This window comes from Salinisphaera sp., from assembly GCF_002729955.1.
GTDB lineage: Bacteria > Pseudomonadota > Gammaproteobacteria > Nevskiales > Salinisphaeraceae > Salinisphaera.
Genome location: NZ_PBYA01000006.1, coordinates 1 through 56,428 on the forward strand (window position 1 = coordinate 1; position 56,428 = coordinate 56,428).

Sequence of the window (56,428 nt, forward strand, 5' to 3'; positions counted from 1 at the left end):
ATTGATGGCATCCAATTCATCGACGGAATAGACGAGCGACAACTCAGCAGGAAAGCCGCCTAGCTTCTTTCCTCATACACCAGATTTGACAGTAACTCGTCCAAAAAAAAACGCCCCGGCAAAGCCGAGGCGTTTTCTCTTTCAGTTGCGGCGACGCGGAGCTAGAACTTCACATTCACCCCGGCGATCACGCTACGCCCCGGTTGGGCGACCCGCAGGAACGAGGTGCTGCGCACGATCTCGTCGTCGAGCAGGTTGTCGCCACGCAGGTAGACCATGGTTTCGGTGTCGTCGTAGCCGGCCAGGCGATAGCCCACGAAGGCGGTCAGATCCGTATAGCCGGCGGTTTCGTCTTCCAGCGGGCCTTCGTTGTCCTGGCGGCTGGCGCGCAGGGCTTCCACGCTGCCCAGCCAGGTCTTGCTGTCGTAATCCAGCCCCACGCCGTAGCGCCCGGGGGTGATACGCGGCAGGTTGGTGTCATTGTCGAGCTCGGCCCGTACGTAGTCGCCCAGCACGCGGGCTGTCAGGCGATGGGCGCCTTCGATGAGGTCGTAGCCCACCTCGGCTTCGCCGCCATAGAAGGTGGCATCGGCCGCGGCGTAGTCGATGAGCAGGAACTCGCCGTCGGGCGCGAATTCGCCTTCTTCGTTCACGCGGTCGGCAATGCCGTTAGAGGCGGGCGTGCCGGTGCCGTCGGCGTTGAGGCCGGCGTCGACCGAGCGCTGGTAGATGTAGTCGTCGTACTTGGTATAGAACAGGCTGGTATCGAAGCGCAGCCGGCCGTTGATACGCCGCAGGCCCAGGTCGAAGCTGTTGGCCACTTCCTCACCGAAGCTGGCGTTGCCGCGTTCGTAGGTGAGCGTGGCTTCGTGCGGGCCGAAGCTGTAGAGCTCTTCGGTGGCGGGGGCGCGCTCGTAGCGGCCGGCGGTGGCAGTGAACACGTAGTGATCGCCAATGGTGCGCTTGGCGCCCAGCGAGACGCTGATCGGGGTGTGGTCGGTATCCGAGCGGCCTTCGCTGGTGTCCTGTTCCTGATATTCGGCACGCAGACCGCCCTGGAGGGTCCAGTTGTCGTCGAGCGGACGTTGTTCGACCCAGAAGGCGGCGATCGAGCGGGTATCGGTCGCGGGTACGAAGGATTCTTCTTCGCCGTAGGCTTCGAAGTCGCGGTCGAAACCCTGCACACCGAAAACGCCGGTAAAGCCGGCGATCGGCGCGTGCTCGGCGGCGATACGGAATTCGGTTTCCTTGTTATCGAAGAACGCTTCCGGGGTTTCCTCGCCTTCAGTATGCAGGTAGTCGGTATAGGCGCCGGAGAATTCGAGGCGGTTGATGCCCGGGGCGACGTCGTAGACCTCGCCCTTGAGGTCGTAGCGATCCTGGGTCAGGCGGATCTGGGCTTCTTCGCCGGGGATGCCGTATTCGCGCCCGAAATGGCTTACCGCGCCGCCGACATAGCCCCAGTCGCCGGAGTATGAGGTGCCGGCACTGTAGGTGTCGGTATCGGTGGCACTGTTGTCGATCAGGCGGCTGTCGTCGGCTTCGTAATCGTCGGTCAGGCGCTTCATGCCCTGCACGTTCAGGGCGAAGTCGCCGATGCCGCCGGTCACGTCCAGGCGTTGCAGGCGCTGGCCGAGGGTGCTGTCACCGCGTTCGAGGGTGGCCTCGCCGGTGATGCCGTCGGGCGCGGTCATGGGGATGCGGTCGGTGACCACGTTGACCACGCCGCCGATCGCGCCGGAACCGTAGAGCAGGGTGGAGGGGCCCTTGAGCACTTCCACCTGACGCGCGGAGTAAGGATCGATGCTCACGGCATGGTCCTGGCTCAGCGTGGAGACGTCGGCCGAGGCGAGGCCGTTTTCCTGTACCCGTACCCGCGCACCGGACTGGCCCCGAATCACCGGCCGGCCCACGCCCTGACCGAAATCGGCAGAACTGATGCCGGGCGTATCGGCCAGCGTCGCGCCCAGGCTCTGGCCGCGCTTGCGTACCAGCTCGGGGCCGGCGACCACGGTGGCCGGCTCGATGGCCTGGCTGGGGTCCTGATCGTCGAAGGCCAGGGCCTCGACCGAGATGGGGGCCAGCAGCGCGCTCTCTGCGGCGCTGTCGCGGTCAGCGTCGTTCGCGCTCTGCGGTTGTGCGAAAAGAGGTTGCCCGGCGCCGAGCAGGCACATGCCGGCTGCGGGCACGAGCAGGCGTGCATATTTCGAGTAAGCCATGAAAAGTATTCCGTCTGATGTGCGAGCCCGTGCTACGGGTTCGCAGAAAATGCCGCTACGGCGGCGCCCAGGTGCTTGTGATCAGACGAAACGGCTGGGTGGAGCCCGTGCGGCATGATGGCCGAGTTGGATACGGGCATGGCCGGCATGGATGGGCGACGCCGTCAGGGGGGCCCTGGGCAAGCTGAGCGTCAGGGCCGGCGTTTGTGCCGGTGGCACGCTGCCCGAATGGCCGTGTACACAGCTGGTACAGGCATGATCGATGTGGGCGACGGCGATCGGATGATCAAAGGCATGGGCGAACGCGAGCGCCTGCACGCACAGCAATGCGAGCACGACGAATGCATGACGTAAATGCCTGTTCCCCATCCCCAATCGAACTCATGTTCCCCGGCCGAGAAAGCCGGCCGGCGCGAATATTACGTTATAAAGTAGCAATAAACCAGCGTGGCGTCTGTTTTTCGTGGGCGTTTTTTATAGGCGCCAAGCGTGCCGGCATCCGCCGAATCCACCGAGCGTTGCGGCGCCTATTCGCGAACGCCATGAAAAAGCCCCGCGTACCTTGGGCACGCGGGGCTGCGGGGCTTGATAAACCCGTTCTTCGCGGCGATCAGTCGCTGGCGCGTGTCACCTTGAATACGGTGCCGCCGGCGTCGTCGCTGATGTACAGCGCGCCGTCGGGGCCCTGGGCGAGACCGGCCGGGCGATGGTCGGCGCTGCCCGGCGAGGCGACGGTTTCGCCGCTGCCGGTAAAGCCGGCCGCACCGGCGAAGTCTTCATAGTCGCCGCTGGCCTTGCCGTTCTCGAACGGCTGGTAGATCACCCGATAACCGGCCTGCGGGCTGGGCGCACGGTTCCAGGAACCATGAAAGGCGATGAAGGCGCCGCCGTCGTACTTCGAACCGAAGCCGTCGCCGTCATAGAACAGGATGTCCATGGGCGCCCAGTGGGCCGGATAGGCCGCCAGCGGCTGTTCGTAGTCGGCGCACTGGCCCACCTTGTTGCCGTCGCCGCCGTATTCCGGGCCCAGCACCTTCTTGTCCTGTTTCGGATCGTAGTAGCAGAAGGGCCAGCCGAAATGATCGCCTTCGCTGATGGCGAACAGTTCCTCGGCGGGCAGGTGGGCGCTTTGTTCCTGGGTGAAGGTATCGGGCCAGTTGGAGTGCAGCTGGTCGCGTCCGTGCTGAACGCCGTAGAGCTGGCCGTCGTACCAGTCCAGCGCAAACATGTTGCGCAGCCCGGTGGCGTATTCGGTTTTCGGCTCGAAGGTCTGGCCGGTTTCGGTCGCCGAGAACTTCCAGATACCGCCGTGGTTGTCGAGCAGCGGACAGGGGTCCTGGCCTTTCGATCCGGGCTGGCGGTCGCTTTCCTGGCAGGCATTGGACGGCGCGCCGTTGTTGACGAACAGCTGGCCGTCATCGCTGATCGCCAGGCCGCGCGCGGCGTGCGACGACTGCTGTGGCAGGCCGGTGACGATATGTTCCGGCTCGCCCTGCGGCACCAGATTGCCGTCGAGCTTGTAGCGGTAGATATCGGTCACGGTGGCGGCATAGAGCCAGCCGTCGTGAATCGCCAGCCCCGTGCCGCCGCCTTCGCCGAAGGTCTTGCGCTCGTCGGCCACGCCGTCGTCATCGCTGTCGCGTAGTGCCATCAGGCCGTGGCCGTCCACATCGTTGGCCAGGTTCACATAGACGGTGCCGTTGTCGGCGACCGCCAGATGGCGGGGCGCGCCGGCGTCTTCGGAGAATGGGGTGGCACAGAAGCCGTCGGGCAGGTCGAGCCCGGCGCTGTCGCAGGTGTCGGCCGCACTTGCATTGCCGGCTGCAAAAAGACCCGTCGCGGCCAGCGTCGTGGCGCACAGGGTGGAGAACGTCAACGTTCGCATCGATGATCCATTGTTATTGGCAAACACGTGCATCGGTTATATCAGTTACCGAAGACGCCGCGCAAAATTTCGCAAAAAAACGATCAAGCAAGTATTGAAACGTTTTACGCAGTCCCTATCTTTCCTGACGTAGCAACGCAGCCCGTTGATTAAGGGCGAAAAACTCAGGAGGGATGATCATGGCTATTCAGCGTTATCAGAACCGTTTCGAGCCGAGCAGCCTGCTCGCCCAGTTCAACGACGAGATCAATCGCATGTTCGTACAGGACAGCAATGCCTTCCCCGCGCTTTCCGGCGGGGCGTGGACGCCGAACGTGGATATTCGCGAAACCGGCGACGCCTATCACATCGAGGCCGAGGTTCCGGGCGTGGATCCGCAGGCCATCGAAGTGACGCTCGACAAGGGCGTGCTCACGCTCAAGGGCGAGCGCAATGAGGAAAAGAGCGGTGAAAACGGCCAGGCCCGCTATCGCGAGCGCCGCTTCGGTTCCTTCGTGCGTCGATTCTCGCTGCCGGAAACGGCGGACGAGGAGAATATCGACGCCCGTGCCGAACACGGCGTGCTACGGCTGACCATCAACAAGAAAGCCACCAGCGAGCCGCGGCGCATCACTGTGCGTAGCGGCGAAAGCGACACGCCGACGGTCGAGGCCCAGCGCGAAACCGCGAACGCCTGATCGACAACGCCGTCGCACGCTAAAGACGGGGCCCGCGCGGCCCCGTTTTTTATGGCCGCCCGCCGGATCTACCTGCGCGCGAGCGTGCGAGCCAAGTCTGCCACCTGTGCTTGTGCCGTATCGCGGGATGCTGCGAAGCGCGTGTCGCCGAATTCCTGGTACTCGATACCGACGTGGTGGATATCGCGGGCGCCGAGATAGCCCGATATCGATCGCAGGTGGGGCAATAGATGCCCGGCCTGTTCGTTGAATTCGCCCGGGCCGAATCCGAATTCACCAGACGCCGTGAGTACGACCAGCGTCTTGCCGCCGAGTATGGGTTCCAGCGGTCGGTCGCCGCGGGCCAGGTCGAAGCTGAAGGTCCGATTGATGCGCACGACCTGATCGACCCAGGCCTTGAGCGCAGCAGGCATACCGTAGTTGTACATCGGCGTGGCGATCACGAGCACGTCGGCCTGTTCCAGTTCTTCGATCAGCGTGTCGGACAGGGTCAGCGCGTCGTGTTGCTGTTCGCTTCGCTCAGCTGCGGGCGTGAAGGCCGCCGCGATCCAGTCTTCGGATATTGCCGGCGGCGGTTCAATACCGACGTCGCGGTGGATGAGTTCGATTGTCGATTCGTTTGCCTGCCACTCGGCGATAAACAGATCGCCGAGCATGCGGGAGAGCGAACGGGTGACGCGGGCACTGGCGTCGATACGCAGGAGGGTGGTCATGAGCCATTCCGATGGATGTGTCGGCATCAACTATCCAATCGCAGGGCGACGGTGACAAAAGCAAAGAAAGCGTCTATAGATGCGTGAAATTCACCTGTTTTGGGGCGCGGGTGTCGCTACCTTCGCTATCGGCGCTACGCGCTTTCGAAGCCGCGGCGCGTCTGGGCAGTTTCAAGGCCGCGGCCGAGGCGCTGCATCTTTCGCCCACGGCCGTATCGCACCACGTTCGCGGTCTGGAAGAGCAGCTGGGCGTATCGCTGTTCGTGCGTCGTACGCGGGCCATTGCACCGACCGAAGCCGGACTGCAGCTGTCGCAGGCGGCAACGCGCGCGTTTTCGGAACTCGAAACGGCGGTGGCAACGCTTCGTGATAACGAAAATCGACTAACGGTCTCCGCAACGCCGGCTTTTGCGACGCTGTGGCTGGCGCCGCGTATCGATGCATTCGAAAAGCGGTATCCCGATCTGCGGGTACGGTTGCTCTCGTCCACCGAGACGGTGGATATGACGCGCGACCGCGAGGTCGATATCGCGATCCGTTATTCGGCTGCCACGACGGATGCGGACGAAGGCGACGTGCTGGTGCGCGAATCGGTGGCTGCGTTTGCCAGTCCGGCCTATCTCGCGGCGGGGATGTCGATCGAGACTGCCGATCGTCTGGCCACGCGCTGGCCCGCTTCGCGGCTCGCCCCGATCGACTGGCCGGCATGGCAGGCGCAGGCCGGCGTCGGACCGCTCGACGACGCAAGGCTACGCACCTTCGCCCACGAACAGGAGGTGGTACAGGCAGCGCTGGCCGGTAAGGGCATCGCGCTGGTCAGCGAGTTGCTGGTACGGGATATGGTGGATCGAGGCTGGCTCGTGGCCTGGCGGCCGGATATTCGCATCTCCGGCCATGCCTATCGGCTGATCACCGGACCGTTGAACCGCCATACACGCCGTGTGCAGCGGTTCACGAGCTGGCTTCAGGATGCGCTCGCCGACGACTGAGGCGAGGGAGCCGCGCCTCTAGCGAAACAGCGTATCGATATGGTCGGCGCCGATGCCTACCCGGTCGTAGTGCTCGCGGCAGAGGGCGATATAGTCGTGGACATCGAAATAGCCGTCCGACTCGCCCTGTTCGTCGAGCCAGATGAGCGGGCCCTTGACCACGAAAAACACCCGCATCGGATCTTCGTGTTCGTAGGCGACGAGGGTGTGGCCTTCGCCCGGGGTTTCGTAGACAAAGTCGCCAGCGGTGGCGATCCAGTCGTGTTCCAGATACCCCCATTTGCCGGAGATTGTATAGGCGAACACTTCGTTGGGGTGGTAGTGGCGATTGACCAGGCCGGCGCCCTTGGCCATGAGCACGTCGCACCAGCGGTTCGACGACGGCGAAATCCATAGCGGCCGGGACGAGACCGTGTCGCTGAAGGGCACGTAGTAACGCTCGTCTTCGGTGGGTGCATTGGCGATATGCACTTCGGGTAGCGTATCCGGCTTGAAGCTGTTAGGGATCGGCGGGATATCACGCCAGAATTCGGCGGCCGGGCTCTTGGTGGCCATGCTATCTCCTCGATATTCTTGTTTGCAGGCTTCGAGTGTCCGGGTGCGGGCGATCGCGTGCAACGTCGCCCGCCTGCCGTAGTCGCTAGTCGCTGGCGCGCAGGCTGGCCCAGGCGGGTTGGCGCAACACCTCGCGCAGCGAGGCCAGCCCGGAGAGGGCGATCACGGCGGTGGCGATACTGATCGCCATCAGCCACAGCGGCCAGCGCCAGGCATAGCCCAGGTCGAACACCCATACCGCGAGCACGATGGCGGTGACCTGGGCGATCGCCGCTGCCAGCAGCGAGGCACACAGGCCAATGAGAAGGCACTCGCCGAAGGTAGCCTGACGCAGCCAGCTCGAGCGCGCGCCGAGCGCCCGCAGCAGTGCGGCTTCGCGCAGGCGTTCGGCGCGGCTGGCCTGCATGGCGGCCAGCAGTACCACCAGCCCGGCGGCCAGGGTGAAGCCGAACACCAGCTCGATGGCCAGGCTCAGCCGGTCGATCAGCGTGGTGAGCTGTTCGAGAATGGCGGCGATATCGATCACGCTGATATTGGAGAACTCGCGCACCAGGGCGCCGATCACGCCGTGGGCGTCGTCGGGTACGTACAGGCTGGTGATATAGGTCGCCGAGAATTCGTCCAGCACGCCCGGCGCGAACAGCACATAGAAGTTCGCCTGCAGGCTGGACCAGTCGATTTCACGAATGCTTTCGATGGTGGCCGTGACCGGCGTGCCGGTGATGTCGAAGGTGAGGCTGTCGCCCACGTCCACACCCAGGCGTTCGGCCACGGAGGTATCGATGGACATGCGCGGCTTGCCGGTATCGTCCGCATCGAACCACTGGCCGGCGACGATACGGTTGTCGTTTTTCAGATCGTCGATCCACGACAGGTTCAGCTCGCGCCGGGTGAGCTCGCCGGCCTGTTCGGCCAGTTCGCCGTCGTCTTCGATCGCGGTGCCGTCCACCGCGGTCAGCCGGCCGCGTACCAGCGGATAGAAGTCGGCGTCGAGTCCGGCCTGTTGCAGGCGTTCGGCCACCGCCGGCTGTTGTTCGCGGGTGATGTTGATCAGAAACCGATTGGGCGCGTCGGCGGCGATATCCGCCTGCCAGCCGGCAAGCAGGTCGCCGCGTACGATCACCAGCATGAACAGCATGGTCAGGCCGATGCCAAAGGCCACGATCTGCAGCGCGCTGGCCTGGCGTCGGCGTGCCAGGGCTGACAGCGCCAGCCGCAGGCCCGGCCCGCCGCGGTTGCCGATACGCGGGCGCAGCCGGTCGATGCCGGCCAGCAGGCCCAGGGCAACGACCCACAGCACGGCGGTGCCGCCAATAGTCGCACCCACCACCCAGGCGGTGAGGGTGATATCGCGGGTGGCAGCCGCCGCCAGCAGGGCAACGCTCGCCAATGCTGCTGCATAAATCAGCCACATGCGCCCGCGCTGTTCGGCCAGAGAGCGGGCCAGCACCCGGGCCGGCGGCGTGGCCCGTGCCTGGGCCAGCGCGGGCCAGGCAAAACCAGCCAACAGCACCGCGCCCGTGGCCGCGGCCGGCCACAGGGCCAGCCACGAGGCAGTGGGCAGCTGGATTTCGAAGGCACGGGCGATCAGCTGTGAAATACCCAGCTGGGCCAGCCAGGCAACCAGTAGCCCGAGGCCGATACCGATCGCGCCCACGAATACCAGCTGCCAGGCCATCAGCCGGGCGATCAAGCCGCGGGCTGCACCCAGGGTCTTGAGCAGGGCGATTTCATCCAGCCGCGACGATGCATGCTGGCGTGCAGTCAGCGCGATGGCGACGCCCGCGAGTACCACCGCCACGAGTGCGGCCAGGTCCAGAAACACATCGGCGCGATCCAGCGCCCGCGCCAGCGCGCGGTTGGATTCGGCCGGGGTGCGCAACCTCTCGCCGGGCTGCAAGGTCGGTTCCAGGCGCTCGCGCACCTGTTCGAGCGCGGCCGGTTCGCCGGCGATGCGTTCGTCGTAGTTCGCCCGGCTGCCCGGGCCGAGCAGGCCGGTGCCGGCGACGTCGGCATCGCGTATGAGCACCCGCGGCGCGATATTGGCAAAGCCCTGGCCGCGATCGGGTTCGATTACCAGCACGGCGGCGATTTTCAGGCGTGCATCGCCGAGGTGGAGCGTATCGCCCACCGCAAGCTGCTGAGCATCGAGAATGCGCTGGGCTACCCAGGCCGTACCCGGCTCGGGGGCGCGGGTGACCGTTTTGGTCGGGCTGCCCGGGTCGCCCCGCCGCAGCGTGACTTCGCCGCGCAGCGGATAGCCGTCTTCCACCGCCTTGACCGAGACCAGCGTGATTTCGTCGTCGTTCTGGCTGACCACGCTCGGGAACACGGTCACGCCGTGATGGGCCACGCCGATCTCGTCGAGAATTGCTGCACGCTTTTCATCCAGCGGCGCCCGCAGTTCCAGTTCCAGGTCGCCGGCGAGCGTAGCCGCGCCCTGGCGCTCCATGCCGGCGCGTACGCGATCGGTCATCTGGCTGACCGCGCCCACCGCGGCCACGGCCACCACGAGCGCGATCAGCAGAATCCAGGCCGAGCCGTCGCGCCGGCTGCGCCCGATCTGGCGCCAGGCCAGTCGTACGGCGGAGGTGCGATCAGTGCTCACGCAGATGTCCGTCGGCCAGCCGGGTCCGTCGGGCACAGCGGGCGGCCAGGTCCTCGTCGTGGGTGACCAGCACGAGAGTGGTGCCCTGTTCGGCGTTGAGTTCGAACAGCTGGTCGATCACTTCGGCCCCGGTCGCGCCGTCGAGGTTGCCGGTGGGTTCGTCGGCAAACAGGATCTTGGGCCGGCAGGCAAAGGCGCGGGCTAGGGCCACGCGCTGCTGTTCGCCGCCGGAGAGCTGGCGCGGCGTGTGCTTGATGCGATGCGCCAGGCCCACCTGTTCAAGCAACCGCTGCGCGGTTTCGCGTGCCTCGCCCAGATCGGCGCCGGTCAGTTCCAGCGGCAGGGTGACGTTATCCAGCGCCGACAGGCCGGAGAGCAGCTGAAACGACTGAAACACGAAGCCCACCTGGCCACTGCGCCATGCCGCGCGTGCATCCTCGTCGAGATCCGACATTTCGCGTCCGAGCAGGGAGAGTTTGCCGCGGCTGGGCGTATCCAGCCCCGCGAGCAGGGCCAGAAGCGTCGATTTGCCCGAGCCGGACGTACCCACGATCGAGAGCGTATCGCCCGTGTTCAGCGATAGTTCGATACCGTCGAGGATGGTGAGCGCACGCTCACCGCTTTCGATCGTCTTGGACAGATCGACCGCTTCTAATGCAGGAGATGACATTGAGCCGAGTTTCTTGGTCCGAAAAAGGTTGGTTGCGCCGCGTACTGGTTACGATGACCGCGGCGCTGCTGTTCGCGACATGCAGCTTCGCATACGCACAGCCGAGCGTGCTGGTTTTCGGCGACAGCCTGAGCGCCGGTTACGGCCTTGATCGCGGCGAAGGCTGGGTGGCGCTGCTGCGCGATCGCCTTGAAGAAAACGATCGCGACGTTGAAGTAGTCAACGCCAGCGTCTCCGGCGAAACCACCGCCGGCGGGCGCGGGCGGCTGGATGCCGCGTTGAAACGCCACGAGCCGGCGGTGGTCATTCTGGAGCTGGGCGGTAACGACGGCCTGCGCGCGCTGCCGGTTGAAACCATGAAGGCCAACCTCGCCGCCATGATCGAGGCCAGCCGCGATTCGGGTGCCAAGGTGCTGTTGCTGGGCATGCGTATTCCCTCCAACTACGGTAAGCGCTATGCCGACCAGTTTCACCAGGCGTTCGTCGATCTGGCCGAAGAAACCGAGGTCGCTTTCGTACCGTTCTTTCTGGAAGACATCGCCACCGATCGCGGCAATTTCCAGAACGACGGCGTGCACCCCAACGCCAAGGCCCAGCCGGCCATGCTCGATGCCGTCTGGCCGGAGCTTGCGCCCTTGATCGATGCCAAGGCGACGGCCGCCGCACAACCGTGAATTCTGCCGGTCGGTCGAGGCTGCTGCCCAATCGATTGCCGCCTCAGCCCAGCCTGGCAACCCGGCAGCCAAACCGCGAGCACATGCTAATATGACCACATTGGCGGCTAACGATATGGCATGTCCATGAATATCAACGACACCGACGACCGCTTCTTCCATCTCGCCGGCAACGAGGCGATCGAATCCCGGGCGATCGCACAGCGCCTGCATGTCAACAAAACCCAGCTTGCCGACGTGTTGGGGATTGGCGTTGACTCCCTGCGACGCAGCCATCGCGAGCGCGCCGCACGTGTGCAAACGCGCATGCGCGACATGATCGAGATCATCAACCGGGCCCAGCCCTGGGCCGGTTCGGTCAACCAGGCGTTTGCCTGGTATCGCTCCCAGCCCCTGCCGTCGTTCGGCGATCAGACCGCCGAAGAACTGGTGAAGGAAGGGCGGGCGGATGCCGTGAAAGCCTATCTGTCGCGCATCAACGAAGGCGGCTATGCCTAAGGCCGGGCATGGCGGGCGACTATTTCAGCGGCACGGTCTATCGCGCGCATAACCCGCGCTGGTCGTTCGCGCCCGATTCTGGCGCCGGTGCGGCCAAGCACGGCGGACGGTTCAACCGGCCCGGCGTGCCCGCGCTGTATACCAGCAGCCGCTACGAACTCGCGATCGTAGAAGCCCATCAGGGCCTTCCCTACAAGCTCCAACCGCTCACCATCGTGAGCTACGACGTCGCGCACGACAGCGTGCTCGACCTTTCGACCCCAGCGGCCTGCGACGTGGCCAACGTGGCATTCGAAGACCTGGGCTGCGCCTGGGAACTGATTGCCTACGAAGGCGCGACACCGCCGAGTTGGGCACTGGCCGATCGCCTGATCGAGGCCGGCGTCGGTGCCATTATCGTGCCCTCGTTTGCAGTGGGCGCCAATCGCGGCGACCGCAATATCGTGTTCTGGCGCTGGCAGTCCACACCGCCGTGCCAGGTGGCCGTGAACGACGACTGGCATCGCCTGCCGCGCGATGATCGGTCCTGGCGCTGATGAATCAGGCGCTTTAGCTCAAGCAAGTCGATTGTCCGCAAATGGACGCGAAGGCACGCGAATAAGTCGAAAGCCAGAGCGCTCGAAAGCCGGTTGGACTGGTTTTCATGCCGCATGCTGAACGCTGGACATAATCAAGCGCCCCGGCATGGCGGCTTAACCAAGCCTTGGCGCGAAGCGTTTCGATGGACTCTGCCGCCTTTTCTTATTCCGTATCTGCTACGCCGCGAAAGTACGCAACCGCATCTGCGAGCATTTGCGTTGATCTGCGGACTTTCTTATTTGCCAGAACAATGTCCGCAGACCGCAGACGTATGCCTTACGCCCGCGGTCAGGGACGCGACCAGATGTTGTTCGCTGCGATCGAGCGACCGATGCAGTCGCCTGATTAGCCGCTTTCCTTGGTCGCGTATGGGCAGGCCGGCGCCTCGACGCCGGCGGCGGCCAGATGCTGGGCGAAGGCGATGGTGGTGCGGTCGTGGCCGTAGTCGCCGACGATCTGCAGGCCCACGGGCAGGCCGTCGTCGGTCAGGCCCACGGGGGCGCTGGTGGCCGGGAGGCCGGCGACGGTGGCCGGGGCGATCCAGCGGAACAGGTTGGTATAGCCGTGGCTGTTGCCGTCCACGTCGATCTTGCGCGAGAGCACGTTGCCGCCGTGGTCGTGGGCTATGGCGGGCACGCAGACGCTGGGCAGCAGCAGCACGTCGTAGTCGGCGAACAGGCTGTGCCATTTGGCGCGCAGCTTGTGTCGGGCTTCGTCGGCCTTGGCCCAGTCGCGATGGCTGGCGGTGGCGCGTTCGGCAAAGCCGCCCACCGTGCCCATGTCGTTCTTGCCGACCAGGCCCATGAACTTGGCGCCGCGTCGGGCCTTGTTATAGAGCTTGTCGGGAATGGAGGCGCCGACCAGGCCGTTGAGCAGGCGGTCGTAGGTTTCGTAGCTGGCTTCGAAGCCGCCCGGCAGGTCGTCGAGCTTCGTGACCGTCGCACCCGCGCGGCGGGCGGCTTCGAGCGCGTCTTCCAGGCGTGCTTTCACCGCCGCCGAGATCGGGCAGAAGTCGTGCTCGAACAGATAGCCGATCTTGAAGTCGGCAAGCGTCGTGGGTTTGGGGGCGGGCAGTTTCGCCTGCCAGACGCTGGCTTCGATGCTGTCCGCGCCGGCCATGACGTCGAGTGCCAGGGCCAGATCCGCCGGATGGCGAGCCAGCGGGCCGGCCACGCACAGATCGGGTTCGCCGCGGGTGCCGGGCGGCCCCGGGATATGCCCACGCATGGGAATCACGCCGTAGGAACTCTTGTGCCCGTACACGCCGCACCAGCTCGAAGGCGTACGAATCGAGCCGGCCAGATCGGAGCCCAGCTCCAGGGGCGTGAAGCCGGCAGCCAGACCCGCGGCCGCGCCGCCGGAGGAGCCGCCTGAGGTGCGCTCGGTGTTCCAGGGGTTGTTGGTGGTGCCGTAGATCGGGTTGAAGGTCTGTACGTCCTGGGCCAGGCGCGGCGTGTTGGACTTGCCGAAGATTACCGCGCCGGCGGCGCGTAGCCGGGCCACGGCCACGGCATCGTCGCTGCTGCGATAGTCCTTGAGCTTGGGCTCGCCGACTACGGTGGGCAGGCCGGCGACTTCATAGGTGTCCTTGATCGTCATCGGCACGCCGTGCAGCGGCCCCCAGTTCTGCCCGGCCGCGATCGCGGCGTCGGCTTCATCGGCGCGCTGGCGGGCGGCTTCGATATCCATGGCCACGACGGCGTTGATCGGTTCGCCCAGCGTTTCGATACGTGCCAGATAGTGGTCGAGCGCTACGCGGCTGGAGATGTCGCCACGGGCGATGGCGCCGGCCAGTTCGCCGGCGCTGAGTTGATGGATATCGGTCATCGGGTCGTTGTCCTTGTCGTTCTCGAACTTGATATGCGTTATTCGCTGTCGCTGTCGCTGTCGCTGTCGCTGTCGCTGTCGCTTTCACTGCGCGGCGTTTTCAGCGCGTCGAACAGCGCCTGCTTGAACAGCTCGGGCGATTCGATCGGCGGCAGGTGGCCGATGCCTTCGAACGTCACCAGTTCGGCGTTGGGCATGCGGGCGACGGCTTCACGCCCCAGGGTGGGGTAGTCGCCGAGCTTGGCGGCGAGTTCATCGGAGACGAGATCGCTGCCGAGTGCTGTGCGATCGCGGGTGCCGATCATGAGGGTGGTGGGCACGTCGATCTGCTCGAATTCGTAGAACACGGGTTGGGTATAGACCATGTCGTAGGTCGCGGCCTGGGCCCAGGCGACCTTGGACTTGTCTGCCTCGCTGCCGGTGTACATGCCGGCGAGCATCTTCGCCCACTCGGCGTAATCGTCGTTCCATTCACCGTCGTAATAGCTTTTCACCTGATAGGACTTGATGGCGGCGTAGTCCTTTTTCATCTCGCGGGCATACCAGGCGTTCATGCCGCGATAGGGCACGCCCTTGGCCTTCCAGTCTTCCAGGCCGATCGGGTCGACCAGCACGAGCTGTTCGATGGTGTCGGGGTACATCAGCGCATAGCGCATGGCCAGCATGCCGCCCATGGAATGGCCGATGATGGTCGCGTTGTCGATATCCAGCGAGGCGAGCAGCGCCTGCGTGTTCGCAGCCAGGTGATGGAAGCTGTAGCTGTAGGCGGCCGGCTTGTCGGACTTACAGAAGCCGATCTGGTCCGGCACGATCACCCGATAGCCGTTGTCGGCCAGGGCCTGGGCCGTATCCTGCCAGTAGGCGCCGCAGAAGTTCTTGCCGTGCAGCAGGACCGCCACCGGCGCGTTGCGGATGTCATCGGTGGGGGCGATATCCATATAGGCCATGGATACCTTGCCCTGGGGTTCATCGATCTCGAAGTGCGAGACCGGCCAGGGGTAGTCGTAGTTTCCCAGATTGGGGCCGAGATCGGCAGCCTGGGCGTTGTTGCTGGCATCTTGCGCGTGGGGGGCGGCGAAGGCCGTGCTGCAGACGGCGAAGGTCAGCGCACAGGCAATGGCGCGTGGATTCATGGCGGTCGAGGATTGAGGAACCGATGGCGGCCAGCATACCCACAGTCGTCGACCGACCACCAGCGTGAGGAACTGAATGCGTCCAGGCGTGTTCCATAGGAGTAGCGGGTTGTTGAGAGGCATTTTTACGGCGGGCGCGGCAAGGATGTGCCCGACAGTCGAAGGGGGCAGGGTGAGCGATCGCATACAGGCGCCGCGCCGCGCCGCGCAGAATCAATTCGTGCGCTGGCTGCTGGCGGCGTTCATGGGTTTGACCAGCGCGGTGCTGGCCGCGGCCGAGCCGGCGGTGGTGGATACGGTGCGCGTGGACGAGCGCCGCTGGCAGCAGACGGTGCCGCTCTACGGCACGCTCACCTCGCCCCGGGATGCCGACGTAACGCCGCGTATCGCCGGTCTGGTCGAAACGGTGGCCGTGGATGCCGGCGACCGGGTCAAGGCCGGCGATACGCTCATCGAACTCGACCGGGCGCTTTCCAGGCTGGAACTGGACACGCTCCAGGCCTCGGCCGACGAAGCCGCCGCCCAGCTCGAAGAAGCACGACGACTGCTGCGCGAAGCCGATCGTCTGGCCGGGCGCGGCGCGGTGTCGCAAAGCGAACTGGAAGCCCGGCGTTCGCAGGTGGCGGTACGCGCGGCGGCGGTGCAACGCCTGCGCGCCGAAGTGGCGGCCCAGCGCGAACGCCTGGCAAGGCATACGCTGATCGCGCCCTTCGACGGCGTGGTACGTGCACGCCGCGTCGACCCCGGCGAATACGTGGCCCAGACCACGCCGGCGGTATCGCTGGTGGCCACCGATACGCTGCGCCTGGACGTATCCGCGCCGCAGCAGTATTTCGGGCTCATCGAGCCGGGCATGGGCGTGCGGGTGGAACCGGAAACGCCGATCGACGCGCCGATTAATGCAAAGGTGGACGTGATCGTGGGCGCCAGCGATGCCACGGCCCGCAGTTTTCTGGTGCGCATGTTCGTGGACAACCGTGACGGCGCACTCACCCCCGGCATGTCGGCCAAGGCAATGCTGGAACTTGCAAGCGCCGAAGCCGTGGTGATCGCGCCCCGGGATGCGCTGGTACGTGTGCCCGGCGGGGGCACACGCATGTGGCTGGTGCGCGAAGGCGACGACGGTACCCTGCGCGCGGTCAAGCGCCAGGTTTCGCTCGGGCGCAGCGCGAACAACGAGGTGGAAGTGCTCGACGGTCTCGAGGCCGGCGATCGCGTGGTGGTGCGCGGCAACGAAAGCCTGGAAGCCGGGCAGCCGGTGCGCATACGCGACGAGCGATCCGCCTCGGCTGGGCCATCGGCCGACCCGCCGGGCAACGATGGCCGAAGCCTGCGGCTTTCGCAGCCCGGGGGCTGATCGATGTTCGAAGCGCTGATCAAGCGCGGCACGCTGATGACCATCGTCGTGCTGCTGATCTGTCTGTTCGGCGTGCTCGCGGCGATGCGCATTCCCGTACAGATGATTCCCGATCTGGCGGTGCGCACGATCACCGTGACCACCAGCTGGCCGGGGGCCACGCCGCAGGACGTGGAAAACGAAATCCTCATCGAGCAGGAGGAATATCTCGCCAATATCATCGGCCTGCAGCGCATGAGCGCCGAGGCCAAGACCGGCGAGGCCGAGATCGAGCTGGAGTTTCCCTTCTCCACCGACGTCAACGAAGCGCTCATCCGGGTCACCAATGCGCTCATGCAGGTGCCCAGCTACCCCGAGGATGTGAACGAGCCGGAGGTGGTCGCGGCGTCGTTTTCCCAGAATTCCTTCATGTATCTGAGCGTGGCGGCCGAGGCCGGCAACCCGGCCGGGCTGGACATGGCGTTCATGCGCGACTTCGTCGACGACGAGGTGCGCCGACGCATGGAGCGCGTCGAGGGCGTAGCGGACGTGCAGGTCGGCGGCGGCGCCGAACGCCAGGTGCAGATTCATATCGACCCGTCGAAGCTGGCGGCCCGCAACATCTCGATGACCGACGTGCGCGATGCGATTCGTGCCCGCAACCAGGATATTTCCGGCGGCGATATGGATGCCGGCAAGCGGCGCTATCTGGTGCGTACGGTCGGCCGTTTCGACGATGTGTCGGGCCTGGCCGGGGTGGTTCTTTCACGGCGCGGCGACGCGGTGACCACGCTCGGCGACGTGGCAGAAATTCAGCTCGACCATGCCGAAGTCCGCGAGCTGGGCTTCTACAACGACCAGCCGGTGGTCAACCTGCAGGTGCGCCGCCAGCCGGGCTCTAACGTGATCGATATCAAGCGCGACATGCTCGCGCTGCTGCCCGAACTCAATGCCAGCGTGCTCGAGCCGGCGGGCATGCGCATGCGCCTGACCTCGGACGACGTGCGCTATGTGAGCGCCTCCATTGCCAGTGTCTATCGCAATCTGGCGATCGGCGCCGTGCTTGCCGCGATCGTGATGTTCGTGTTCCTGCGCTCGGTCTACGCCACGCTGATCGCGATTCTGGGTATTCCCATCTGCGCGATCGCAGCGTTCATTGGCCTGGCGGCGTTCGGGCGCACCATCAACGTGATCTCGCTGGCCGGTATCGCTTTTGCCATCGGCATGACGCTGGACAACAGCATCGTCGTACTCGAAAACATCGCCCGCAAGCGCAGCGAAGGCGCACGCCGCTGGCAGGCAGCCATCGATGGCGTACGCGAAGTGTGGCCGGCCGTGCTGGCCTCCACGCTGACCACAGTGATGGTGTTCGCGCCGGTGTTGTTCATCACCCAGAAGGCCGGCCAGCTGTTCTCGGATATCTCGATCGCCATTTCGGCGGCGATTCTGGTATCGATGCTGGTCGCGATCATGGTGGTGCCGACCGCGGCGGCCCGTATTCTGCCGCGCAATTCCGGCGCGGCCGATACCGCGAACGGGCCCGTATCGCGCGGCGTGCTCGCCCTGTGTGCCTGGATTACCGCCGTGCGTTCGCGGCGTTATCTGACCATGGCATCCATTGCCGGCGCGCTGGGCGTGGGCGTGTTCGTGCTCACGCCGCCGGCGGAATATCTGCCCGACGGCGAGGAGGCGAAGACGTTTTCTTCCATGCTGCCGCCGGCCGGCTACAACCTCACCGAACTGGGCGATATTGCCGAGGAGCTGCGCGCACGCTTCATGCGCTATGTGCCGGATGAAAACGGCGATATCGAAGCCGACGACGGCGCCCTGCCGGCGATCGCCTATCTGAACATGAGCGTGACCACCAATCAGCTGCGCGTGATCGCCGAGCCGGTCAACGACCGCGAGATCGGCGCGCTCATGAACGCTTTCAATGAAAGTTTCGAGGCTTATCCCGGCATGCGGGCCTTCTCCACCAAGGGTTCGATCATCTCGTCGAACGACGGCGGCACGCGGGCGATCAATATCGACATATCGGGCGCGGATCTGGCCACGATCTATGCCGCGGCCGAGGCGATCTATGCCCGTGCCAACGCGGTGTTCGACAACCCGCAGGTGCTGGCCGAGCCGTCCACGCTCACGCTTGGCCAGCCGCTGCTGCGTATCGAGCCCGACCATGCGCGTATCGCCGAGCTGGGTCTCGATGCGGCCGATATGGGCTATACGATCGCCGCGCTCACCGACGGCGCCTATGTCGATGAGTATTTCTTCTCCGACGACAAGGTCGATATCTATCTCTACGATGCAGCCGGCAAGCCCGACAGCGTGGATGCGATATCGCGTCTGCCGATTGCCACGAGTGCGGGCGTGCTGCCGGTCGTCGCACTCGCCGATGTCGTACCCACGGTGGATACCGACGTGATACGACGCCTGGATAGCCGGCGTACGGTCACCATTCGGGTCATCCCGCCCTCCAGCGTACCGCTGGAAGCCGGCGTGGATCGGGTCAACCGCGAGGTGATCGACCATCTGCGCGAGCAGGGCGCGATCGATGCGTCACTCGCACTCGATATCTCGGGCGCCAGCGACGAGCTGGAAGTCACCCGCGATGCGCTCATGGGCAACTATATGGTCGCCATCGGGGTGTGCTATCTGCTGCTGGTGGCGATCTTCTCCCACTGGGGGTATCCGCTGCTCATTCTCACCAGCGTGCCGCTGGGGATCGCCGGCGGCGTGGTCGGGCTTGCCATGCTCAACGGCGTCGGCGCGCTGTTGCCGCTGGTCGGCCTCACAGCGCTGTCGCAGCCTTTTGACCTGATTACCATGCTCGGCTTTCTCATTCTGGTGGGTACGGTGGTGAACAACCCGATTCTCATCGTCGAGCGCGCCCGCGCCAACGTGGCCGCCGGCATGGCCGCAATCGAGGCGGTACAGGATGCGGTGGCCGTGCGGCTGCGCCCGATCCTCATGACCACCATCACCACCACCTTCGGGCTGGCGCCGCTGGTATTTCTGCCGGGCGCCGGCACCGAGCTTTATCGCGGCCTGGGGGCGATCGTGATGTTCGGGCTGTTGTTTACCATGGCCACGACCGTGACCTTTTTGCCCGCGATGCTTACGGGCGTGTTGCAGTTCAGCGCACGGCGCGCCGAGAAATCCGCCTGATTCGAACGTGTCGAATCAGCAGCCTGGGGCCGACATGGGTGCGTGGCCAGCCGATCAATTACGTTCAGTCGGTGGCTGGCGTGGTGTTGGCCGTGTCGCCGTCCGGGGTCAACGGAATGGCCGAGGGTTGCAGGCTGCGCCCACGCCCGGCGCCGAGCGTGTCCGGATGCTGCATGTCCAGCAGGGGCCCGGCCAGATGCGGGGCGAAGTGGTAGTCGATGCCGCGCTCGTCGTCGCGCAGGATGAGCTCGGGCTCGCGTTCGATGACGTCCAGGCGCCGGATATGTTCGTCGGCGTAGCGCAGGGTCACGCGGGCGATACGGGCGCGTGAGGCATCCACGGGTTCGAGTGACAGCGCACGGCTGTGGCGCCAGGCATCGATCGTGGCCTGGGCATAGTCGGCGCCGCGATCGGCGCTTTTCGGCTCCACCTGCCAGCCGCCGGTATCGCTGCGCGCAAGCGTGAGCCGCGGCAGGATGAGCTGGGTCAGCTGTGCATCGTCGGCGAGGAGGGTGGGCGAGACCCAGTTGCGCCAGTTGGTCGGTAGCCGGGCCAGACGTTCGGCCTTGACCAGTAGCAGGGCATGCGGCGTGGCGACATAGCGGCTGGCCGGTGCCGGGCCCTCGTTGCCCACCAGAATGGGGGCCTGACCGTTGAAGCGCACCACCAGCGCCGGGTCGTCGAGGCCGGTGGTGCGCTCGTCGATCGCGCCGCGTTCATAGCGCTGGCTGGGCGTGGCTTCGGCCAGGGCCAGCAGGGCCTGTATCGGCGCGGCATCGGCGGGTGCGGCAATCGGCTGCTGCAGCCGCCAGTCGGCCTCGGGATTGGCGCGATCCAGCTCGACCACGGCATCGGACAGATGCACCTCCATATGGGTGAGTGCGTCGGGGGCGATGGCAGAAACGGTTTCCGGCGGCTGGGGCGGGGGCGTGCGGAACAGCCACAGCAGGATGGCGAGCACGACGATGCCGGCAACCAGGACCGCATTGAAAATCAGGCGCCTGCGATTCATGCCCTGATCACCGGCGGCGTCGGCGTTGCCAGCGCAACAGCCCGAAGCCGATGAGCACGAGCGGCAGGATCAGCACATAGACCCACCAGAAGCCGCGAATCTGGGCCGGGCTGAGCTGCAGGCGGGTGTCCGGTGCCTTGGCGACATCGACCGCGATCTGGGCATCGCGAAAGGCCAGCCACTGGAACAGGGCGAGGGCGAGCGGGCGGTTGCCGAGCCGCTCGAGATGGCCATTGGTCATGAAGTCGCTGTCGGCGATGACGGCCACGCGCTGTGCGAACTGGCCGGCGTCGGTGTCTACGGCACGGCTCAGCGCGATGCCCATATCCAGCGGGCCGCGGATATCGCCCTGGTCGGGTTGGAAGGTCAGGCTCTGCTGGCCGTCGATCGGCCCGGTCTCCAGCCAGCTGCGCGTGCTTGAACGCAGAAAGGTGTCGGCTTTCCAGTCGTTTGTGGCGGCGTTATTGAGCCGTGCCAGCGCGCCGGCATAGGGAAACAGGCCGATCTGGTTGAGGTTCTCGGTGATCGGCGTATTCGGATAGTTGGCGACCAGGGCGATGGCCGGGTGGCCGGTGCCCAGCTCGCGAAAATCCGGGTAGATGACCGTACCGGGCAGCCAGCTCAGGCCCAGATCGCGGGCCAGCGGTTCCAGGCCATAGCGCGGGCCGGGATCGTCGGCCCAGAGCAGGGCACCGCCGCGCTCGACATAGTCGCGCAGCATGCGGATTTCGCCGGGCAGCATGCTGCGCTGGGGACTGGCGATGACCACCAGCGCCGCGTTATCAGGAATGGCCGCTGCCTCGGCGATATTCAGGCTGCGGGTGGTCATGCCCTGGGCATCGAGCGCGGCGGCGAGTTCGCTGTAGCCGCCGTTGGATTTGTCGGCGGGCGAGCGCTCGCCGTGTCCGGACAGAAACACCACCCACTGGTCCTTGGCCACCGATAGCTTCTGCAGCGCGTTGGTCACGCTTTTTTCGCTGAAGTCGGTGACTGTCTGGCTGCGGCCCTGGTAGCGGATCTGAACGGCGCCCTTGTCGCCGATGCCCAGCGCGCGCACCTGCTGCGGGTCGCGGGCCGGGTCGACAAAGTCCAGACGCACCTGCGAACCGGCGCGGGTATAGCGGGCCAGCTGTTCGGCGACCTCGGCGCGGCGCGGGCCGGGGTAGATATAGGCGGTGAACGAAACCGGCCCTGCGTCGAGGGCATCCAGTACCTGCTGGCTGGCCGGCGACAGGGAATTGCGGTTGCCGGCGGTCCAGTCCGCGCTGATCGAAAAACGCTGGCTGAGCGCGCCGGCCAGGAGGGCGGCGACGACGATCAGTGCAAGCGACAGGCCGTGACTGGCACGCATCAGTGGCGATCCATATCGAGTCGCACCACGGTCAGGGCGAGAAAACACAGGGTGAATATCAGGAAGTAGAGCACGTCGGCGCTCGAGAACACGCCGCGCAGCAGGGCATCGTGGTGGCCGATCAGCGACAGGGCATGGGCGATATCGCCAACCGGCAGCGTGGTGCCGAGCACCACCGGCTGCCAGTCGAATGTCGACACGGCATAGAACAGCCACAGCAGCATGAGCACGCCGAGCGTGGCCACCGCAGCCAGCGTGGGCTCGCGGGTGAGCGACGACACGAACAGGCCGATGGCCGAAAACGCGGCCATGACCAGCCACAGGCCGATCAGTCCGGCGCTCAGCAGGCCGAGGTCCAGGGGCGTGAACAGTGCCAAGGACAAAGGCATGGCGGCGATGAGCACGAACATCAGGCTCAGATAGCCCATGACCGCAGCGAACTTGCCGAGCACGATGGCCCAGAGCGGCGCGGGGGCGGCCAGCATGAGATCGAGATTGCCGCTCTTACGCTCTTCGGCGAAGGCGCGCATGGTCAGAAGCGGCACCACCAGCAACAGCACCACCGTGGCGAAACGAAACACGCCGCCGCCCACGATCGCCGAAATGCCGTCGTATTCGCCCACGGTCTGCGGGTTGAGGCTGATATCGGTCAGCGACAGGGCAAACAGAATGCCCAGCAACAGCTGGGTGACGGCCAGCAGTGTCCAGGACAGCGGCGAGACGAACAGCCGGTTGAGTTCGTGAGCGGTGATGGCGCGGGTGGCGTTCATGCAGCGTGGTCCGGGCGGTCGCGGGTGAGTTCGCGAAAACGACTTTCCAGGTCGGGCGTATGGCTGCGCATCTCCAGCAGCTGCCAGCCGCGATGTACGGCGGTTTCGGCCAGCGCGCCGCGAATATCGCGCCCGGCCTCGGAGACGATACGCCAGCGCCCGTCGCCGATGGATTCCACCGACTTTACGCCGGCAATGGCGGCCAGCGTGTCGTGATCGGGGCTGGCGCGCAGCATGATATCGACCACCGACGGTGCCTGCTCGATACCGCGGGGGCGCTCGTCGAGCACGATCCGGCCGTGATGCAAGATCACCACCCGCGCTGCCACTGCCTCGATTTCCGAGAGGATATGACTGGATACGATCACGCTATGGCGGGTCGCCAGCCGGGCGACCAGCTCGCGAATGCCGCGTAGCTGGTTCGGGTCGAGCCCGGCGGTGGGCTCGTCGAAGATGAGCACGTCCGGGCGATGTACGATCGCCTGGGCGATGCCCACGCGCTGCTGATAGCCCTTGGACAGGTTGCCGATCAGGCGCCGGCCCACGTCTTCGAGCCCGCAGTCGGCCTTGGCCTGATCGATCGCCGCACGCCGCTGGCGCCGGGCGATGCCGTGCAGTCGCGCACAGAAGGTCAGGTATTCATCGACGGTGAGTTCGGCATAGACCGGCGGATGCTCGGGTAGATAGCCCAGATGACGCTTGGCCTGCAGCGGCGACCGGGCCATGTCGAAGCCGGCGATCTCGACGCGCCCCGCGCCGGGGGCCAGCGTGCCCGCGAGCATGCGCAGGGTGGTGGACTTGCCGGCGCCGTTGGGCCCGAGCAGGCCCAGCACCTCGCCCTGGGCGAGCGACAGATCCACGCCGTCGACCGCGCGCCGGCCGGCATAATCGCGGACCAGCCCTTGCGCTACGAGCTTCAAATCGCTTTCCATGGTGATTTCCCGGCACAGCGACCGCGTCTATTCCTATGAAACGGATAGCGGGCGGTCGAATCATCCGCTGACAGGATCATGACCCTAAACCACGACGATCGTTCGACAAAGTCGCAATCCGGTTCACGCAGCGCCGGCGAGCTGGGCGTGGATACCGGCGGAACGTTCACTGACGTGATCGCCCGCGAGCAGGGCGCCCTGGCGGTCTACAAGATTCCCTCCACCCCGGACGCGCCCGAGCAGGCCGTGATCGACGGCGTACGTCATTTTGCCGGCGAGGCCGCGGCCGATTGGCGGATCGTGCACGGCTCCACCGTGGCGACCAACGCCGTGCTGGAAAACAATCTGGCGCGTACGGCCTATATCGCGAATACCGGCTTTGCCGACGTGCTGACCATCGGCCGTCAGGCCCGGCGCGAGCTGTATGCCCTCGAACCCGCGCCCAATCCGGTACCGGTGGCGCCCGAGCTGTGTTTCGAAGTGGATGCCCGGCTCGACGCGCAGGGGCAGTCGATCATCGCGCTTAACGAGGCGATGTGCGATGCCCTCGTCGAACAGCTGCGCGATGCCGGCGTCGAGGCGGTGGCCATCAACCTGCTGTTCGCGTTTCTGAACGGCGACGACGAGGCCGCGATCGAATCCGCGCTGCGTCGGGCGTTGCCGGATCTCGCCATTGCCCGCGGCAGCCGGGTACTGCCCGAATACGGCGAATACGAACGCGGCATCGCGACCTGGCTCAACGCCGCGCTCGGGCCGACCGTGGGCGGCTATCTGCGCCGCCTCGAGGGCGCGCTCGAACGGGTGGCCATCATGCACGGCGCGGCCGGCACGGTCGGCGTCGATCAGGCCGCCGACAACGCCGTGAACCTGTTGCTCTCGGGCCCGGCAGGCGGGCTGCTAGGCGCTCGTTTCGTGGCCCGTTCGGCCGGACTCGAGCGTGTACTCACCCTCGACATGGGTGGTACGAGCAGCGATGTGGCCCTGGTTGCCGACGAGCTGGCCTTGACCAGCAAGACACGGATCGCCGGTTATCCCGTCGCCGTACCCATGGTGGATATGCACACCATCGGCGCGGGCGGCGGCTCGATTGCCTGGCTGGATGCGGGCGGGCTGCTGCAGGTCGGCCCGGCGAGCGCCGGCGCCGAGCCGGGCCCGGCCTGCTATGGCAAGGGCGGCGAACAGCCTACGGTGACCGACGCCCATGTGGTGCTCGGGCGTCTGCCGGCCTCGACCCAGCTCGGCGGGCATATGGGCCTGGACGTGCAGGCGGCGCGCCGCGCCGTGGCGCGTATCGCCGAACCATTGAATATGTCGGTGGAAGAAGCCGCCGCGGGCATTCTGCGCATCGCCGATGAAGCGATGACCGGCGCGTTGCGGGTGATTTCGGTCGCACGCGGCGAATCCGTGGCCGACGACAGCCTGCTCTGCTTCGGCGGGGCCGGGCCGCTGCATGCCTGTGCGCTGGCCGACGGCATGGGCATGAAGCGCGTGCTTATTCCCGTGTTTGCCGGGGTGCTGTCGGCGCTGGGAATGCTCGTTGCCCGGCGCTCGCGCGAACGCTCGTTGAGTATTCTGCAGCCGCTGGTCGATATGGACGCCGACCGGATCGATGCCTGGCTTGCGCCGCTTCGCGAAGCCACCCGCGACGAACTGGTGGAAGAAGGCATCGATGCGGGCGATATCGAGGAACGCCTGAGCGCCGATCTGCGCTATGCCGGCCAGAGCGCGTCGCTCAATCTCGCCTGGCGCGAGCCGGCCGCGCTGGTGGACGCCTTTCACGAAGCTCACGAGGCGCGCTACGGGCATCGGTTCGATCTGAGCGTGGAGCTGGTCAATCTGCGCCTGCACCGGGCTGGGCCGGTGCCCGACGTCGAACTGCCCGATATCGAAACCGGTACGGGCGTGCCGACGCCGGTCGAAACGGTCGCCGTCCATGGCTGCGACGGCGAGGTGCCGGTTTATGAGCGTAACGCCCTGCGCGCCGGCCAGCGTTTCGATGGTCCGGCGATTTTGCGCGAGACGATGACCACCACGTGGATCGCGCCGGGCTGGTCTGCCTCGGTCGATCGCAAGGGCAATCTGCTGCTCGAACGCCGATAGCGGGCGATTGCCCTCGCCCCACGGGGCGCGTCTCGTGCATGCGGAGGCGCTGTGCGAGGTGCGCCAGTATCGGTCGCCCCCGCATTCGAGCCGCCCACAAAAAAACCGGCGCATGGCCGGTTTTTTCTAATCCCGATCGGCCGCAGCCGATCAAGCGAAGATCACTTGATCTTCGCTTCCTTGAAGATCACGTGCTTGCGTGCCTTGGGATCGTATTTCTTCATCTCGAGCTTGTCGGGCGTGTTCCGCTTGTTCTTGTACGTGGTGTAAAAGAACCCGGTATCCGCCGTCGAGACCATGCGTACTTTTTCGCGCATTATGCTTTCTCCTGCTTGCGGATCTTGGCAAGCACCGTGTCGATACCCTGGCGGTCGATGATACGCATGCCCTTGGCAGACACGCGCAGGCGCACGTAGCGCTTTTCCGATTCCACCCAGAAACGGTGCCAGTGCAGGTTGGGCACGAAGCGACGTTTCGTCTTGTTGTGGGCGTGCGAGACGTTGTAACCGGTAACCGGCTTCTTGCCGGTGACCTGACAGATCTGGGACATGACTAACTCCTGGGTCGCGCGCTCATGCGTCAGCGAGCCGCGCATTTAACCATCAAAAACCGCGCGACACAACCGTTGTGCGCCAGAAATCGCGGGCGGCCACGACAACGCAGCCGCCCGCAGGGCCGGGCAGGGTACTAGAAATTCACCCGGGCGCCGAGGCGGATCTCGTTATCAAAACCGAGATCGCGGTTCGCGGTTTCGATATCAGTGGCTTCGAAGTCGGCGGTCAGGGCGATCGCGTCATTCACATAGCCCAGCGCGCGAACCCCGTAGCGCATGCCGTCGGCGCTGCCCAGCCCGGCACCGAGCGTGCCGTAATCGACCCAGCCCACATGCGGGTTGATCTCGATCTGGCGATCCACCATCCAGCGCAGGCCGGCGTCGACGCCGTAGCCGTTGGAATCGGCATCGCGCCCGCCGGTGCCGGGTACGTCATCGAGGTTCAGGCGTTCGAACGAAACCTGACCGTAGTAGCCCACGCCGGTGCCGTCGCCGCGGCCGAAGTCGTAGAAGTCGTTTGCGCCCACGCCAACGCTGGTGCGGTTGGCATCGTAGGAACTGCTGTCCACGTCGAGCCAGTCATAACGGCCGTTCACGAATACGTGGGACGTGATCGCGACCGAGCCTTCCAGCGCGTAACCGTCGTAGTCCTGGCCGGTGCCGTTGGCATTGCCGTCGACGACCCAGTCGCCCTGGAAATAGCTGTAGCTCGGAGCACCGGGCGTATCGTTGGGCGCGGCAAAGCCGACCAGCGGAACGACGGCGAGCCCGAGAGCGATGGCGGTATTCTTCATGTGGATCAGTCCAGTTGTTCGGGATGGTCGTGTTCGCTCAAGAGTTTGAACGAAAAGGATTAATGCGATGGTGACGACCCGCTCGAGGTCTGTCAAAGAACAGGGCGTCGGTTACTTCAAATAAAACACCCCGCCGTAGCGGGGTGCCGGGACCGCGGCCGCGCACCCGCGCGACCGCGTGAACCTGAACGCGTTCGCTTAGAAGCTGTAACGCGCGCCGACGCGCACTTCGTTGCCGAAGTCGAGATCGGCAGCACTGAGGTCATAGTCGGTCTTGGCGTATTCGGCCGACAGCGCCAGGTTGTCGGTCAGGTAGCCGACCGTGCGCAGGCTGTAGCGCATGCCGTCGGCCTTGCCCAGATCCACGCCGTCACCGGAGTTGCGGCCGTAGTCGACATAGCCGATGTTCGGGTTGATCTCGACGGCCGGGTCGACCATCCAGCGCAGGCCGGCATCGATGCCGTAGCCGGTGGCGCTGGTGTCGGCGCTGCCGACAACGTCATCGAACTGCAGGCGTTCGTAGGACACCTGGCCGTAGTAGCCCAGGCCCGTGCCTTCCGCGCCGCCATAGTCGTAGAAGTCGTTCAAGCCTACACCGAGACTGCCGCGGTCGATGTCGGTACGGGAATTATCCACGTCGAGACGGTCATAGCGGCCCTTGACGTAGACGTGCGGCACGATCGCGGCCGAACCTTCGAGACCGAAACCATCATAGTCTGCGCTGGTGCCGTCGATCTTGCCGTAGGGGATGTAGTCGCCCTGAACGTACGTGTAGCTCGGGCCCTCGTGGTTGGTCGGGGCCGCCATGGCGGCGAACGGCACAAAAGCGGCGCCAAGCAGGATCGCGGTCTTTTTCATGATGTACTCCAAATCAGTGGTGCCGGAACGGTTCCGGCTGCGGACAGAAAGCCTGTCTGCGCACATCATCTTAATTTTAAATTAACGAAACATTAACGCCTGTTTGAGCGGGCGCGCGGGCCTTGGGTTATCGAGGTTACAGCAGACCGCGTTCGGCGAAAGACACGGTCTGGCGCGCAGCGATGACCAGATGATCGAGCACGCGAACATCGACGAGCGCGAGCGCATCGGCCAGCCGACGGGTGATATCGCGATCAGCCGCGCTGGGCTCGGCGACCCCCGAGGGGTGGTTGTGGGCCAGGATCACGGCCGCGGCATTGTGGCGCAGCGCGGCCTTGACCACCTCGCGCGGATAGACGGCCGCGCCATCGATGGTGCCGCGAAAGAGCTCTTCGAAGGCGATGACGTGATTGCGGGTGTTCAGGAACACGCAGGCGAACACCTCGTGCGGGACATGGGCGAGCTTGAGGGTGAGATAGCGCCGGGTGGCCTCGGGCGCGGACAGCACGTCGACCTCGGCGAGGGTTTCCGTGGCATGGCGGCGCGCCATCTCCATAACCGCCTGCAGCTGCGCGAACTTGGCCACGCCCAGCCCGCGGGTCGCACAGAAGGTTTTCTGGTCGGCGGCCAGCAGCGCGCCGAGGCTTTCGTATTCGCTAAGCAGCTGACGGGCGAGATCGACCGCGCTCGCGCCGCGTACGCCCACGCGCAGAAAGATCGCCAGCAGCTCGGCGTCGGACAGCGCGCCCGCGCCGCGCTCAAGCAGCTTTTCCCTGGGCCGCTCGGCGGCCGGCCAGTCGGAGATACCCATGCAACGCCCTTCCCCTTGGTCATCGTCGGTTGCGGCAGGTGTTTGTCGGCACAATCTGAAAATAGCTTCATGCCGAATCTATAATCCTGTCGTGCCAGGCGGGCGTCGTCCAGTCAGACAGGTACAATGCGAACCATGTCCATGCTTGCCCATCGCAAAATTCTGCTCGGCGTGACCGGTAGCATCGCCGCCTACAAGACAGCCGCGTTGACGCGCCGGCTGGTCGAGGCCGGCGCCGAAGTGCAGGTGGTGATGACCGAGTCCGCCAAGCGCTTCATCACGCCCATGACGCTGGCCGCGCTGTCCGGGCGTGGCGTGCGCGACAGCCTCTGGGACGAGGCGGCCGAGCTGAACATGGGGCATATCGAGCTGGCGCGCTGGGCCGATTTGATCGTGATTGCGCCGGCCTCGGCCGATACGCTGGCACGGCTGTGTGCGGGGCGCGCGGACGATCTGTTGTCCACACTCTGTCTGGCAAGCCATGCCGATGTCATGGTGGCGCCGGCCATGAATTACGTGATGTGGGCCCATCCGGCGACCCGTGCCAATGTCGAAACGCTTGCCACGCGCGGCGTGCGTTTCGTGGGCCCGGCCGACGGCGAACTCGCCGAGCGCGAAAGCGGGGCCGGGCGCATGGTCGAGCCGGAGGCGATTCGCGACGCCATCGCGGCCTATTTCGATACCGTCGCCGAGGACGGCCTGCTGGCCGGCCGCGAGGTGGTGATTACCGCCGGGCCCACGCGCGAAGCGCTGGATCCGGTGCGTTTCATCACCAACCATTCCTCGGGGCGTATGGGCTATGCGCTGGCCAGCGCCTGCGCGGATGCGGGTGCGCGCGTCACGCTCATTTCCGGGCCGACCGCGCTCGATATTCCGCCGGGGGTGGAACGCGTGGATGTGCAGTCGGCCGCCGATATGCATGCGGCCGTGATGGCGGTGATCGACATGGCCGATATATTCATCGGTGCGGCCGCGGTGGCCGATTACCGTCCCGCTACCACAGCGGCAGACAAGATCAAGAAGTCCGACGGCGACACCAGCCTCGCACTCACCCGCACCCGCGACATCATTGCCGACGTGGCCGCGGCCCATCCCTATCTGTTCACGGTCGGCTTTGCCGCCGAAACCACGGGCATGGAGGCCAGCGCGCGGGCCAAGCGCGAGCGCAAGAAGCTGTCGATGGTTGCCGGCAACATCGTCGGCCCGGCGCATGCCTTCGGCCGCGACGACAACGCGCTGTACGTGGTCTGGGAAGGCGGCGAGCGTGAACTCGCGAAGGCCAGCAAGCATGAACTGGCCGAACAGCTCGTCGCGCTCATCGCCGAGCGTATGGCCGCCGAAGTCGGCCTGCTTCCCGATTCATCCGAAGGAAGGTTTTGATGGCCAGCCTGCAAGTCAAGGTACTCGACCCGCGCTGGGGCCGTGATTTCGAACTGCCACAGCGGGCCACGGCCGGTTCGGCCGGGATCGATTTGCGCGCCATGCTCGAAGCCCCCCTCACGCTTGCCCCCGGCGACTGCGAGCTGATTCCCACGGGCCTCGCGGTTCATATCGCCGACCCGAACCTGGCCGGCATGATCCTGCCACGTTCAGGGCTTGGCCATAAGCACGGCATCGTGCTGGGGAATCTGGTCGGGCTGATCGACTCCGACTACCAGGGGCCGTTGATGGTGTCCTGCTGGAACCGAGGCACGGCCGAATTCACCATTGATGTCGGCGAGCGTATTGCCCAGTTCGTGCTCGTGCCGGTTGTCGCCCCCGAGCTCGAGGTGGTTGAAGCCTTCGACGACAGCGCCCGCGGCGCAGGCGGCTTTGGCTCGACCGGTACGCGTTAGCGCCCGGCATGCAGCCTCGATTCGATGCGGCTTTTGCGATCGTGCTCGATCGCGCATCGCGGGTGCTGCTTTGCCACCGCACGGATCGCGATGCCTGGAATCTGCCCGGCGGCGGGCGCGCGCCGGGCGAGTCGCCGCGAAAAACGCTGCTGCGCGAAGTCGCCGAAGAAACCGGGCTGCGGGTCGCGCTCGCTCGCCATGTCGGGCGCTATCGCGTGCCCAGTCAGGGCGTTGTCGTGGAAACCTGGCAGTGCACCGTGGTTGGCGGTAACTTGCGCTGCAGTGATGAAGCCGACCGGGTCGGCTGGTTTTTTCATACGGCGCTGCCGGCAACGACTCTGCCGCGCCACGTCGAACGCGTTGCCGACGCCCTGGCGGGCGACCCTCGTGTTTTACGACGAACGCAATAACTTCCTGACGCTATGACTCCGTTCGAACAGAACAAACGTATGTCACTCGATCCCGAACAGGCCGCGCGCGTGGCTCGCGTGCTGGGCGAAGCCTTGCCCTATATCCGCCGCTTTGCCGGCAAGACGGTGGTGATCAAGTATGGCGGCAACGCCATGACCGATCCCGAACTCAAGTCCGGCTTTGCCCGTGATATTGCGCTCATGAAGCTGGTTGGCTTCAATCCGGTGGTGGTGCACGGCGGCGGCCCGCAGATCGGCAAGCTGCTGGAGCGCGTCGGCAAGCAGACCGAGTTCATCAAGGGCATGCGGGTCACCGACGAAGAAACCATGGACGTGGTCGAGATGGTGCTCGGCGGGCTGGTCAACAAGGAGATCGTGAATCTCATCAACCAGCACGGCGGCCGTGCGGTGGGGTTGACCGGCAAGGACGGCGGGCTGATTCATGCCCGCAAACTCGCGCTGGTGGGTGACGATACCGACCTCGGCTTCGTCGGTGAGGTGTCGCATATCGACCCGCATATCGTGAAACGCCTGGAGGCGGACGATTTCATCCCCGTGATCGCCCCGATCGGGGTGGGCGCGGACGGGCGCAGCTACAACATCAATGCCGACCTGGTGGCCGGCAAGATCGCCTCCGTGCTGGAAGCCGAAAAGCTCATGCTGCTGACCAATACCCCCGGCGTGCTAGACGCCGAGGGTCATCTGTTGACCGGTCTGGCGCCGGGCCAGGTGCGGGAACTGATCGACAGCGAGGTGATTCACGGCGGCATGCTGCCCAAGATCCAGTGCGCGCTCGACGCCGTGGCCTCGGGGGTGACATCGGCCCATATCGTGGATGGCCGGGTGGAAAACGCGGTACTGCTGGAGCTGTTCACCGATGCCGGCGTGGGCACCCAGATCACCCGTCAACCGGCCGAGCCCCCGGCAGCGAACGACCCCGAGCCGGCCTGAACAATTCAGGGCCAGCTCGATGTGTGGTCGAACCGGGCCTAGAAACTGGCCCAGTCGGCGTCCTCATCGATCTTCGGCTCCGACTTGGCAGCGCTTGGCTTCAGCTTGGTCGCAACGGGGGCTTTGCTCGGGGCGCTTGATTTCGCCGACGGCGTTTTTTCGGCCGCCGCATCAGGCGCCGGCGCAGTCGTGGCCTGATCGGGCAGTTGGAAGAATGCGATCTGCTTGTCGAGGTTGGCCGCCTGTTCTTCCAGCGACAGACTCGCTGCAGCCGACTCCTCGACCAGCGACGCATTCTGCTGGGTCATGGTATCCATCTGCGATACCGCGATATTGACCTGATCGATGCCGTGGGCCTGTTCGTTGCCGGCGGCCGCGATTTCGGAGATCAGATCGCCGACCTTGTTGATCGACTCGACGATCTCGCTGAGCACCGTGCCGGACAGGGCGACCTGCTTGGAGCCGTCGGCCACCTTGTTCGCGCTGTCTTCGACCAGAGACTTGATGTCCTTGGCGGCGGCCGCACTACGGCTGGCCAGATTGCGTACCTCGGCGGCCACCACGGCGAAACCGCGACCCTGCTCACCAGCGCGCGCTGCTTCGACCGAGGCATTCAGCGCCAGCAGGTTGGTCTGGAAGGCGATCCCGTCGATCAGGCCCACGATCTCGCTGATACGCTGGCTCGACGCACTGATTTCGTCCATCGCTTCGACCGCGCTCTGAACCACGTCCGAGCCTTCGCCGGCGCGGCTGCGCACCTGACGGGCGAGCTGATCGGCCTGTGCCGAGTTGTCGGCGTTCTGCTTGACCGTTGACGTCATCTGTTCCATCGACGCCGCGGTTTCTTCCAGGTTGGCTGCCTGCTCCTGGGTGCGCGTACTCAGCTCATCGTTGCCCAGGGCGATTTCACGGGCGCCGGTATAAACGCTTTCGCTGAGCTGGCGCAGGGTGAGAACCAGCGCGGCCAGCGTCTGACGCTGCTTGCTCATCGCGGTGAGCAGCTGGGCAATTTCGTCGCGGCCGTCCACCGAAATATCGCGGCGCAGATTGCCGCCGGCGACGTCTTCGACCACGCCGACCGCATAACGCACCGGACGGGTGATACTGCGCGTAATCAGCCAGGAGAGTATGACCGCGAGCACGACACAGACCGCGGCGAACGCCAACAGTGCGACCAGCGCCTGGCGTTGCTGGGCTTCCATGACCTCGACCATTTCAGCCATATGGGCTTCGGCCTCGATGTCGATATCGTGCGCGATCTCCTCGAACTGGTTAATGGGCGCCTTGTACTCTTTCAGAGCAGCGTCGGCGGCGTTGGTCGATACGAGCTCGCCATTCCGGATGCGGTCATAGATCCGGTTGAAGCCGTCGCCATAGGTGCCGAGCAGCGTGGCTGCCTGCTGATAGAGCGCGCGTTGTGTGTCGCTTTCGGCGGTTTGCGCACCACGGCGCACGGACTCGGCCAGTGCGGCGTAGTTGTCGTCCCACTTCTGCTTGAACTCCGCACGTTCCTGGGGGTCGTCGATGCTGATCAATACGTCCTTCTCGTAGCGCCTGGCATCCAGTGCCTGGTTCTGAAGCTTGACCGCGTTCAGGGCGACCTGGGTATCGACCTGAATGGCGCGGTCCGCCGTGGCGGACACGTGTCTTAGCCCGTAGGTCGCCACGGCGGTATCGATGATCAGAAGCAGCGTCAAAAGCCCGAAGGCGACGGCGAGACGCGAGCCGATAGTCAGACGGTTGAGCATTGGAGGAGCCGATAGATTGTTGCAGTTTTGTTATCGGCCCAATTGGGTATTGATTTAAATTTATTTTTATGTGCAATTTGCAAATCATCTTCTTAACGGCATGAAGGCGGTGTCGAACCGACGAAAAAAAAACCGGCCAAACCCAGGCGCCGCAATGGCTCGGCCGTCGGCCTGCAACCCAGGGTTAATCCGTAAGAATCGAGGGTTAGAAATATGTTGCAAAGCGCAAAATTAGCGCAGTGCGACGATTTGTGTCAGAAAATTGGCGCTTGGATCGATGACGTATACACATTGCTCGTCGGAAAATGCGACGAAGGGGCCGCTTAGGGCGTGAGGGGCGGTGGGGTCGTTGTCTTGCGATGCCCCCTCATCGCGACAGCCGCGCGATACGACCGAACCGATGCGCTGCCAACGGCCGTCGACCTCGGCAAAAGCGGTGCCGTAGCGATTATTGCCCCCGCTGCGCGAGATCACCCACCAGAAGGTCATTTGCGGATGCGCTGCCCGCACCAGCCGGCAGTGCTCCGGCGAACGCAGGCAGCGCGGGCGTGCCTGCACGGCCAGCTTCACGACCTGTGCCGGCACGCGAACATCGTTCGGCACGATATCGAACGCAGCAGCGACGGCCTCGGGGTCGTGGGCGTCGAGCGCTGGGCCGGGGGCTGCAGCCGTCGAGTTTTTCAGAACGCCAGCAATACGTTGGGCAGCCAAGGGATGCTCTGCGGCAAAATCGCTGTCGCGCAGGCGCTTCAACTCGGCCATGCCATAGGGGCCGAGTTCGTGGCGCAGGTAGGCGTAGTCGAAGCGCTCCGGTGCAGTGCGGGACTCGAGCAACCGCCTGGCTTGATCATGCGCGCTCAGCGCGCGCAGGTCGCCCATGGGCGTATTGACCAGAATGAGCGTGCCGGCCACCACCAGCCCCAGCACGACGTTGAGTCGCTGCAGCCGCGCGCTGGCCTTTGCCGGCGAGCAGAGGATGACCACTGCATAGCCAAGCGCATAGGCAGCGATCAGTAGCAGCGATATGCCCGCCCAGAGCCGATCGACGCTCAGCCCGTGCTGGTCGATCCGCAGCCCGAGCGCCCAGCCGGCCAGTGCCACGTTGATCGGCAACAGCACAACAGTGAGCCAGATCAGCGCGCGTAGCGGCCAAGGGTAGCCGCTGTCTTTCGGCTCGGGGAGGAAGGCCACGGCGAACAGGCCCAGCAGCACGAGACTGAGCGCCATCATCAGCGATGCGGCCTGGCCGGTGGCCCATATCGGTTGCAGACCAACCCAGGGTAGAGCCAGCACGAACAGCAGAATCGCGGCGGCCACCGGTACCAGCAGCACCCGCAGCAGGGCGCGGGTCATACCGCTCAAGGTGTCGATCAGCCGCGGCTGGCTACGGATGACCGCCAGGGCGATACCGGCGATCAGCCCATGGCCCAGCCAAAGGAAAAGCGGCTGCTGGAACAACCAGGAGAACAGGCGAATGCCGATCGCGTCGAACAGTGCGGCCCGGAGCACAAGCAGCGCCCAGGCAATGCCGGAAAACACGACGACCAGGACCATGACGAACAGCTGCTCGTGCGTGTACAGCAACAGTTCCGGATAGCGAAAGACCGGTCGCCCGTGGGCCGACCAGGCGCGCAGATAGCTGGCGAGCACGAACACCGCCAGGCCCATGCTCAGCGCGAAGCTGAAAATGAAGTCGTCGGGCGGATTGCTGCCGGCAGAGGCCGGGCCGTACAGCCAGCCCAGATGCCAGCCGAGCCCGAACAGCAGCGGGCCGAGTAGTGCGGCAGCGACCAGGTTGCGCCCGTCGTAGAGACGGTTGCAGCCGAGATAGAACAGCAGGGGCAACAGGCCGGCCACCGCACAGCCGCCGTAGAGCCAGCGAAGATCGAAGCCCGTGTCGCTGATGCGCGCCAGGGCGTAGAGGGCGAGCGCCTGCAGCAGGGCGAGCGCGATCAACGCATAGCGTGTGGGCCGGTCGAGGCCGTTGTTGGGGGCGGTGCTCGTGGCGATCTCGCTCACACCACGCCGTATTCGTCGCGGTAGCGCTTGATCGCGGCCAGGCGAGCCTCGTCCAGCCCGGCGCGCTCGGCATAGCCGATCACGTCGTCGAGGGTGGCCACGGCCACGGTGGGAATGCCTTCGTCGGCGGCCAGTGCCTGCAGCGGCGAGCGCGTATCGGCGCCGCGTTCCTGGCGATCGAGGGCAATGAGCACGCCGGCGACTTCGCTGCCGGCTGCGCGAATCAGCGCGATCGCTTCGCGCACCGCCGTGCCGGCAGTAATCACGTCGTCGACGATTACCACCCGCCTGCCCAACGGCGCGCCGACCAGGGTGCCGCCTTCGCCGTGGTCCTTGGCTTCCTTGCGGTTGTAGGTGAACGGAATATCCAGACCGTGTTCCGCCAGCGCACAGGCAACGGTGGCCACCAGCGGAATACCTTTGTAGGCCGGGCCGAACAGGCTGTCGTATTCGATGTCCGACTGGGCAAGCGCGGCCGCATAGCCGGCCGCCAGGCGCTGCATGCCCGCGCCGGAGGCGATCGCGCCCATGTTGAAGAAATAGGGGCTCACCCGGCCGGACTTGAGTTTGAACTCGCCGAACTTGAGCGCGTCGTAGCGATCGGCAAGGGCCAGAAAGTCCTGGCTGTGGTCGGTCGGCTGGGCAGGCATGGGCGATTCCCGGCGTGGTCGGATCGTGCAGGCTTGGCAAGTACGTATGATAAGCCCTGCGCGCAGCCCCGGCGACCGGTTCGCGAACCGATCCCGGCATGCAAGCGCCTGTTCGTGAAGTTGTAAGAGTCAAACAAGGAAATCGTCGATGCGGGTCATGTCCTTCAACGCCAACGGTATTCGAGCCGCGCAGCGCAAGGGGTTCTTCGAGTGGATGGCCACCCAGGACCCGGACGTGGTCTGTATCCAGGAGCTCAAGGCCCAGCAACACCAGCTCGAGGGCGTGGAAGCGTTCTGGCCGGCCGGCTATCACTGCTTCTACGAAGAGGCGACCAGTCGCAAGGGCTACTCCGGCGTGGCCATCTATTCCAAGCGTGAGCCCGACGAAATCATTCGCGGCATGGGCCACGACGAGTTCGACGCGGAGGGCCGCTATATCGAAGCGCGTTTTGCGATGCCCGAGGGCGATCTGAACATCGCCAGCCTGTATGCCCCCTCCGGTTCCTCGGGCGATCATCGCCAGGACTCCAAGGAGCGCTATCTGATGCATTTTCCGCAGCTGCTGGCCGCCCGCGCGGCCGCGCCCGGCGATTATCTGGTCTGCGGCGATCTGAACATCGCGCACAAGGAAATCGACCTGAAGAACTGGAAGAACAACAAGAAGAACTCCGGCTTTCTGCCGCACGAACGGGAATGGATGGACCGGCTGTTCGGCGAAATGGGGCTGGTCGACGTCTTTCGCGAGATCAACCCCAACGAAGATCAGTTCACCTGGTGGTCGCAGCGCGGGCGGGCCTGGGATAACAACGTGGGCTGGCGTATCGACTACCACGTGGCTACGCCGGGGCTGGCGAAGAAGGCGACCGCCGAATCGGTCTATCGCGCCGAACGGCTGTCCGATCATGCACCGCTGACGATCGATTACGATGTCCAGTTCTAGCGCCGCCGACACGAATACCCCGCCCAAGCGCGACTGGCGGGCGGCCCTCGAGGTCTATCTCAAGCCGCGGGTCGTCGGCATGCTGTTCCTCGGCTTCTCGTCGGGACTGCCGTTTCTGCTGGTGTTCTCAACGCTCTCGGCCTGGCTGGCCCAAGAGGGTGTATCCAAGACCACGATCGGGTTCTTCTCGTGGATCGGGATGATGTACTCGATCAAGTTCTTCTGGGCGCCGGTGGTCGATCGGTTCCCCTTGCCGGTGCTGGGCCGGCTGCTGGGCCGACGACGGGCCTGGATGCTGCTGGCCCAGATCGGGCTGATCGTGGGGTTGGTCGCCATGGCGTTGACCGACCCGACCGAGAATCTTGCCGCGCTCGCCTGGTTCGGGTTGCTGGTGGCGTTTTCCTCGGCCACCCAGGACGTGGCCATCGACGCCTGGCGTATCGAAGCCGTGGATGAAAGCATTCAGGGCGCGATGGCGGCGACCTATCAGGCAGGCTATCGCATCGCCCTGCTCACCGCCGGCGCGGGGGCGTTCTATATCGCCTCCGGCACGACATGGCCGTTCACCTATCTGGTGATGGCCGGCCTCGTGGGTGTGGGCATGGTCACGGTATTGCTGGTGGCCGAGCCGGAAGCCTCGGCCCGTGCCTCGCTGCTGCCGGAAGAACCCTGGGTACAGGCGCATCTCGAGCGCTGTGGTTTTCTGCCACAAAAACTGCGCGGGGCCTACGGCTGGGTGCTGGGCGCGGTGGTCTGTCCGCTGGTGGATTTCTTTGCCCGTTATGGCTTGCCCGCGCTGGTCATTCTGCTGTTCGTGAGCCTGTTCCGGGTGACCGATATCACCCTCGGCGTGATGGCCAATCCCTTCTATCTGGACATGCACTATTCGCTCAACGAAATCGCGAGCGTGACCAAGCTGTTCGGGATCGCCATGACGCTGGGCGGCGCGGCGCTGGGCGGGGTGCTGATCGTGCGCTACGGCATTCTCCGGCCGCTGCTGGCCAGCGCCATTCTCGCCGCCTCGACCAATCTGGCCTTTGCCTGGCTGGCTTCGCAGGGCGCCGACGCGCAGACCATGCTGCTGTTCAACACCGGGCTGATGGATATGGCCACGCGCCCCGATATCGCAGCTTTTTTGTGGACGCCTTCGTTGAACATGCCCTGGCAGCCGGGTAATCCGGGACTGCTGTCGCTGGCGTTGACCGTGTCGGCAGACAACCTTTCGGGCGGCATGGCCGGCTCTGCGTTCATCGCCTATTTATCCAGCCTGACCAACACTCAATACACCGCTACCCAGTACGCGTTGTTTTCGTCGCTGATGACCCTGCCCGGCAAATATATCGGCGGCTATTCGGGTTGGGTGGTCGACAACTTCGGTTATATGCCGTTTTTCAGCTATACCGCGCTGGCCGGTATTCCGGCGATCTTGCTGTCGATAGGTCTGTTCTATATCCATCGGCACGAGACCCCGGCGCACAAGCAACAGGAATCGACATCGTCATGAAAAATTCGCAGCACTGGTTTGGAATGCTGGCCGTGATCGTGCCGGCCACCCTGGTACCGCTGGCCGTCTGGGCCGCCGCCCCGACCGCCGCCCCGACCGACACCCCGACCGACACGGATCGTGTCGATGCCATGGCGCTGTACAACCGCGGCGCGGCCGTGATCCAGACCACGCGCGAGATCGAGCTGGATGCCGGCCGCCAGACCATCGGCTGGCCCCTGTCCGGACGCCTGCGCGCCGATACCGTCTGGCTCGACGGCGAGGGCGTACGCCTGACCGGCCTCAGTGCCCCCGCGGGCGACGACAGCGGCTCGGCTCGCCTGGCCGCACGGGTCGGCCAGCCGATCACGCTGCTGCGCGACAACGACGCCGGCGATGCACGCTCGCGCGAAGCCACGCTCGTGGGTGTGGACGGCGATACGCTGTTGGTCCGCGTAGACGACCGTATCGAACGCCTGACCGATGCTTCACCCTGGCGGATCGCTTGGCCGGCGGATACGGACGACGGTAACGCGCTGCAGCTGGATATCGAGGCCGGCAAGGCCGGCAAGCAGGCGCTGACCGCCACCTACCAGATCGACGGCCCCAGCTGGCAGGCCAGCTATACCGGGCATTTCGATGCCAGGGCTGGCCAGCTCGAACTCGCCAGCATGGCCGTGATCGACAACAGCGGCGGGGCGCGTCTGGCCGCCGACAAGGCCTGGCTGGTCGCCGGCGACGTGGCACGCACCCACGGCAATGCGCCGGCCCCGATGATGATGGCCCGCTCCGAAGCCAAGCAAAGCGATGCGGGCGCGCCCGAGGCCAGCGGCGATACCTATCGCTATGCCCTCGACAACGGCCTCGACGTTCCCGCCGGCGGCATGCGGGCGGTGTCGATCATGGCGCCGCAGACGTTCGAGGCCGAGCGCAGCTATCGTTTCGAGAACAGCCTCTATTCGGTGGGCCGCGACGGCCAGCGCAGCCACGCCCAGATCCGGCTGGCGTTCGACAACACGGCAGACGTGCCGCTGCCCGCCGGCGCGGTGCGGGTCTACGACAGCGCGGGCAGCGCGCAGCTGATGGGCGAGGATCGCATCGACGACACGCCGAAAAAGGCACCGGTCACGCTCACGCTCGGCACAGCTTTCGATCTGACCAGCGAGCGTCGTCTGGTCGAGGATCGCAAGACAGGCGAGAAAAACACCGGCGAGAACGAGCAGCGTCGTACCATCGAAATCAAGCTGCATAACGCCAGCGCGGATACGGCCACGGTCAACGTCATCGAACATCTGCCGCAGGGCGCGACCGTCGAATCGGCCGAGCCCGAAACCATGGACAAGGCGCCTGCCAATACCGCCCAGTGGCAGATCGATGTGCCTGCCAACGGCGACAAGACGCTGCGTTACACCGCCAGCTGGTCCAACTAGACGATGGCCACGCGCGATCTGGCGATCATCGGCATCCGGCTGATCGCTTTCTACCTGGTCGCGCGCGGTCTTCTGGTGGCGGTCCAGAGTGTGCCGTACGCATGGGCTAGCGATCCGGTCGAAGACGCGTCGCTGCTGCAGCTGAGCGTGATGCTGCAACTGGTCGCACCGCTCATCCTGGCGGCTTTGATGTGGCTCGGCGCCCCCTGGCTTGCAAATTTCATGAGTCGCGCTGGTAGCGAGCCTGTCGACACGAGCGGCCTGAATGCCGAGTCGGTCGCGGCGATCGCTTTCGGCGTGGCCGGCGTGGTCGTATTGATCCACGGCCTGCCGCAGCTTGTCTGGTACTGCATCCAGGCGCTGGTCATAGAGCGCCGCGCCGGTGCAGCGTCTCTGGCGCGGGGCCAATGGCTGCAGGTGGCGACCGTGGCCCTGCGCTGCGTACTGGCGTTCGGCGTCGTGGCGGGTGCGCCCGCGCTCGGCCGCTGGGTGCTTCGGCTACGCACGGCCGCCCTGCGGTCCGATGAGTCCTGATATCACCTCAAGCCGCGCTGCGCGGACGCTTTGAAAGGATCCAGGGTGCAAAACCAGATGAAAACACTTTTTCTGTCGTCGTCGTTTGCGCAGGTCGAAGACGAGTTCGCAAGGTTCGTCGGCGGTGACTGTGCGGGCAAACGAGTAACCTTTATTGCCACGGCCAGCGTGGTCGAAAGCGTGAATTTCTACGTCGAGCAGGGCAGACAGGCGTTACAGCGCCAGGGGCTTGTGGTCGACACGCTGGATATTTCCACGGCCACGAGGGCACAAACGCGCCGCATGTTGGAAGACAACGACTATATTTATGTCAGCGGCGGTAATACGTTCTATCTACTCCAGGAGCTGCGCAGCACGGGTGCCGACCAGGCGCTGGTTCGGGAAGTCGAGTCGGGCACGCCGTACCTGGGTGAATCAGCGGGGGCGATGGTCGTCGCACCGCATATCGAATACGCGCGGTTTATGGACGACCCCACGGCGGCCCCCGATCTGGAGTCTTTTACCGGGCTGGGGCTGATCGATTTCTTTCCGGTTCCGCATTACGGCAACATCCCGTTTGCCGAGGCCGCCGAACAGATCATGGCTACCTATGACGCAACTCTAGCGCTTCGGCCCTTGAGCAACACCCAGGCGATGATCGTCGACGAAGAGCGCGTTTTAGTTGTGGGCGCCTGAGCCGGTTGGCACGCGCCGCTAGTGGTCGCGCTTGACGATCTCCGCGGCGATCGCCCGTAGCGGGTCGGCATCGTCGCCGAATGGCGCCAGCGCCGCGAGCGCCTGCTCGTACAGGCGGTTGGCGTAGTCGCGGGCCGCGTCCAGACCGAGCAGGGCCGGGTATGTGGCCTTGGCATGGGCGATATCCGCACCCTGGGTCTTGCCCAGCGTCTGCGTATCGGATTCGATATCGAGTACGTCGTCGCGTACCTGAAACGCGAGGCCGATATGCTCGGCAAAGTGATCCAGCGCCTCGCGGCGATCGGAGGCCAGCGACGGCTGGGTATCCGCGGCCAGACGTACGCAGGCGCGCAGCAGGGCGCCTGTCTTGTGACGATGCAGGCGCTCGAGCGTGGCCTGGTCGATGGTCTGGCCTTCGCTGGCCATATCCAGCACCTGGCCGCCCACCATGCCGCGCGAGCCGCAGGCCAGGGCGAGCGTATGCGTGCGTGCGGCCCCGATCGCCGGCCGTTCGGCCACGCTCGTATCCGCGGCCAGTATCTCGAAGGCCAGACTCTGCAGGGCATCGCCGGCAAGTATGGCGGTGGCTTCGTCGTAGGCGATATGCACGGTGGGCGCGCCGCGGCGCAGGGCATCGTCGTCCATGGCCGGCAGATCGTCGTGGACGAGCGAATAGGCATGGATGAGTTCCACTGCCGTGGCCGGCGCATCCAGTTGCTCGGCGGCCACGCCCAGGGTCTGGCCGGTGGCATGGACCAGCCGCGGGCGGATGCGCTTGCCGCCGCCGAGTACCGCATAGCGCATGGCCTCGTGCAGCCGGGCCGGCTCGGTCGCTGCAGCCGGCAGGGCGCGTTCGAGGGCGGCTTCGATACGGGCAGGGATATCGGAAGAGGCGTCGTGGGCCATGGGGCAGACAAGCCGGTTCGCCCGGCGCGAGAGAAGGCAATGGCGCGCTAGCTAGCCACTAAAGCGCAGGCCGGTCAAATACCGCCCGCCCATTCGTTACCGCCAGCGGCATGAAGATTCGATGACAGCGCCTGCGGTCGGCGAACTGTGGGCGCGTGGCGGTGGTCTGATTTGCGGTTGTCACTATCCATCGATTGTATTGCCGGGAGCCGAACATGGGCATTCATAGCGACTCTTTGCAACAGACCGTGACCTGTATCGTGGTGACGTTCGTCGTTGTCGTATGTCTGGGGGTATGGAGCGCGGCTGCGCGCGAGCCGGCCCAGGCCGTGGTCGAGCGCTTCGACAGCCTGTTGCTGACCACCATGAAGAAGGGCCAGCAGCTGAGCTTCGAGGCTCGCTACGACAAGCTCGCCGAGCGCGTCGATCAGGATTTCGATATTCGACGGATTGCGCAGCGCCGGCTCGGCGATCGCTGGGCACAGATGAATGGCGATGAACGCCAGGCCTATACGGCACGGGTTCGCAAAACGTTGATTGCCCGCTACGCACATACCTACGATCACTATGCGGGCCAGCGCTTCGATATATGCGGTTTGCGACCGCTTGGCGACGATACGCGCCAGGTGGAAGTGGCGCTCATCGACCCAGACGGCATGCGCCGGGTCACGCGCTACACGGTAGCGCGCGACGAGGGCGAGTGGCGCGTGGTCGGCGTCTCGCCGGGCATGGGGTTTTCCGGGCCGGAAACGGCGGCGCTGGTGCCGCGCGATACGCCGAAAGCGTTGTTCGGTGGGTTGGAACGGCGGCTGGCGGGCGGGCCACGCGTCTAGGGTCTTTTAAAAACGAATGCCCATCGCCGCGTTGCTGCTCAAAATCGTCTCCCGCAAGGTTTGGCGCGACGATTCATTCGCGTTGACCGGCCACGGTTCAGCGCGCGGCGTTCAGTTTGCCAGCAGGGCTTGGACCGTATCCCAGTGCTCGGCGCGAATACGCGGCCATTCGAGTTTGAGCCAGGGCGTGTAGAGCGAGGGGTTGTCGACCAGTTCGCGATCCAGTGTCTGCGGTGAAACCGCCTGACTGGCCGCGATTTCGTTGGTGTTGGCAGCCACGGGCGTATCGGACTGGGCGACGTAGACCGAGCACAGCTCGTGTTCGGCGCCCACATCGCCGAACCTCGCGTGATACTCGAAGCGATACAGAAAGGTGAGGTCGGCGTTCACGCCGAGCTCTTCGTGCAGGCGGCGGCTGGCCGCATCGTCGACGGTTTCGCCGCGGCGCGGGTGGCTACAGCAGCTGTTGGCCCAGTAGCCGCCCCAGAGCTGCTTGCCCGGCGCGCGCTGTTGCAGCCAGACCCGCCCGGCGCCGTCGAACAGAAAGATCGAAAAGGCGCGATGCAGCACGCCGTCGCCTTCATGGGCCTCGGCCTTGGGCTTGTAGCCGAGCACGTTGTCTTCGCTGTCGACGAGAATGAGCGGCTCGTCGTCGAAGGACACGATCGGGGCGGCGGAAGAAGGGTCGGACATGACGGCTTAACGAATTTCGGTAATGAATGTGTTGTAGCCGGCGCTGCGCATGGCGGATGCAATCGCCTGCGTACGCTCGGGCTCGCTGATCGCGATCATCGCGCCGCCGCCCCCGCCGCCGGTGAGCTTGGCGCCCAGGGCGCCGTTGTCGCGCGCGATCTGCACCAGTTCCTCGATTTCGCGCGAGGATACCTGCAGCGCGTTGAGCAGGCCGTGGTCGATATTCATCAGCTCGCCCAGCTCGGCGAGATCGCCGGCGCGCATGGCCTCGGCGCCGGCCAGGGCCAGCGCATCGATCTGCGAGAAGATCGCCTCGTAGCGTTCGGGGTTTTTCTGCCAGGCCGCACGTACGCTGCCCACCGTCTGCATGGTGAGCGTGGCCACACCCGACAGACCGATGATCACCGGGATGGGCCGCGGCGTGGTCAGATCGCGGATTTCGGCACGGCTGTTCGCGTTTTCGCGACGAAACAGAATCGGCTGGCCAAAGGTGGCCAGCGTGTTGTCGATGCCGGACGGCGTGCCGTGGGCGATCTTTTCGCAGTCGAAGGCGAGATTGGAAATCTCGCGCTCGCTGATCTGGATATCGAAACAGCGCGCCATGGCCCGGATCACCGCCACCGCCAGCGCGGCCGAGGCGCCCAGCCCGTTGGCACGCGGAATATGCGGGAACACGTCGATACGCATGCCGCGTTCGGCCACGCCCAGCCGTTCGGCGATGAGCGTGATCGAGGCATGCAGCGAACTGACACCGCGCTCCGGTTCGGCCAGACGCATTTCCACGCCCCAGCGCGGAATGATCAGGTCGATATGTCGATCCTGGGCAGTGACCTCCGCCCGTACGTGCAGCGGAATGGGGGCGGCGATGGCATGCCGACCATAGACCACCGAGTGCTCGCCGAGCAGGATGATCTTGCCGTAGCCGATATCGCCCGCGGTGTCCGCATGCTCGATCACCTGCTGCTGGGCGCTGGGGCCAGCGTCCTTGGCCTGGGCTGTGTCTTCGAGCTCGGCGATGATCTCGCGTGCCTTCCAGACCTTGATATCGCCGGCCGCGACCAGCCGGTCGACCACATCGTCGAAGATCGCGGCATCCGCACCGGCGGCCATGGCCACGCTGCGGGCATGCAGCGTCATATGGCCGCGCTGGATGCCGTGGGTCGAGAGCGCCTTGATGGCGGCAAAGTTCTGCGCCAGGCCTACCGCGCCCATGACCTGCGCCAGCTCCGCGGCCGATTTGATACCCAGCACGCGATGGGCGATGCGTACCGCCTGGTTGGATTCGACCTGGCCGCCCACGGTGCCGATCTTGAGCGGAATATCGAGCTCGCCCACCAGGTCGCCCTCGGCGTTGGCATACCAGCGGGTCAGGGAACTGTAGCGCCCGGTGCGGGCGGCATAGGCATGGGCCGCGGCCTCGATGGCGCGCCAGTCGTTGCCGGTGGCGATCGCCACGGCATCGATGCCGTTCATGATGCCCTTGTTGTGGGTGGTGGCCCGGTAGGGGTCCATTTCCGCGAATTCGTTGGCCAGGATGATGCCGTCGCGTACTTCCTCCCCCGAATAATCGCCCGCGGCCAGGCGGTCGGTGGGAATGACCGCCTTCGAGCGCACCAGCGCGCGATCGGTGAGATTGGACAGGATGCGCAGGAACACGCGCCCGCCGGAAATCTTTTCCACCAGCGGTGCGGCGCCTTCGCACATGGTGTTGACCAGGTTCGCGCCCATGGCGTCGCGGGTATCCACCAGCAGATGCACCACCAGCATTTCGCCGTGCGCGGCCGTCGTGCCGTGGGTATGCACCTCGATTTCGCGGGCGCCGCCGCCGCGGGCGACCATGTTCGGGTGCAGGCTGTTGGCCAGATCGAGAATTTCCTGGGCGTTCTGCAGCAGCGCCTGGCGGGCGTGGGCGGCATGCGGCACGTCCACGACCTGAATCTGGCCAATCAACAGCGGGCGCTCGGCATGGCTTTCGAAGCCGCCCGCGCCGCGCACGATCTTGGCCGCGGAGCTTACCGCCGCGATGATCGAGGGCTCTTCGACCACCATCGGCACCAGATAGTCGCGTCCGTTGATCTGGAAATTCAGGCCCAGCCCCATGGGCAGTCCGAACACGCTGATGACGTTCTCGATGAGCCGATCGGCCTGATCGGCATTCATCAGGTGGGTGCCGGCCACGAGCATTTCGTACTCGCGTTCGTCGATCACCTCGCGCTCGAGCAGAACGCGCAGCCGGTTGGCCACGGAGAACTTGTAGAACGAGGGGATCCGGGAATGGCTCATCGCGATTGCAGGCGTGTATGACGGGGCAGAACGCGGCCGCAGCCGGGTTCGCGCGAGGGAATCAGGGGCGCAGTTTATCGTACCCGCGTGTCAGCCCGGCGATTGCCGTGTTTCGCAGCGCAGGCCGGGGGCGCCGAAAGCGAGGTCTACAAAGCGTGCGCCGGCCCGTTCGAGGGCGGCGTGCAGGCGTTTTTCGTCGTCGCCGCGATGCGTGAATACCAGGCCTACATCGCCGCCACCCGCGCCCGAGCTCTTGAACGTGCCGCCGTGGGGCGCGGCGAGTTCTGCCAGATGAAAATGCTGCGCTGTGACGATGCCTGCATTCGCGGCGGCATCGAGCCGACAAAGCGCAGCAAAATAGTCGGCTGCGAGGGCGATAAAGGCGCGCGTATGGGCCAGGCTGTCGATGACCCGATCCGCCAACGCGTGCAGCTGTGCGATATGGCGGCGGTGTGCTTCCGGGGCCCGGGCGCCGTAGTCGGCCACGCGAGCCACCAGATCCGGCGTGCTCGCGCCGGTGCCCGTGACCAGAGCGTATGCCGCCAGATCGGCCGGCCAGGTCAGCGGTATCGGGGTCTGGTCGCGGGTATAGCTGATCAGCCCGCCGTAGACGGCCGTGGCGACATCGCCGCCGCTGCCGCGGCCGTTCTGGGCCGTGCGATGGGCCGCGATCGCACGCGTCGAAAGCGCCGCCCGATCCAGCGTTTCACCGCTGGCCTGCGATAGCGCCGCGGTGAGTGCGGCGGCCACGGCAGCACTCGAGCCCAGCCCGAGCTTGTGGCCGTCCTGGGCGAAGTCCTGACTGTCGATCGTCACGTGCTGTGCTGTCAGACGCGCGCCAAGCGCCTGCGCACTGTGTGCGCGTACGGCCTCGAAGACGGCGATCTTGCGGCGCGTTTCGGCGTCGAGGCCGGCCGGGATGTCCAGATCGGCGCCCAGATCGAGGACATCAATGCCGAGATTGGCGGCCGTCAGCCGCCAGCGTCCATCCGGCGCGGGTTCGCAGCTAACGTGTACGCGCCGGTCGACCGCGCTCAGCAGGGCCGGCGCGCCGTCGAGCACCGCATACTCGCCGATCAGGAACAGCTTGCCGGGGGCGCTGGCTTGAACGACCACGTTCAGTCGAGCAGGTGGGCGTCCGGCCCCAGGCCGCTGACCCGGGTATCGAGCACGCCCGGCACGTTGGCGACTACGCGGGCCACCTCGCCGGTATGTTCGGGCGCACAGATCGCCTTGACCTGGGGGCCGGCGTCGATCGTGAAATAAACCGGTGTGCCGGCTTCGCGCAGCTCTCGAACGGCGTGCATCGCAGCCACGGTCGCGGCATTCCAGTAGAGCAGGCCGGGGCGGGTCGACAGCATGAGACCGTGCAGTTTGAGACAGCTCATCTCGGTGAGTGCACCCACGGTTTCGAAATCCCGGGCGGCGATGGCGTTGCGCATGTCGGCCAGGTCCCGGGGCGCGCGGGCGACCCAGGCATCGTAATAGTCAGAGCGTTCGGCAAGCCCGGTCATGCCGGCGGTGGAATTCACCCGCTTGGCGTTGCGATCGGTAATGGCCACGACCACGCCCAGCGGCCAGTCGGCAGGGCCAAGCAGGGGTTCAGCGTAGGCGTCTTCGCCGCTCGCGCTTTCGCCGCGGTGCATTTCCACCAGGCCGCCGAAAATCGAGCGCGCGGCCGAACCCGAGCCCTGGCGGGCGAGCATGGACAGCTCGCGCGCATTCGTGTCGAGGCCGGCTGCGCGACAGGCCGCCAGGGCCAGCGCGGCATAGCCCGAGGCCGACGACGCCAGGCCTGCGCCGGTCGGGAAGTTGTTCCAGGATTCCACCCGTGCGCGATGCTCGATCCCGGCGCGTGCGCGGATCAGGTCGAGAAAACGGGTGAACGGGGCGGCGTCGACCTTGCGCCCGCCGATATCCACGCTGTCGCGATCGATGCCGGCATGAAAGCCCACGCGGGTATCGGTATACAGCGCGTCGAGGGTGATCGAAATCGAACCCACGGCCGGCAGGTTGAGCGCAGCGTCGCGTTTGCCCCAATACTTGATCAGGGCGATATTGCTGTGCGCGCGGGCGGTGGCAGGCGAAAGCGGTGCGGCACTCATGCGATGAGCCCAGGGCCGGTCGGAACGAGGCCGAAAGGATACGCGAAAGCGCTGTGGCAGCGCAGGCGCACTGCGTAATACATAGCGCAGCATTTGCTAGCATACGGCCATTCAAATCAGCCTGCCGTCATTCGGCATGCCCGCGAAGACAAGAGACCGCGATGCCTGGAATCAGTGGACTGGCGCTTTATCTGCCGCCCTATCGTGTACAGCTCGCCGACTGGTGCGAATGGAACGACCAGCCCTGGGACAAGATCCGCAACGTCGTCGGGCGCAGTTTTCGTATGCGCGGCCCGGAACAGAGTGTGTATACGCTGGCGGCAAACGCCGCCTGGCGGCTGATCCAGGCCTACGATATCGACCCGCGCGATATCGGCTATCTGGCGCTCGGCACGGAATCTTCCAGCGATAATTCCGCCGGCTCGGTCATCGTCAAGGGCATGCTCGACGACGCGCTGGCGGCACACCGGATGCCGGCCATGTCGCGCGAATGCGAGGTGCCGGAATACAAGCATGCCTGCCTGGGCGGCGTGTATGCGATGAAGGGCGCGCTGCGCTATCTGGCCACCGACGGGGTCACGCGCAAGGCGATCGTGATCTGTTCGGATATCGCCGAATACGAGCGTGGCAGCAGCGGCGAACCCACCCAGGGCGCGGGTGCCGTGGCCCTGCTGCTCGAAGCCGAGCCGCGGCTGCTGCATGTGGATCTGGCCGGCGCGGGCAGTGCCTCGGACTATCGCATGGTGGATTTCCGCAAGCCGTTCGCGCGTTTTCGTGGTCAGCCCAGCCGGATCGACGGGCAGATGCAGGATTTGCCCGTGTTCAACGGCCGCTATTCGACCAGCTGCTATATCGATGCCACCCGTCATGCCATGAACGCGCTGCTCGCCCGTCAGAGCGAGCGCGGGCCCGACTATTTTCGCGGCGTGGATGCGGTGTTCATGCACCGGCCGTATCACAAGATGCCCGCCGCAGGCTGGGCCATGGCCTATCTGTTCGCCTTGGCCGAAGGCGATGAAACCGCGCGCGCCGAGCTGCGCGAATACTGCGTTCAGGCCAATATGGACTACGAGGCCGTGCTGGCCGAGATCGGCGGTGCGGCCCCGGACATGCGCGAGCGCGTACAGGCCGGGCTGAGCGGAGACGATGCCTTTCCCCTGGCCTCGCTGCTGCTGCGTAGCCTGCGCGGCAGCGAATTCTGGCAGCAGCTGGTGGCTGCCAAGCTGTCGCTGGGCAGCGAGATGATGCGCGATCTGGGCAATCTCTATACCGCGGCGCTGCCGGCCTGGCTGGCGGCCGGTTTCGTGCAGGCACTACGCGAAAACGTGAATCTCGACGGCCAGCGTTGGCTGGCGCTGGGCTATGGCAGCGGCGATGCCGCCGAGGCCTTGCCGATGCGCGTGGCCGACGACTGGCGCAGCGCGGCCGAGCGGATCAACTTCATGGATGCGCTGGGCGACCCGCTGGATCTCGATCAGGATCAGTATGTGGCCCTGCACGACGGCCGCGTGGCCGCACTCGATCCGGTGCCGGCCCACGACGAATTCGTGGTCGATGCGATCGGCGAGCGTGACGAGCCGGGCTTTAGCGATGTGGGTATCGAGTACTACCGCTATGTCGCCAACGGCCATACGTTATTGACCCGCCCCAGGAATCGATAATTCGATAGGCGATTTTTGCGGGCTGCGAACGCGCCTGTGCGAAAGTACGCGCGCCACGGCCTACGGCCGTAAAGCCATGGAAGGAGCCGCCTGGCAGATGCGGAGTTAACAAACCGCAGGCGCTGCTTACGCCCGCGGTTCGTCACGCCACCGCGCCGTGGGCTACGGGCAGGGGTTGGGGTTGTCGGCGTGGATCGCCTCGATCGCCTGAACGAGTTCGTCCGAAAGCTCGATATCGGCACTGGCGATATTGGTTTCCAGCTGTTGCATGGTGGTTGCCCCGATGATGTTCGAGGTCAGAAAGCTGCGGCTGTTCACATAGGCCAGCGCCATCTGGGCGGGGTCCACGCCGTGCTTCTGGGCCAGCGCCACATAGTCGGCGGTGGCCTGCTTGCCGCGGGCGTTGGTATAGCGCGAGAAACGCTCCCAGCGCGTCAGGCGCGCGCCTTCCGGCGCGGCGCCGTCGAGATACTTGCCGGTGAGCATGCCGAAGGCCAGCGGTGAATAGGCCAACAGGCGGACGTCCTCGCGCTCGGCGCATTCGGCCAGGCCGATCTCGAAGGTGCGGTTGAGCAGCGAGTAGGGGTTCTGGATGGACACCACGCGCGGCAGGTTTTCGTTTTCGGCCGCGCGCAGATAGCGCATCAGACCCCACGGCGTTTCATTGGACAGGCCGACGCAGCGAATCTTGCCTTCCTCGACCAGACGTCCGAGTTCGCCCAGCGTGTCCTCGATGGGTACGGCGTCGTCGTCTTCGGCATGGGTATAACCGCGCTTGCCGAAGGTGTTGGTGGAGCGATCCGGCCAGTGGACCTGATACAGATCCAGATAATCCGTATGCAGCCGATCAAGGCTGGCTTCCAGGGCGCTACGAATCTGTTTTGGCGTCAGGCGCGTTTCGAAGCCGTCGCGCAGGTAGTCCATCTTGGAGCGCCCGGTGACCTTGCTGGCCAGCACCACGTCGTCGCGCCGGCCGGAGGCGGCGAGCCAGGAGCCGATGTACTCCTCGGTACGGCCCTGGGTGTCGGCCTTGGGCGGCACGGGGTACATCTCTGCAGCATCGATGAAGTTCACGCCCTGATCGAGGGCGTAGTCGATCTGGCGGTGGGCTTCGTCCTCGGTGTTCTGTTCGCCGAAGGTCATGGTGCCCAGGGCGATACGGCTGACGTCGATATCGCTGCGGCCGAGTTTGCGGTATTGCATGAAGGTCTTCTTTATTGACGTGTCTGGTGCGCTCAGCGTGACAGCGCGGCTTCGCGCTGTTCGAGCAGGCGCCGGATGATCGGCCCGATGATGATTTCGATGGCCATGCGCATTTTGGTGCCGGGTACCACCACGGTATTCGGGCGCGACATGAACGATCCATGGATCATGGTCAGCAGATAGGGAAAATCAACCGCCCAGTGCGCCGGATCGCGAAACCGGATCACCACCATGGATTCGTCGTCGTTGGGTACGTCGCGAGCCACGAACGGGTTGGAGGTATCCACCAGCGGTACGCGCTGGAAATTGACGTCGGTGCGGGTGAACTGGGGCGTGATATAGCGCACATAATCGGGCATGCGCCGCAGGATCACCTTGGCGACGTCTTCCGGCGCATAGCCGCGGACGTCGATATCGCGACGGATCTTCTGGATCCATTCCAGGTTGATGGTGGGTACTACGCCCACCATCAGATCCACATGCTGTGCCACGTCTACCTGGTCGGTGACCACGCCGCCGTGCAGGCCTTCGTAGAGCAGCAGTTCGGTATCGGCATCGATCGGGCCCCACTCGGTGAACGTGCCCGGTTCGAGGCCGAACTCTGCGGCCTCGATTTCGTCGTGCAGATAGCGCCGTGTTTCGCCGGTGCCGCGATCGCCATACTCGGCAAACAGTTTCTGTAGACGATCGAGCCGGTTCGCGCCCGGACCGAAATGACTGAAATTTTCGCCGCGAATGGTGGCCCGCCGGACCGCCTTGGCCATCTCGCGTCGGCTGTAGGCATGAAAGGCATCGCCGTCGATATAGGCCGCGCGCACGTGCAGGCGGTGGAAGATGTGCTCGAAGGCAATACGGGCGGTCGAGGTGCCGGCACCGGATGACCCCGTCACCGCGACGATGGGATGGATAACGGACATGTAGCGATACTCCCAGTACGGCCAGTGTCAGCGCGTGCGGACGATGCGATGGCATCGCCCGGAGTGCGCAAACAGGGTAACGATGAACGGGCGCTGAAGTCCCCGTCATCGATCGACAACCATACCACCGCAATGCGCTGCATCGCAGGTTGTCATGCCTGTTCGGCAAAGCTTTTGCATGCCTTGCTTGCTACGCTGCAAGACCGATATGACCGGTTCGTTGCGGCGATCGAAAGACCGGTTCGCGCAGGCCTGCGGCTTGACACGAACCGGCCTTTACCATTTAGTGAAACGACTCTATTCAGAATCCACGAAGGGGGATTTATGCGGCTCAAAGCCATCGGTTTGGCCATCGCGTTCGGACTCGTCACGGTTGCGGGCTCGGCAAACGCCGAAACCTGGCGCTTCGGCCTCGAAGAGATCGAGGGCAGCGTCCAGTACGAATATGCCAAGGAATTCAAGGATCGCATCGAGGAGAAGAGCGACGGTGAGATCACCGTCCAGCTGCTGCCGTACGGCAAGTGGGGTTCGAGCTATTCTGCGCTCTATGACGCGATCCAGAACGGCGCGATTCAGATCGGTTTCGGCTCGGGCTTTCTCGGCGGCACCGTGCCGGAAAGCCAGCTCATGAGCCTGAACTTCGTGATGCCGGAAGACGAGCTTGCCACCGCCAAGGCGCTCAACTCGGATACCTTCCTGAAAAGCGATGCCTGGCAGCAGTCGTTTCGCAAGCGTGGCCTGGTACCGCTGGCGGAGCTGCCCGAGGGCTATCAGGTCTGGACCGCCAACAAGGAGATCCGCAGCCCCGAGGATATGAACAATCTGCATATCCGCGTAATGGACAACAGCCTGCTGCGTGCGACCTATCGTGCCTACGGCGCGGCGCCGATCACCATTGCCTACGGCGAGCTCTACAGCGCCCTGCAGCAGGGCCAGGCGGACGCGAATATCCAGCCGGTGTTCGCGCATGAGGAAATGGGCTTCTACGAAGTTCAGGACTACATGATCTTCGCCAACCAGTCGCAGTTCGTCGGCAACATGATCGGTAACCTCGACTGGTGGGACAGCCTGTCCGAAGACCAGCAGAAGATGGTCGAGCAGACCACCCAGGAGCTGGTGCAGGTCGGCCATGATATCCAGAGCCAGTTCAACAAGGAGCGTCTGGATACCATCAAGGAGAAGGGCGATATCCAGATCATCGAACTCAACGACGACGAGCGCGCCAAGTTCGAGGAGAAGGCCAAGCCGGTTCGCGAAACCTACGTCAACGACGTGGGTGAACGCGGCCAGGCCGCCCTCGATGCGTTGCTCAAGGCCATCGATGAGACCAAGGGCGATAGCGCCAGCCAGTAAGGCTTCGCTGCCTGCCCGGTCGACCTGATCGGGCGTCGTAATGAAGACCCGGGCAGTCCGCTGCCCGGGTCTTTTCATGTCCGGGGGAGGGCGAGCGGTTCTTGAACGCGGCGCCGTTTTCTTGACGAACGCGTCGTAGCGACGGGCGCCGGTTGGACGTGCGCGAGCCCGAAGAACTCACCGTTTGTAGCGCATATGCAGGGCCGCGGACCGGGGATAGCCCTTTACTGGACCGGCCTCGGTGAACCCGAGTCGCCGATACACCGCAATCGCTGCCGCGTTATCGCGGAATACGTTCAAGGAAATGGATTTCGGCTGCCGGGCCAGAGCCCAGCGGAGTAGCGCGTTCACGAGTTCGAGTCCGTAACCCTGGCAGCGATGCGACGGACTGACGATCAGCCGGGCGAAATGTAGACGGTTTCGTGGTTTCGGCATCACCTGGCCGAAGCCCAGCAGTTCTTGCGTGCCGACCAGGCAGAACGCATCGGCACGATCCCATTCGATCTGTTCGGCCAGCTGCGCCTTGTCTATCGGATACGACACCCGTGGGCCGGCCCAATACAGACACTGCTGCGGCGAGCCGATCCATTGGATGAGCGCGTTCAGATCGTCTTGGCGTGCGGTGCGAAGTACGCTCATCGCAAGGCTCTACCTGCACCATAAAAGCGCCCCGTCACGGGGCGCGATTGGTGTGCATGGGCCGTGTCTCGCCGACTTCTGCGCGTCTATCTTGGCCATGGGCCTGAATCGGCGTGGTTCTGCGCGCCTGTTTCGCTACTGCCCCCCGATCGACGGCAGGAAAAGCGAAATCTGCGGGAACAGGATCAGAATGAAGGTGGCCAGCATGAGGATGGCGATGAACGGCGGTGTGCCGCGAATCACGTCCATATAGGGCCGGCGGAATACCGCGATGGCGGTGAAGATGTCGCAGCCGAAGGGCGGCGTGGCGGAGCCGATCGCGGCCTGGAGGGTGACGATCACGCCGACATGGACCGGGTCGAGCCCGGCGGACTGCACCAGCGGCTTGAAGATCGGCACCAGAATCAGGATGACCACGATCGGATCGACGAACATGCAGCCGACGAAGAAAGCGGCCGCGATCAGCAGCAGGGCGAGTATCTGATTGTCGCCGATGGCATCGATCGCCGGGCCGAGCAGCTGTTCGGGTACGCCGGCGGTGCCCAGCGTCTGCGAAAAGGCTGCGCCCACGGCCACCAGGATGAACACCACGGCCGTGATCATGCCCGTCGACAGCGCCAGCGGCCCGAGATCGCGGATCGAAACCTGGCGATAGATGATGACTTCAAGTATCAGCGCGTAGGCGACGGCCACAGCCGAGGCTTCAACGGCGCTGAAATAACCGCCGTAGATACCGCCCACGACGAGTACCGGAAAGCCCAGGGGCAGAATGGTCTTGCGCAGCGCGGTGAAGCGTTCGCCCCAGCTCGCCTTGGGTTCGGCCGGAATGCCCTGAACGACGGCGCCGATATAGCAGTAGACGGCGAACATGCCCAGAATCAAAAGGCCGGGCAGGATGCCGGCAAGGAAGAGGTCGCCGATCGAGGTCTTCATGACCACGCCGTAGACGATGAAACCGATCGAGGGCGGGATCAGCAGGGCGATGTCCGAGGCGTTGATGATCAGTGCCAGGGCGAACTTGTCGGGGTAGCCCTTGGCCAGCAGACGCGGGCGCATGGGTCCGCCCATGGCCACCACAGTGGCCTGAGTGGAGCCGGATACGGCGCCGAACAGCGCACAGGAGGCGGCGGTGGTAATCGGCAGGCCGCCGCGCATATGGCGGGTAAAGGCATCGACCAGATCGAGCAGGCGATTGGCGGTATGGCCCTTGGTAAGAATATCCGCGGCAAAAATGAACATCGGCACTGCGGCGAGCACCCAGCTGCCCACCCCGTTGATCATCCAGCTCACGGCCTGATCCGGGCCGAAGAAGGTCATGCCCGTGAACATCATGTAGAGCGTGCCCACCGCCAGCGGCACCATCATCGGAAACCCGAGCATCAACAGCACGAGCATGATCAAGCCCAACCACATCAGCATGCGCTAACCCCTCGTCATCTTTCTAAAGTCGAACAGCGGGCGCGATTCAAACGCCGCGTGGCTCCTGGCTGGCATGGGTCTGACCGCTGTCGTCGAGCGGTATGTCGGAATACTCTTCCTTCTCGTTGAAAGAGCGGTAGATATCGTCGCTGACCAGGTTGCGCACGATGGTCAGCAGATATTGCACGCCCGCCAGGGTGAAGCCGATCGGCAGCGCCAGGTTGACCATCCACAGTGGTACGCCCAGCGACGAACTGGCTCGACCGCGTTCATAAAGCGTGATGTCGTACTGGGCCGATTTGTAGGCAAAATAGAACATCAGCGCGCCGGTACCCAGACAGATCACGATCAACAGCCCCTTGCGTGCCCAGCCGCTGAGCTGGTCGTAGATGGCCGACATGCTGATATGCCGGGCACAGCGTGCGGCATAGCCAACGCCGACGAAGGTCATGATCACGATCAGCATTTCCGTGACTTCATAGGTCCCGGGAATGCCGCGATCAAAGAGCAGATTGCCGACCACGTGCGCGCTCATCAGCGCCGCCATGAGCAGTACGCTGCCGGCAACCACGATCCGCTCGAGCCAGCCGAACGCCTGATCGATGGCGTTGAGTGCCACCAGGATGATGTTGCGGTCCTTGCGCTCGTCAGCGCTGGGTAGGTTCATGTATTCGCCTCGCTTCACTCGCCTGCAATTATCGCCGACCGCTATGCGCAGGCCGTCGACGCCGTGGTCGAGAATCGCCCATACCGCGATAGCGATAATGTCGGTTATCCCCGCCTACGTTGTTTGACGTTACAGGCATCCTCGCGCCTTCGCTACTCGCCATCCGACCAACGGCATTCTCGTTCACGCCCCGTCTGCCTTGCCGTTCACGGTTAGCAAAAGCGGTGCCACATGCGGGCGGCCGGGCCTGAAACGGCCTGTTGGCGCGCGCTCGGCACGCTCGATGACTCAGGGCAGGCGGCGATAGGCCATATCGAATACGGCGTGGCCCTTGCGCAGGCCGCGCGCTTCAAAGCGCGTTCCGG

General features: G+C 65.0%; 51 protein-coding genes (1 of these 51 cut by a window edge). 20 read left to right on the forward strand and 31 right to left on the reverse strand.

Going from position 1 to position 56,428, the window contains the following annotated elements; genetic code table 11:
* Positions 1 to 161 precede the first annotated feature (161 nt).
* Both CMN27_RS01790 and CMN27_RS01795 read right to left on the reverse strand, forming a co-directional pair.
* A complete protein-coding gene (locus tag CMN27_RS01790) occupies positions 162 to 2,219 on the reverse strand; it encodes a TonB-dependent receptor (RefSeq protein ID WP_293623689.1) in 2,058 nt (685 codons plus the stop codon).
* A gap of 610 nt (positions 2,220 to 2,829) precedes the next feature.
* A complete protein-coding gene (locus tag CMN27_RS01795; RefSeq protein ID WP_293623690.1) occupies positions 2,830 to 4,104 on the reverse strand; it encodes a PQQ-dependent sugar dehydrogenase in 1,275 nt (424 codons plus the stop codon).
* Between the two features lie 179 nt (positions 4,105 to 4,283).
* Here CMN27_RS01795 and CMN27_RS01800 point away from each other — a divergent pair, with 179 nt between their 5' ends.
* Entirely contained in the window at positions 4,284 to 4,781 is a 498-nt protein-coding gene (locus CMN27_RS01800) for an Hsp20/alpha crystallin family protein (protein WP_293623691.1), read from the forward strand.
* 68 nt (positions 4,782 to 4,849) lie between these two features.
* On the opposite strand, the gene CMN27_RS01805 is transcribed toward CMN27_RS01800, so the two are convergent.
* On the reverse strand, positions 4,850 to 5,521 hold the full coding sequence (locus CMN27_RS01805; protein ID WP_293623692.1) for an NAD(P)H-dependent oxidoreductase: 672 nt from the start codon (positions 5,519 to 5,521) through the stop codon (positions 4,850 to 4,852).
* 83 nt (positions 5,522 to 5,604) lie between these two features.
* On the opposite strand from CMN27_RS01805, the gene CMN27_RS01810 reads away from it, so the two are divergent.
* On the forward strand, positions 5,605 to 6,483 hold the full coding sequence (locus CMN27_RS01810; protein WP_293623693.1) for a LysR substrate-binding domain-containing protein: 879 nt from the start codon (positions 5,605 to 5,607) through the stop codon (positions 6,481 to 6,483).
* 18 nt (positions 6,484 to 6,501) lie between these two features.
* Here CMN27_RS01810 and CMN27_RS01815 read toward each other — a convergent pair whose 3' ends face one another.
* From CMN27_RS01815 to CMN27_RS01825, 3 genes are all read right to left on the reverse strand, one after another.
* Positions 6,502 to 7,038: a 2,4'-dihydroxyacetophenone dioxygenase family protein gene (locus tag CMN27_RS01815; RefSeq protein ID WP_293623694.1), complete on the reverse strand. Its 537-nt coding sequence runs from the start codon at positions 7,036 to 7,038 to the stop codon at positions 6,502 to 6,504.
* A gap of 85 nt (positions 7,039 to 7,123) precedes the next feature.
* On the reverse strand, positions 7,124 to 9,646 hold the full coding sequence (locus tag CMN27_RS01820; RefSeq protein WP_293623695.1) for an FtsX-like permease family protein: 2,523 nt from the start codon (positions 9,644 to 9,646) through the stop codon (positions 7,124 to 7,126).
* Complete coding sequence (locus CMN27_RS01825; protein ID WP_293623696.1) at positions 9,636 to 10,316, reverse strand: ABC transporter ATP-binding protein; 681 nt, start codon at positions 10,314 to 10,316, stop codon at positions 9,636 to 9,638. Before CMN27_RS01825 ends, CMN27_RS01820 begins: the two co-directional genes overlap by 11 nt.
* Between CMN27_RS01825 and CMN27_RS01830 the strand changes: the two genes are divergently transcribed.
* The 3 genes from CMN27_RS01830 (at position 10,316) to CMN27_RS01840 (ending at position 12,024) form a co-directional block, all read left to right on the forward strand.
* A complete protein-coding gene (locus CMN27_RS01830; protein ID WP_293623697.1) occupies positions 10,316 to 10,990 on the forward strand; it encodes an arylesterase in 675 nt (224 codons plus the stop codon). The genes CMN27_RS01825 and CMN27_RS01830 overlap by 1 nt on opposite strands.
* A gap of 120 nt (positions 10,991 to 11,110) precedes the next feature.
* The gene (locus CMN27_RS01835) at positions 11,111 to 11,488 is read left to right on the forward strand and encodes an antitoxin Xre/MbcA/ParS toxin-binding domain-containing protein (RefSeq protein ID WP_293623698.1); all 378 of its coding nucleotides are present in this window, start codon (positions 11,111 to 11,113) and stop codon (positions 11,486 to 11,488) included.
* 8 nt (positions 11,489 to 11,496) lie between these two features.
* Positions 11,497 to 12,024, forward strand: coding sequence for an RES domain-containing protein (locus CMN27_RS01840; RefSeq protein ID WP_293623699.1), 528 nt, complete (start codon positions 11,497 to 11,499; stop codon positions 12,022 to 12,024).
* 388 nt (positions 12,025 to 12,412) lie between these two features.
* Here CMN27_RS01840 and CMN27_RS01845 read toward each other — a convergent pair whose 3' ends face one another.
* Positions 12,413 to 13,894 (reverse strand): amidase, encoded by a 1,482-nt coding sequence (locus CMN27_RS01845; protein ID WP_293623700.1) that lies wholly within the window; start codon positions 13,892 to 13,894, stop codon positions 12,413 to 12,415.
* A 38-nt stretch (positions 13,895 to 13,932) separates the two neighbouring features.
* Entirely contained in the window at positions 13,933 to 15,027 is a 1,095-nt protein-coding gene (locus CMN27_RS01850; protein ID WP_293623701.1) for an alpha/beta hydrolase, read from the reverse strand.
* 172 nt (positions 15,028 to 15,199) lie between these two features.
* On the opposite strand from CMN27_RS01850, the gene CMN27_RS01855 reads away from it, so the two are divergent.
* Both CMN27_RS01855 and CMN27_RS01860 read left to right on the forward strand, forming a co-directional pair.
* Complete coding sequence (locus tag CMN27_RS01855; protein ID WP_293623702.1) at positions 15,200 to 16,384, forward strand: efflux RND transporter periplasmic adaptor subunit; 1,185 nt, start codon at positions 15,200 to 15,202, stop codon at positions 16,382 to 16,384.
* 3 nt (positions 16,385 to 16,387) lie between these two features.
* Positions 16,388 to 19,528: an efflux RND transporter permease subunit gene (locus CMN27_RS01860; protein WP_293623703.1), complete on the forward strand. Its 3,141-nt coding sequence runs from the start codon at positions 16,388 to 16,390 to the stop codon at positions 19,526 to 19,528.
* Between the two features lie 64 nt (positions 19,529 to 19,592).
* Here CMN27_RS01860 and CMN27_RS01865 read toward each other — a convergent pair whose 3' ends face one another.
* From CMN27_RS01865 to CMN27_RS01880, 4 genes are read right to left on the reverse strand one after another with little or no spacing between them, the layout of a single operon-like run.
* On the reverse strand, positions 19,593 to 20,540 hold the full coding sequence (locus CMN27_RS01865; protein ID WP_293623704.1) for a DUF4340 domain-containing protein: 948 nt from the start codon (positions 20,538 to 20,540) through the stop codon (positions 19,593 to 19,595).
* A 7-nt stretch (positions 20,541 to 20,547) separates the two neighbouring features.
* Positions 20,548 to 21,891, reverse strand: a complete 1,344-nt coding sequence (locus CMN27_RS01870) for a GldG family protein (protein ID WP_293623705.1) — start codon at positions 21,889 to 21,891, stop codon at positions 20,548 to 20,550.
* On the reverse strand, positions 21,891 to 22,661 hold the full coding sequence (locus CMN27_RS01875; protein ID WP_293623706.1) for an ABC transporter permease: 771 nt from the start codon (positions 22,659 to 22,661) through the stop codon (positions 21,891 to 21,893). Before CMN27_RS01875 ends, CMN27_RS01870 begins: the two co-directional genes overlap by 1 nt.
* Entirely contained in the window at positions 22,658 to 23,593 is a 936-nt protein-coding gene (locus CMN27_RS01880) for an ATP-binding cassette domain-containing protein (RefSeq protein ID WP_293623707.1), read from the reverse strand. Before CMN27_RS01880 ends, CMN27_RS01875 begins: the two co-directional genes overlap by 4 nt.
* A gap of 78 nt (positions 23,594 to 23,671) precedes the next feature.
* Here CMN27_RS01880 and CMN27_RS01885 point away from each other — a divergent pair, with 78 nt between their 5' ends.
* On the forward strand, positions 23,672 to 25,693 hold the full coding sequence (locus CMN27_RS01885) for a hydantoinase/oxoprolinase family protein (protein WP_293623708.1): 2,022 nt from the start codon (positions 23,672 to 23,674) through the stop codon (positions 25,691 to 25,693).
* Positions 25,694 to 25,854: 161 nt separating this feature from the next.
* Here CMN27_RS01885 and rpmG read toward each other — a convergent pair whose 3' ends face one another.
* From rpmG to radC, 5 genes are all read right to left on the reverse strand, one after another.
* Positions 25,855 to 26,010: a 50S ribosomal protein L33 gene (gene rpmG / locus CMN27_RS01890; protein ID WP_293623709.1), complete on the reverse strand. Its 156-nt coding sequence runs from the start codon at positions 26,008 to 26,010 to the stop codon at positions 25,855 to 25,857.
* A complete protein-coding gene (gene rpmB / locus CMN27_RS01895) occupies positions 26,010 to 26,243 on the reverse strand; it encodes a 50S ribosomal protein L28 (protein ID WP_006912358.1) in 234 nt (77 codons plus the stop codon). Before rpmB ends, rpmG begins: the two co-directional genes overlap by 1 nt.
* A 137-nt stretch (positions 26,244 to 26,380) precedes the next feature.
* Entirely contained in the window at positions 26,381 to 27,040 is a 660-nt protein-coding gene (locus CMN27_RS01900; protein WP_293623710.1) for a hypothetical protein, read from the reverse strand.
* 198 nt (positions 27,041 to 27,238) lie between these two features.
* The gene (locus tag CMN27_RS01905; protein ID WP_293623711.1) at positions 27,239 to 27,898 is read right to left on the reverse strand and encodes a hypothetical protein; all 660 of its coding nucleotides are present in this window, start codon (positions 27,896 to 27,898) and stop codon (positions 27,239 to 27,241) included.
* Positions 27,899 to 28,034: 136 nt separating this feature from the next.
* A complete protein-coding gene (radC, locus tag CMN27_RS01910; protein ID WP_293623712.1) occupies positions 28,035 to 28,709 on the reverse strand; it encodes a DNA repair protein RadC in 675 nt (224 codons plus the stop codon).
* Between the two features lie 135 nt (positions 28,710 to 28,844).
* Here radC and coaBC point away from each other — a divergent pair, with 135 nt between their 5' ends.
* Genes coaBC through argB form a run of 4 tightly spaced genes read left to right on the forward strand, consistent with a single transcriptional unit; the run spans position 28,845 to position 31,905 of the window.
* Positions 28,845 to 30,089 carry a bifunctional phosphopantothenoylcysteine decarboxylase/phosphopantothenate--cysteine ligase CoaBC gene (coaBC, locus tag CMN27_RS01915; RefSeq protein ID WP_293623713.1) on the forward strand — a complete coding sequence of 415 codons (1,245 nt, stop codon included), beginning with the start codon at positions 28,845 to 28,847 and terminating at the stop codon, positions 30,087 to 30,089.
* Positions 30,089 to 30,544, forward strand: a complete 456-nt coding sequence (gene dut / locus CMN27_RS01920; protein WP_366515385.1) for a dUTP diphosphatase — start codon at positions 30,089 to 30,091, stop codon at positions 30,542 to 30,544. Before coaBC ends, dut begins: the two co-directional genes overlap by 1 nt.
* Before the next feature lie 8 nt (positions 30,545 to 30,552).
* Positions 30,553 to 30,954 carry an NUDIX domain-containing protein gene (locus tag CMN27_RS17410; protein ID WP_366515386.1) on the forward strand — a complete coding sequence of 134 codons (402 nt, stop codon included), beginning with the start codon at positions 30,553 to 30,555 and terminating at the stop codon, positions 30,952 to 30,954.
* 39 nt (positions 30,955 to 30,993) lie between these two features.
* On the forward strand, positions 30,994 to 31,905 hold the full coding sequence (argB, locus tag CMN27_RS01930; protein ID WP_366515387.1) for an acetylglutamate kinase: 912 nt from the start codon (positions 30,994 to 30,996) through the stop codon (positions 31,903 to 31,905).
* 38 nt (positions 31,906 to 31,943) lie between these two features.
* Here the strand turns inward: argB and CMN27_RS01935 are convergent, their stop codons facing one another.
* The 3 genes from CMN27_RS01935 to pyrE form a co-directional block, all read right to left on the reverse strand.
* Complete coding sequence (locus CMN27_RS01935) at positions 31,944 to 33,653, reverse strand: methyl-accepting chemotaxis protein (RefSeq protein ID WP_293623717.1); 1,710 nt, start codon at positions 33,651 to 33,653, stop codon at positions 31,944 to 31,946.
* 231 nt (positions 33,654 to 33,884) lie between these two features.
* Entirely contained in the window at positions 33,885 to 35,672 is a 1,788-nt protein-coding gene (locus CMN27_RS01940) for a DUF4153 domain-containing protein (RefSeq protein WP_293623718.1), read from the reverse strand.
* Positions 35,669 to 36,322, reverse strand: coding sequence for an orotate phosphoribosyltransferase (pyrE, locus tag CMN27_RS01945; protein WP_293623719.1), 654 nt, complete (start codon positions 36,320 to 36,322; stop codon positions 35,669 to 35,671). The genes CMN27_RS01940 and pyrE overlap by 4 nt, the downstream gene beginning before the upstream one ends.
* Before the next feature lie 148 nt (positions 36,323 to 36,470).
* Here pyrE and CMN27_RS01950 point away from each other — a divergent pair, with 148 nt between their 5' ends.
* Genes CMN27_RS01950 through CMN27_RS01970 form a run of 5 tightly spaced genes read left to right on the forward strand, consistent with a single transcriptional unit; the run spans position 36,471 to position 41,384 of the window.
* On the forward strand, positions 36,471 to 37,262 hold the full coding sequence (locus CMN27_RS01950) for an exodeoxyribonuclease III (protein ID WP_293623720.1): 792 nt from the start codon (positions 36,471 to 36,473) through the stop codon (positions 37,260 to 37,262).
* Positions 37,249 to 38,766: an AmpG family muropeptide MFS transporter gene (locus tag CMN27_RS01955; protein ID WP_293623721.1), complete on the forward strand. Its 1,518-nt coding sequence runs from the start codon at positions 37,249 to 37,251 to the stop codon at positions 38,764 to 38,766. Before CMN27_RS01950 ends, CMN27_RS01955 begins: the two co-directional genes overlap by 14 nt.
* The gene (locus CMN27_RS01960) at positions 38,763 to 40,175 is read left to right on the forward strand and encodes a DUF4139 domain-containing protein (RefSeq protein ID WP_293623722.1); all 1,413 of its coding nucleotides are present in this window, start codon (positions 38,763 to 38,765) and stop codon (positions 40,173 to 40,175) included. The genes CMN27_RS01955 and CMN27_RS01960 overlap by 4 nt, the downstream gene beginning before the upstream one ends.
* Before the next feature lie 3 nt (positions 40,176 to 40,178).
* Positions 40,179 to 40,709 (forward strand): hypothetical protein, encoded by a 531-nt coding sequence (locus tag CMN27_RS01965; protein ID WP_293623723.1) that lies wholly within the window; start codon positions 40,179 to 40,181, stop codon positions 40,707 to 40,709.
* 57 nt (positions 40,710 to 40,766) lie between these two features.
* Positions 40,767 to 41,384 carry a Type 1 glutamine amidotransferase-like domain-containing protein gene (locus CMN27_RS01970; protein WP_293623724.1) on the forward strand — a complete coding sequence of 206 codons (618 nt, stop codon included), beginning with the start codon at positions 40,767 to 40,769 and terminating at the stop codon, positions 41,382 to 41,384.
* A gap of 18 nt (positions 41,385 to 41,402) precedes the next feature.
* Here CMN27_RS01970 and CMN27_RS01975 read toward each other — a convergent pair whose 3' ends face one another.
* The gene (locus tag CMN27_RS01975) at positions 41,403 to 42,290 is read right to left on the reverse strand and encodes a farnesyl diphosphate synthase (RefSeq protein ID WP_293623725.1); all 888 of its coding nucleotides are present in this window, start codon (positions 42,288 to 42,290) and stop codon (positions 41,403 to 41,405) included.
* Positions 42,291 to 42,505: 215 nt separating this feature from the next.
* On the opposite strand from CMN27_RS01975, the gene CMN27_RS01980 reads away from it, so the two are divergent.
* Positions 42,506 to 43,123 carry an ABC transporter substrate-binding protein gene (locus CMN27_RS01980; protein WP_293623726.1) on the forward strand — a complete coding sequence of 206 codons (618 nt, stop codon included), beginning with the start codon at positions 42,506 to 42,508 and terminating at the stop codon, positions 43,121 to 43,123.
* Between the two features lie 111 nt (positions 43,124 to 43,234).
* Here the strand turns inward: CMN27_RS01980 and idi are convergent, their stop codons facing one another.
* From idi to mvaD, 4 genes are all read right to left on the reverse strand, one after another.
* Entirely contained in the window at positions 43,235 to 43,816 is a 582-nt protein-coding gene (idi, locus tag CMN27_RS01985) for an isopentenyl-diphosphate Delta-isomerase (protein WP_293623727.1), read from the reverse strand.
* A 6-nt stretch (positions 43,817 to 43,822) separates the two neighbouring features.
* Complete coding sequence (locus tag CMN27_RS01990) at positions 43,823 to 46,099, reverse strand: hydroxymethylglutaryl-CoA reductase, degradative (RefSeq protein WP_293623728.1); 2,277 nt, start codon at positions 46,097 to 46,099, stop codon at positions 43,823 to 43,825.
* 90 nt (positions 46,100 to 46,189) lie between these two features.
* On the reverse strand, positions 46,190 to 47,215 hold the full coding sequence (locus tag CMN27_RS01995; RefSeq protein WP_293623729.1) for a hypothetical protein: 1,026 nt from the start codon (positions 47,213 to 47,215) through the stop codon (positions 46,190 to 46,192).
* Between the two features lie 2 nt (positions 47,216 to 47,217).
* Positions 47,218 to 48,204, reverse strand: coding sequence for a diphosphomevalonate decarboxylase (gene mvaD / locus CMN27_RS02000; protein WP_293623730.1), 987 nt, complete (start codon positions 48,202 to 48,204; stop codon positions 47,218 to 47,220).
* Positions 48,205 to 48,365: 161 nt separating this feature from the next.
* Here mvaD and CMN27_RS02005 point away from each other — a divergent pair, with 161 nt between their 5' ends.
* On the forward strand, positions 48,366 to 49,865 hold the full coding sequence (locus CMN27_RS02005; RefSeq protein ID WP_293623731.1) for a hydroxymethylglutaryl-CoA synthase: 1,500 nt from the start codon (positions 48,366 to 48,368) through the stop codon (positions 49,863 to 49,865).
* A 162-nt stretch (positions 49,866 to 50,027) separates the two neighbouring features.
* Here the strand turns inward: CMN27_RS02005 and CMN27_RS02010 are convergent, their stop codons facing one another.
* Together CMN27_RS02010 and CMN27_RS02015 are read right to left on the reverse strand one after the other, a co-directional pair.
* Entirely contained in the window at positions 50,028 to 51,068 is a 1,041-nt protein-coding gene (locus CMN27_RS02010) for an NADP(H)-dependent aldo-keto reductase (RefSeq protein ID WP_293623732.1), read from the reverse strand.
* 32 nt (positions 51,069 to 51,100) lie between these two features.
* Positions 51,101 to 51,985 (reverse strand): phosphoribulokinase, encoded by an 885-nt coding sequence (locus CMN27_RS02015; protein WP_293623733.1) that lies wholly within the window; start codon positions 51,983 to 51,985, stop codon positions 51,101 to 51,103.
* Between the two features lie 324 nt (positions 51,986 to 52,309).
* Here CMN27_RS02015 and dctP point away from each other — a divergent pair, with 324 nt between their 5' ends.
* Positions 52,310 to 53,338: a TRAP transporter substrate-binding protein DctP gene (gene dctP, locus CMN27_RS02020; protein ID WP_293623734.1), complete on the forward strand. Its 1,029-nt coding sequence runs from the start codon at positions 52,310 to 52,312 to the stop codon at positions 53,336 to 53,338.
* A gap of 177 nt (positions 53,339 to 53,515) precedes the next feature.
* Here the strand turns inward: dctP and CMN27_RS02025 are convergent, their stop codons facing one another.
* The 4 genes from CMN27_RS02025 to trmB all read right to left on the reverse strand — a co-directional run.
* Positions 53,516 to 53,977, reverse strand: coding sequence for a GNAT family N-acetyltransferase (locus CMN27_RS02025; protein WP_293623735.1), 462 nt, complete (start codon positions 53,975 to 53,977; stop codon positions 53,516 to 53,518).
* A gap of 135 nt (positions 53,978 to 54,112) precedes the next feature.
* Positions 54,113 to 55,396: a TRAP transporter large permease gene (locus CMN27_RS02030; RefSeq protein ID WP_293623736.1), complete on the reverse strand. Its 1,284-nt coding sequence runs from the start codon at positions 55,394 to 55,396 to the stop codon at positions 54,113 to 54,115.
* Between the two features lie 46 nt (positions 55,397 to 55,442).
* Positions 55,443 to 56,063, reverse strand: a complete 621-nt coding sequence (locus CMN27_RS02035) for a TRAP transporter small permease (protein ID WP_293623737.1) — start codon at positions 56,061 to 56,063, stop codon at positions 55,443 to 55,445.
* Positions 56,064 to 56,351: 288 nt separating this feature from the next.
* Positions 56,352 to 56,428, reverse strand: the 3' portion of a protein-coding gene (gene trmB, locus CMN27_RS02040; RefSeq protein WP_293623738.1) for a tRNA (guanosine(46)-N7)-methyltransferase TrmB. It continues 607 nt past the right edge of the window; only the last 77 of its 684 coding nucleotides appear in the window; its start codon lies off the right edge, out of view; the stop codon is at positions 56,352 to 56,354.

Bases quoted from the DNA above. Each gene is read 5' to 3' on its own strand.
- CMN27_RS01790 (WP_293623689.1), bottom strand. From the start codon at position 2,219: ATGGCTTACTCGAAATATGCACGCCTGCTCGTGCCCGCAGCCGGCATG.
- CMN27_RS01795 (WP_293623690.1), bottom strand. From the start codon at position 4,104: ATGCGAACGTTGACGTTCTCCACCCTGTGCGCCACGACGCTGGCCGCG.
- CMN27_RS01800 (WP_293623691.1), top strand. From the start codon at position 4,284: ATGGCTATTCAGCGTTATCAGAACCGTTTCGAGCCGAGCAGCCTGCTC.
- CMN27_RS01805 (WP_293623692.1), bottom strand. From the start codon at position 5,521: ATGCCGACACATCCATCGGAATGGCTCATGACCACCCTCCTGCGTATC.
- CMN27_RS01815 (WP_293623694.1), bottom strand. From the start codon at position 7,038: ATGGCCACCAAGAGCCCGGCCGCCGAATTCTGGCGTGATATCCCGCCG.
- CMN27_RS01825 (WP_293623696.1), bottom strand. From the start codon at position 10,316: ATGTCATCTCCTGCATTAGAAGCGGTCGATCTGTCCAAGACGATCGAA.
- CMN27_RS01835 (WP_293623698.1), top strand. From the start codon at position 11,111: ATGTCCATGAATATCAACGACACCGACGACCGCTTCTTCCATCTCGCC.
- CMN27_RS01840 (WP_293623699.1), top strand. From the start codon at position 11,497: ATGGCGGGCGACTATTTCAGCGGCACGGTCTATCGCGCGCATAACCCG.
- CMN27_RS01845 (WP_293623700.1), bottom strand. From the start codon at position 13,894: ATGACCGATATCCATCAACTCAGCGCCGGCGAACTGGCCGGCGCCATC.
- CMN27_RS01850 (WP_293623701.1), bottom strand. From the start codon at position 15,027: ATGAATCCACGCGCCATTGCCTGTGCGCTGACCTTCGCCGTCTGCAGC.
- CMN27_RS01860 (WP_293623703.1), top strand. From the start codon at position 16,388: ATGTTCGAAGCGCTGATCAAGCGCGGCACGCTGATGACCATCGTCGTG.
- CMN27_RS01865 (WP_293623704.1), bottom strand. From the start codon at position 20,540: ATGAATCGCAGGCGCCTGATTTTCAATGCGGTCCTGGTTGCCGGCATC.
- CMN27_RS01870 (WP_293623705.1), bottom strand. From the start codon at position 21,891: ATGCGTGCCAGTCACGGCCTGTCGCTTGCACTGATCGTCGTCGCCGCC.
- CMN27_RS01875 (WP_293623706.1), bottom strand. From the start codon at position 22,661: ATGAACGCCACCCGCGCCATCACCGCTCACGAACTCAACCGGCTGTTC.
- CMN27_RS01880 (WP_293623707.1), bottom strand. From the start codon at position 23,593: ATGGAAAGCGATTTGAAGCTCGTAGCGCAAGGGCTGGTCCGCGATTAT.
- CMN27_RS01885 (WP_293623708.1), top strand. From the start codon at position 23,672: ATGACCCTAAACCACGACGATCGTTCGACAAAGTCGCAATCCGGTTCA.
- rpmG (WP_293623709.1), bottom strand. From the start codon at position 26,010: ATGCGCGAAAAAGTACGCATGGTCTCGACGGCGGATACCGGGTTCTTT.
- rpmB (WP_006912358.1), bottom strand. From the start codon at position 26,243: ATGTCCCAGATCTGTCAGGTCACCGGCAAGAAGCCGGTTACCGGTTAC.
- CMN27_RS01900 (WP_293623710.1), bottom strand. From the start codon at position 27,040: ATGAAGAATACCGCCATCGCTCTCGGGCTCGCCGTCGTTCCGCTGGTC.
- CMN27_RS01905 (WP_293623711.1), bottom strand. From the start codon at position 27,898: ATGAAAAAGACCGCGATCCTGCTTGGCGCCGCTTTTGTGCCGTTCGCC.
- radC (WP_293623712.1), bottom strand. From the start codon at position 28,709: ATGGGTATCTCCGACTGGCCGGCCGCCGAGCGGCCCAGGGAAAAGCTG.
- coaBC (WP_293623713.1), top strand. From the start codon at position 28,845: ATGTCCATGCTTGCCCATCGCAAAATTCTGCTCGGCGTGACCGGTAGC.
- dut (WP_366515385.1), top strand. From the start codon at position 30,089: ATGGCCAGCCTGCAAGTCAAGGTACTCGACCCGCGCTGGGGCCGTGAT.
- CMN27_RS17410 (WP_366515386.1), top strand. From the start codon at position 30,553: ATGCAGCCTCGATTCGATGCGGCTTTTGCGATCGTGCTCGATCGCGCA.
- argB (WP_366515387.1), top strand. From the start codon at position 30,994: ATGTCACTCGATCCCGAACAGGCCGCGCGCGTGGCTCGCGTGCTGGGC.
- CMN27_RS01935 (WP_293623717.1), bottom strand. From the start codon at position 33,653: ATGCTCAACCGTCTGACTATCGGCTCGCGTCTCGCCGTCGCCTTCGGG.
- pyrE (WP_293623719.1), bottom strand. From the start codon at position 36,322: ATGCCTGCCCAGCCGACCGACCACAGCCAGGACTTTCTGGCCCTTGCC.
- CMN27_RS01950 (WP_293623720.1), top strand. From the start codon at position 36,471: ATGCGGGTCATGTCCTTCAACGCCAACGGTATTCGAGCCGCGCAGCGC.
- CMN27_RS01955 (WP_293623721.1), top strand. From the start codon at position 37,249: ATGTCCAGTTCTAGCGCCGCCGACACGAATACCCCGCCCAAGCGCGAC.
- CMN27_RS01960 (WP_293623722.1), top strand. From the start codon at position 38,763: ATGAAAAATTCGCAGCACTGGTTTGGAATGCTGGCCGTGATCGTGCCG.
- CMN27_RS01965 (WP_293623723.1), top strand. From the start codon at position 40,179: ATGGCCACGCGCGATCTGGCGATCATCGGCATCCGGCTGATCGCTTTC.
- CMN27_RS01970 (WP_293623724.1), top strand. From the start codon at position 40,767: ATGAAAACACTTTTTCTGTCGTCGTCGTTTGCGCAGGTCGAAGACGAG.
- CMN27_RS01975 (WP_293623725.1), bottom strand. From the start codon at position 42,290: ATGGCCCACGACGCCTCTTCCGATATCCCTGCCCGTATCGAAGCCGCC.
- CMN27_RS01980 (WP_293623726.1), top strand. From the start codon at position 42,506: ATGGGCATTCATAGCGACTCTTTGCAACAGACCGTGACCTGTATCGTG.
- idi (WP_293623727.1), bottom strand. From the start codon at position 43,816: ATGTCCGACCCTTCTTCCGCCGCCCCGATCGTGTCCTTCGACGACGAG.
- CMN27_RS01990 (WP_293623728.1), bottom strand. From the start codon at position 46,099: ATGAGCCATTCCCGGATCCCCTCGTTCTACAAGTTCTCCGTGGCCAAC.
- mvaD (WP_293623730.1), bottom strand. From the start codon at position 48,204: ATGAGTGCCGCACCGCTTTCGCCTGCCACCGCCCGCGCGCACAGCAAT.
- CMN27_RS02005 (WP_293623731.1), top strand. From the start codon at position 48,366: ATGCCTGGAATCAGTGGACTGGCGCTTTATCTGCCGCCCTATCGTGTA.
- CMN27_RS02010 (WP_293623732.1), bottom strand. From the start codon at position 51,068: ATGCAATACCGCAAACTCGGCCGCAGCGATATCGACGTCAGCCGTATC.
- CMN27_RS02015 (WP_293623733.1), bottom strand. From the start codon at position 51,985: ATGTCCGTTATCCATCCCATCGTCGCGGTGACGGGGTCATCCGGTGCC.
- dctP (WP_293623734.1), top strand. From the start codon at position 52,310: ATGCGGCTCAAAGCCATCGGTTTGGCCATCGCGTTCGGACTCGTCACG.
- CMN27_RS02025 (WP_293623735.1), bottom strand. From the start codon at position 53,977: ATGAGCGTACTTCGCACCGCACGCCAAGACGATCTGAACGCGCTCATC.
- CMN27_RS02030 (WP_293623736.1), bottom strand. From the start codon at position 55,396: ATGCTGATGTGGTTGGGCTTGATCATGCTCGTGCTGTTGATGCTCGGG.
- CMN27_RS02035 (WP_293623737.1), bottom strand. From the start codon at position 56,063: ATGAACCTACCCAGCGCTGACGAGCGCAAGGACCGCAACATCATCCTG.